The following is a 57,671-nucleotide window of genomic DNA, read 5'->3' as shown; positions in this document are numbered from 1 at the left end:
ATTTTGGTGAAAATTTTCGTTTAGAAACCCCTGCTGGCATTATTGAAGGAAAACGCCAAACCGGCGATCTTATCTCTGTTGATATGGGATGCCCAAATTTCAATGCAAAAGAGATGCCTGTTTCACGTGAAATAGTTGATACCAATCACGTAGAAATTATGGCTGGTCCCCTAAAAGACGCTTGTCTCATATCCATTGGCAATCTCCATGCTATCTTTTTTATTGAAAATGATATTCAACATTTTCCTTTAGAAAAATATGGACCAAAACTTGAACATGATGCCCTGTTTCCCGAACGGTGCAATATTTCCATTGCTTGCATAACGTCAAAGAAAAGTCTAAATTTACGCACATGGGAGAGAGGGGCAGGATTAACACAAGCATGTGGGAGTGCTGCTTGTGCAAGTGCTGTGGCTGCTTATCGTCGTGGACTTACAGAGCGCCATGTTGATGTGAATTTACCAAAGGGAGCTCTTAATATTTTTTACCGAGAAGACGATCATATTATCATGACAGGACCAATAAAATACCAATTTAGTGGTTTTTTAAGCCCTTTAACAGGGTGCTACAAAAAGGATCACTCCTGATGGCAGTAGAAATTGTAACTTTTGGTTGTCGACTCAATAGCTACGAATCGGAAATAATTCGCAAAGAAAGCACTTCTTCAGGGCTAAACCAGCTTAAAGATGGTGCTATTATTTTTAATACCTGCGCTGTCACTGCCGAAGCCGTACGACAAGCAAAACAAGCTATCCGCAAAGCGCGCCGTGAAAATCCTCATGCGCGCATCATTGTAACAGGATGTGCAGCCCAAACAGAAGCACAAAATTTTGCCTCAATGACAGAAGTGGATCTCGTTTTAGGAAACGAAGATAAACTTCACGCCCATTCTTATCGTCAACTTCCTGATTTTGGTATTAACCATACCGAAAAGGTGCGTATCAATGATATCATGGAAGTGAAAAAAATTGCTCCACATATGGTTAGTGCAATGCAAGAACGTACCCGCGCTTTTGTACAGGTACAAAACGGATGCGATCACCGCTGTACATTTTGCATTATTCCTTATGGACGTGGACCATCTCGTTCAGTTCCCATGGGTGCTGTCATAGAACAAATTAAAAAGCTGACAGATGTGGGTATTCAAGAAGTGGTCCTTACAGGTGTTGACCTTACAAGTTATGGCCACGATCTTCCTGGAAAAGCTACTCTAGGAAAATTAACTTCAGCTATTTTGCATCATATTCCTGACTTAGCGCGATTACGCCTCTCATCTATTGACTCTATTGAAGCAGATGAAGAACTCATAAATCTTTTAGCCTATGAAAAAAGAATCATGCCCCATTTGCATTTATCTTTGCAAGCAGGTGATAATATGATTTTAAAACGGATGAAACGACGGCATTTGCGTGAACATGCCATTCAATTTTGCCAAGAATTGCATGCCAAACGTCCTACAATGGTTTATGGTGCCGACTTAATTGCTGGTTTTCCTACCGAAACAGAAGAGATGTTTCAAAACAGTCTTGCTTTGATTAAAGAGTGTAATTTAACCCACCTACATGTCTTTCCCTTTAGTCCAAGAGAAGGAACACCTGCCGCACGTATGCCACAAATCAACCGTAGAATAGTGAAAATGCGTGCTGAAAGACTACGTAAAGCAGGTGAGGAAGCTTACCAAAAGCATCTTGCTCATTTAAAAAACAGTCAACAAACAATTCTCGTTGAAAGAGATGAAATCGGACGAACGGAAGATTATACTCTTGTACAAATTAAAGGTGTAAAAGCAGGAACAATTGTTCAAGCCCTTATCGTTGACCATGATGGCGATAAATTAATTGCTGTCCTTCCAAAATTAAACGCTGCTTGAACAGGAAATTTCTTATGACAAAATCTTTTATAAAAAAAATATTTTCTTTTAACAAATCTAAAGAGCAGGAAATGGAACAAATTTCTATTCCTGATAAAAGTGATATCATAGAAAAAAAGAAGGACAAAAATGAAAGAACAAAAAACAACGAAATCTCTATAGATACAGAAAAAGAAGAACAAACAAAAAATAAAAAGTCAACACCTACAAAGTGTGATGAAAAATCTCCACCTTTAGAATCTCATTCTGATAAAGCTTCCCTTTCTGTTAAAATTCCCCCTTATGGAAAAATTATTGTCACAAACACCATCCGTGAAAAAAAGGATGAAGAAATTTTGTCTGAATCCTTTGTTGAACAAAAAAAGACAGCGTGGTTTGGACGCCTTAAAAAAGGTCTATCGCTTTCTTCACAACGCCTAAGCGGATCAATTAGTGACCTCTTTGTTAAAAGAAAACTTGATGAAGCTACACTGCAAGAGCTCGAAGATATTCTGATTCAAGCTGACCTCGGTGTAGAAACGGCAACGCGCATCACGAATACTTTAGCTTCCAGTCGTTATGGAAAAGACCTCTCTCCAGATGACATTCATACTATTGTAGCTGATGAGATCAAAAAAGTTCTGGAACCTGTTGCAATACCATTAGAACTTGATCTCAGCCATAAGCCTCATGTTATTTTGCTAGTAGGTGTAAATGGCACTGGAAAAACGACAACTATTGGAAAACTTGCAGCCAAATTAACAGCAGGGGGATTAAAAGTTATGCTTGCAGCCGGTGACACTTTCCGAGCCGCAGCTATTGAGCAACTGCATATTTGGGGTGAACGTACTGATTCTCCTGTTATTTCTACAAAATTAGGTGCAGATGCTGCAAGTTTAGCCTTTGATGCTTTTGAGAAAGCAAAAAAAGCAAACAGTGATGTATTAATTATTGATACAGCAGGACGTTTACAAAATAAATCTGAATTGATGGATGAGTTAGCAAAAATTATTCGTGTTTTAAGAAAACACACCCCCCAAGCGCCCCATACAATCCTTCAAACACTTGATGCAACGACCGGACAAAATGCACTCAACCAAGTGGACATTTTCCGTGATATTGCTGGTGTTAATGGTTTGGTCATGACAAAGCTGGATGGAACAGCACGAGGAGGAATTCTTGTCGCTATCGCAGCAAAATATAAATTACCCGTTTATTTTATCGGTATAGGAGAGAATATTGAAGACCTTCAACCCTTTTCTGCTTCTGACTTTGCCGAAACTATCGCAGGAAAACATGTATGAAACAGCCTTTATCTAACCCTAATTCACATAATAATTCTGAAAAAGATGTGAATAACAATAAAAAAACGCCCCTTTCACCAACACTTAAGTTTCTTTTAGAAATGGGACCATTGGTCGCCTTCTTTTTTGCCAATTATAAAGGAGAATGGTTGATAAAAAACATTGAATTTTTTCAAAATTTTAGCAAGCCTATTTTCCCTGCAACAGCTATTTTTATGGTAGCAATTATTATTTCTCTAAGCTTATCATGGATCCTTGCAAAACAAATTCCTATTATGCCTCTTATTTCGGGAATATTTGTTCTCATTTTTGGTTTTTTAACTCTCTGGCTTCATAATGAAACTTTCATAAAAATGAAACCAACAATCATTAATAGCTTATTTGCTTTGATACTTTTTGGTGGAATGTTTTTTAAAAAACCGCTTTTGCGTTATGCTCTTGATTCTACCTTAAAACTTGATGATTTAGGCTGGCAAAAATTGACCTATCGTTGGGCGTTTTTTTTCATTTTTCTTGCTCTTTTGAATGAAATTATTTGGCGCAATTTTAGCGATAATTTTTGGACGAGTTTCAAAGTTTTTGGCGTCATGCCTATAACAGTCCTTTTCATGCTTACCCAAATGCCTATCATTATAAAACATTCAAAAGGACTTTTTACAGAAGAGGACAAATCTGATTCTTAAAAAACTTACCATCACAAATTATTTCATAGATTCATTGCAAAACACTGTTCAGGAGAAAAAACATGCTGATTGAACAGTTTATCTGTCGAGAAGATAATTTTGGTGTGCTCATTCATGATGAAAAAAGTGGTATGACAGCCGCAATAGATGCTCCAGAAAGCAAAGCGATTCATAACGCTTTAAAGCGCCGTAATTGGACACTTAACACTATTTTTGTGACTCACCATCATCACGACCATGTAGAAGCCCTAGCAGAATTAAAACAAGTTTACAATGCTATAATTATTGGACCAGAAGCAGAAAAAGAAAAGATTCATCATCTTGATCAAACACTTCACCATGATGAGAAACTTTTTTTTGGTTCTCACACACTTTTAGCTCTATCAACACCTGGCCATACGCTAGGAGCGCTATCTTACTATTTTTCTGAAAAAAAATTACTGTTTGCTGGAGACACACTTTTTTCACTTGGTTGTGGACGTCTTTTTGAAGGAACAGCTGCACAAATGCTAAATTCTTTAAAAAAACTTCGTAAACTTCCCGATGAAACACTCCTCTATTGTGGACACGAGTACACAAAAAATAACGCTCTTTTCGCGCTAACAATTGACCCACATAATAAAAAACTCCAGCAAAGAGTAGAAGATGTTTTTTTACTGCGCGCAAAAAATGCCATGACTCTTCCTGTCACTTTAGGGCAAGAAAAAACAACAAATCCCTTTCTCCGCTGGGATGATAGTGTGTTGCGAAGAAACCTTGTAATGGAAGAAGAAACAGATGAAGAAGTCTTTGCTGAAATTCGAAGAAGAAAGGATAATTTTTAACCATGCTTAAGTTCGTATTACGTTTGTTCCTCCTTTTTCTTTTCGTGATACATATTCAACTAACAAGGGCAGAGGAAAAGGAAACAGATAATTCTTCTCTTATATCATCTCTCATCGCAAATTATCCCTTAACAGAAGATTTTTTTTTAAAGCTGGAAAAAATTGAAAAAGAATGTAAAAATTTACTTCCAGAAACAAAAAATAATCTTATAAGTTATGATTCTAGTATCCATTCTAGTATTGAAAATTACGCTACCTATATTTCTAGTAAACCAAAACTTGTAAATATTTTAAAAGAAAATAATATAACACCAAAAGATTTTGCTTCAGGAACCTTAGCTCTTAAAGAAATATCAACGCTTCTCATATTTGTACCTGAAAAGGAATATTCTACTGAGAAAAATACTATATTTCTAAACAATCTTGAATTTGTTAAAAAACATTTTTTTAAAGCGACAATTCTTTTAGATAGCTGTGAAAAACTCATTTTGAGCAACTAATCAGCTATGAGACATTAAAAAATATCATCCCATTAATCTAATAAAAAAGTCCGTGCATTAAAAAATCACCGTGTTTTTATCATTCCTAATAATTGTGTTTATTTCGATTACATTTAACAAATGTTTTTCTAAAAATAAAGAATAACAGACGAAAAAATATTTATTGAAATTCAAAAAAGAAAGGATAATTTTAGTCATGTTTAAACTTCTATTGTGCTTTTTCTTCATTTTTTCTTTTGCATCATACGCTCAAGAAAAAAAACAAGAAATAGATGAGCTTTCTTTTATATCGCCTTTCATTGCAAATTATCCCTTAACAGAAGATCTTCTTTTAAAGCTGGAAAAAATCAAAATAGAATGTAAAAATTTATATTCAGAACCAGAACAAACAAATAAAAAAAGTGATTTAAATACTTATAATGATAATATTGAAAAATACGCTGCCTATATTTCTAATAATCCAAAACTTGTGAATATTTTAAAAGAAAATAATATAACACCGAAAGATTTTGTTGTTGCTCACCTAGCACTTCAAGCGACATTGTATGTACTTACTAATGAAGAAAATTCTACTTATGAAAAAAACTTTTTACCTTCAAGCAATATAGAATTTGCTAAAGAGCATATGTATAGAATAATAAAAATTTTAAAAGATAATTGTTAAAAAACCTTTTTAGAACAATTAATTAACTTTGTAAACGCCGACAAATTTCATCTAATTGTTCTAATGAAGAGTAATGTATTTTTAAATCTCCACCTTTTTTACCATGTCGAATAATAACTTTCATTCCGATCACATCTGCAAGTAATTTTTCTAAAGATTTTGTTTCAGCATCTTTCTCCGAATTGGTACGTTTTTTAGTTTTAGGATTAGCTTGCTCATATGCAAGTATTTCTGTTTGACGTACAGAAAGCCCTTCACGAATAATTTTCTCAGCTAAATCTTGTGGATTATCAACGGTTATAAGACAACGTGCATGACCTGCAGAAAGTTGTCCATCAGTTAAGAATTGTTGTACTTTTTCTGGAAGTTTTAACAAACGAAGCGTATTTGCAACATGACTACGACTTTTTCCTATAACTTGCGCTAAATCTACTTGCGTATAATCATGTTCATTTAGAAGCATCTCATACCCCTTTGCTTCTTCGATAGGATTAAGATCTGCACGTTGAACATTTTCAATAATTGCCAATTCCAAAGCCGTTTTATCATCTACATCGCGAATAATAACTGGCAATTGGTTTAAATTTGCACGTTGTGCTGCACGCCAGCGCCGTTCACCAGCAATCAATTCAAACCGATGAGGATGATCTCTTAAAGGCCTTACAATAACCGGTTGAACCACACCGTGTTGACGAATTGATTGTGTCAAATTATCAAGCTCTGTTTCAGTAAAATGACGCCGAGGATTATGAGGATTACATGAAATAGATTCAATTGGAATAAATTGCTCAGAAAGACTACCGGATTCATTTAATTTATCAAAGCTTGATGAACGTGCAAGATTGCTGTTTAAATTGATATCTCCAATTAATGCCGCTAATCCACGTCCTAGTCTTTTTTTTGAGAGATCATCATTCATAATTTTTCTCTTTGAATTTTTAGATTATTTTTTTATATTTTTAAGCAGCAGCGCGTGCTTGTTTTTCACGTTGAATCACTTCTGATGCTAGACGCAAATAAGCTTGACTTCCAGCACATTTGAGATCGTAAAGCAATACGGGTTTACCAAAAGAGGGCGCTTCTGATACTCTTACATTTCGTGGAATAACAGTACGATAAACTTTATCTCCCATAAAAGAGCGTACATCTTCAACAACTTGATTTGAAAGATTATTACGTCCATCATACATTGTTAGAACAATACCTTGGATCTCTAAAGATGGATTAAGTACGGATCGCACTTGTTTTACTGTTTCAAGTAATTGACTTAAACCTTCAAGTGCTAAAAATTCACACTGCATAGGCACTAAAACAGAATCCGCAGCCCCCATAGCATTAAGTGTTAAAAGATTAAGGGAAGGAGGACAATCAATTAAAATATAATTGAATTTTTTTTCCATTTCCGGATCATCATAGAGAGCTTTACGTAAGCGTTGTATGCGATCTTTTGATGAAGAAATTTCCATTTCCACACCTAAGAGATCAAGTGTAGAGGGAACTATATAAAGATTGGGTACGGCTGTTTTTAAAGCCGCCTGTGTAATTGAAACGCCCGAAACCAAAACATCATAAGAAGATAAAGGACGGCTATTACGATCAATCCCTAAACCTGTACTAGCATTACCTTGTGGATCAACATCCATAATAAGGACATTTTCACCAATAGCCGCTAAAGCTGTAGCAAGATTAATTGCTGTGGTTGTTTTTCCTACTCCACCCTTTTGGTTTGCAATAGCGATAATTCGTGTTTCGCTCATTTTGCTCTACCCTCTATATGATCGAATATGAGAAATTTCCAAAATAACAGAATTTTCATCAACTTTACTTTTATGTTTTAACAGATCAAAGTGCCAATTGGCAGAGGCATTTTTTATTTCTGTAGCGTAATCCCGACCTTTTTGCAAAAGAGCTATTGTTTTTTCTGTTAATAAAGGAAAAATGAGTTGTAAAAGAGTATCAAGCGGCGCTAATCCTCGTGCCGTTATAATATCAGATATGGGAATTTTTTGATATATATCTTCAATTCTAGCGTGATAAACCGTTGCTGGAAGATTAAGTTGAGCAATAACTGTTCGCAAAAAAGCAACTTTTTTCCCATTACTTTCAACAAGATTAATATGTCCTGCTTTTTTTTCTTTCAAAAAGATAGCAATCACAATTGCAGGAAAACCTCCTCCTGATCCTAAATCACACCAATGTAAAGAATGAGCATACAAAGGAAAAATTTGTGCTGAATCTAAAATATGTCGTGTCCATAGATCTGGTATAGTTGTAGCAGATATCAAATTAATATGTGCATTCCATTGAAGTATTAAAGACTCAAACTGCATTAAATTTTCCATCGTTTCACGTGAAACAGAAGGAATAATATTTAATAATTGTTGATATTTTTTTTCTGTAGAAAAATCCATTAAGCTGTTTTAGCCTTTTCACGCCGTTGACGTTGAATATATGTAATAATAAGTGATAATGCGGCAGGAGTCATGCCATCAATTTTTTGTGCATCAGCAATTGAACGAGGCGATACTTCTTGAATTTTTGATTTAAGTTCATTTGAAAGACCTGAAATTGCCTCAATATTAAGAGAAGAAGGAATTTCTAAACGTTCATCTCTTTGAAGAGAGGCAATATCTTGTGCTTGTTTATCTAAATAAACCGCATATTGTGCTTCAATTTCTAAAGCTTCAACTGTTTTAGAATCAATTTCTTGTAATTGTGGCCATAAATGTGAAAGACGCTCTACAGTCATATGAGGATATGCAAGAAAATCATAAGCCGAACGCCGAATTCCATCATGGTTAACGTGTAATCCATGAGCAGAAGCTTCATTAGGTGTTAAAAAGAGATTTTGACATATTGATCGTGCTTGATCAAGCCGTTGTTGCTTTTTCTGATAATAATCCCAACGTACTTTACTCACAATACCCCATTCTTTTGCCAAAGGTGTTAAACGCGTATCAGCATTATCAGATCTTAAAGATAAACGAAATTCAGCACGTGATGTAAACATTCTATAAGGTTCACAAACACCACGTGAAACCAAATCATCAACCATAACACCAATATAAGCAGTAGAACGACTTATAAGTATTTCATCTAATTTACCTACCTTGCGTGCAGCATTTAATCCAGCTAAAAGACCTTGTGCTGCCGCTTCCTCGTATCCTGTTGTGCCATTAATTTGGCCCGCTAAAAACAAACCTGGTAAAGAGCGTACTTCCAAACTTTTCGTTAATTGTTGAGGATTAACAAAATCATATTCAATAGCATAGCCAGGTTGCAAAACTGTAGCATTTTCCAATCCTTCAATGGTTTTCAATAAAGAAATTTGTACATCTTCAGGAAGAGAAGTAGAAAGACCATTTGGATAAACAGTATCATCATTTAATCCTTCTGGTTCTAGAAAAATCTGATGTCCATCACGTTCTCCAAATTTAACGATTTTATCTTCAATTGAAGGACAATAACGTGGTCCTAATCCTTCAATATTTCCAGAATATAAAGCAGAACGATAGATATTTTCGCGAATAATTTTATGTGTTTGTGCATTTGTACGCGTTATTGCACATTCAATTTGTGGCTGTTCAATTTTCTCTGTTAAAAGAGAAAAGGGAACGGGATTTTCATCTGCTTGTTGTTTTTGGAGAGTTTCCCAAGCAATTGTTTTTTTACTCAGACGAGCAGGGGTTCCTGTTTTTAATCGTCCAAGTTTTATATGATATTTTTTCAAATGTTCAGCAAGTTTCACACTTGACTGATCTCCCATACGACCAGCAGCCCATGTTTTATTACCAATATGAATAAAGCCATTTAAAAATGTACCTGTTGTTAAAACAACAGCACCAGAAAAAATTGTTCCTTGTTTTTTTAAAATAACACCTGATACACAATTATCTTTAACAACCAAATCAAGTACTTCATCCTCAATAAGAATAAGATTTTCTTGTTCTTTTAATAATTTTTGAATTGCTTCTCTATAAAGTTGTCGATCTGCTTGTGTCCGTGGTCCTCTTACTGCCGGTCCTTTACGTCTATTAAGAAGTCTAAACTGAATTCCAGCAGCATCTGCTGCTCTTCCCATGAGACCATCTAACGCATCTATTTCACGAACCAGATGCCCTTTTCCAAGACCACCAATAGCAGGATTACACGACATTGTTCCCAGTGCTGATATTTTATGTGTAACAAGCGCTGTTTTGGCTCCTACACGTGCTGAAGCTGAAGCCGCTTCACAGCCAGCATGACCACCACCAACAATAATAACATCATATGATCGCATTTAATTCATTCCGTAGAAAATTTCTAAGGTTTCACGTGAAACAGGATATAAATTACATAATCTTTATAATCTGTCTATGAAATAATCAATGTTTCACGTGAATCATTATTTACCAACACAAAACTCTGAAAAAATGATATCAAGCAAATCTTCAACATCAATATCTCCTGTAATTTTTCCAAGAAAATCACTTGCACGACGGAGATGTTCTGCACGTAAACTGAGATCAAAAGAATGATAATTGAGAGCAAACTCAATCTCTTTAACAGCTTCTTTTAATAATTGAAGTTGCCTTTTACGTGCTGGAACAATATTTCCAATTTCAGAACCACGATGATAACAAAATAATTCAAGTTCTTTGATAAAAGAATCAAAATTTAAACCAGTTAATGCGGAAAATTGTATAGACCAACGCTGATCATTTTTTTCATAAAGATCAAGCTTATTACCAACATGCCATATTTCAGCCGATGTTTCTGGTAAATCAACTTGCTTAGGATTTCCTATATCATAAACCAAAATAACCAAATCAGCTTCTCTAACATGCTGTTTAGCAACTTCTATTCCCATCTGTTCTATTTTATTTTCTGTTTTTCTAAAACCAGCAGTATCGGTTAAAAAAACAGGTAAACCACCAAGAATAATTCTCATTTCTAAAGCATCACGGGTTGTTCCTGCTTCTTCCGTTACAATAGCAACAGATCTTCCTGAAAGACGATTCATAATGCTTGATTTTCCAGAATTTGGAGCACCAGCAATAACAATTTTTAATCCATCACGTAAAATACTCGCACGTTCTCCTTCAGTAATATATTCCCTAATAGAAGTACAAAGATCCTCAACATCTTTCCAAACTTTATCAGATATTGCGTTGGGAATATCTGCTTCATCAACAAAATCAAGTTCTGCCTCAATAAAAGCACGCGCCTTCATAAGCTTATGACGCCAATCACGATAAAGCGTCGTTAAATGTCCACTTGTACCCATAACAGCTAAACGCCGTTGGCTTTCCGTTTCTGCTTCTATTAAATCAGCAAGACCTTCTGCTTGAACAAGATCTAATTTTCCTTCCATAAAAGCGCGACGTGAAAATTCACCTGCCTCTGCAATACGGCATCCAGAAAATGTTGACAATTCATCGAGAAAACGATTAACGACTGCTTTTCCTCCATGTAAATGGAATTCTGCACAATCCTCCCCCGTAAAACTATGAGGAGCAGGAAAAAAAACAGTTAAACCAGAATCTAAAAAACCACCATCACGAGCAGTAAGATTTCCATAATGCATAAAACGTGCTTTAGGTAAACGACCACAAAGCGTTTTAACTATATCCACAACATGAGGACCAGAAAGCCGAATGACTGCAACCCCTGAAGGTAACAATCCACTCGAAACAGCAAAGATTGTATCCACAGGTTTTATCCTAATAAAAACTTTAATGACTCTACGTATTCATTGAATCAAAAAATTCACTATTATTTTTTGTTTGCTTTAATTTATCAATCAAAAATTCAATTGCATCAGTTACATTCATAGATGCTAAAATACGACGAAGAACAAAAATTTTGTGTAAATCTTGTCGTTCTACCAGAAGTTCTTCCTTACGCGTTCCTGACTTTAAAATATCCATAGCAGGGAAAATACGTTTATCAGCAACTTTACGATCAAGAACAATTTCCGAATTACCTGTTCCTTTAAATTCTTCAAAAATAACCTCATCCATACGACTTCCTGTATCAATCAAAGCCGTTGCAATAATGGTTAAAGATCCGCCTTCTTCAATATTACGTGCTGCACCAAAAAAACGTTTTGGACGCTGTAGGGCATTTGCATCCACACCCCCTGTTAAAACTTTACCCGAAGAAGGAACAACTGTATTATATGCACGCCCAAGACGTGTAATAGAATCGAGGAGAATAACAACATCACGCCCATATTCAACGAGACGTTTGGCTTTTTCAATGACCATTTCTGCCACTTGTACGTGACGTATTGCAGGTTCATCAAAAGTAGAAGAAACCACTTCTCCTTTTACTGAACGCTGCATATCAGTAACCTCTTCTGGTCGTTCATCAATTAAAAGAACAATGAGATAACATTCAGGATGATTAGTGGTAATAGAATGAGCAATATTTTGAAGTAAAACTGTTTTTCCCGTCCGTGGTGGTGCAACAATTAGTCCCCTCTGTCCTTTTCCCAATGGAGATATCAAATCAATCACACGTGATGACATATCTTTCTCTGTAGGATCTTGTATTTCCATTTGAAAACGTTCATTTGAATAGAGGGGAGTAAGATTATCAAAGTGAATTTTATAACGGATCTTTTCAGGTTTTTCAAAATTAATTGTATTAATTTTAAGGAGAGCAAAATAACGTTCTCCCTCTTTTGGACTACGTATGGGGCCTTCAATTGTATCGCCTGTTTTTAAAGAAAACGACTGTATTTGTGCAGGTGAAAGATAGATATCATCAGGTCCAGGAAGATAATTAGCATCAGCAGAGCGCAAGAATCCAAATCCATCTTGTAAAACTTCGACAACACCTTCTCCTATAATTTCAACGTCTTGTAGAGCAAGTTTTTTCAAGATAGCAAACATTAGTTCTTGTTTGCGCATAAGGGAGGCATTTTCAACTTCTAATGTTTCAGCAAAAGAAACAAGCTCAACGGGATTTTTGCTTTTAAGTTCTTGTAGTTTCATTTTTTGCATGAAATATGCTCTTTGTAATTAAGGAGAAGATTGTTCTAAATAATTTATGGAAATTTATGAGTGAAATATTCTTTAAGAAAAAATATCCTACACTCAATTTTTTTAATCTGCAAGTACCATTTATATGAAATTTGTTCCTGTAATATTAAGTAATTATATGAAAAACTTGAAAAAATATAAAATCCAAATAGTATTTAATTATTTTAATAACAAAAATATGAGTTAAAATTATAGCATCAATGAAATGTTATTCAAAAGTATTTTTCACAGAAATTTATATTAATAAATTTATATTAAAGAAAGGATTATTCTTATTTATAACTGTGTTTAGTGTGGATTATTATTTATCCTCAATTTTATCCACAAAAGGAACTGAAAAAAGAATAAAAATAACACTATCTTAAAGATATTATCCCCTCTTTTTTATAAGAGGGATAAAATTATCACAAGCATTTAATTTGTGCATAAAAAAGGAGAATTTTTCATAAATTTTAGTTTTATAAAAAACAGTGAGAATATATACACATGTCTTAACAAGGAGTTAAAATTTTTGTGACAAAAGAAAAAAAATTCTTTCATTTACACATGCTTTCTGATGCAACGGGGGAGACATTAATTTCTGTTGGAAGAGCTGTAGCATCCCAATATGCAATGTGTCAGGCAACAGAGCATATCTATCCTATGATTCGTAATAAAATACAGTTACAAAAAGTTCTTGATGAAATACAACAAGAGCCAGGTATTGTTCTTTACACAATGATTGATGAAGAACTTAAACTACTCCTTCAAAAAAAATGCAAAAAAATAGAAGTTCCCTGTATTGATATATTGTATCCTGTTCTAAATGCTTTTCAGTCTTACCTTGGAATGCCAACTCATTTACGTGTTAGTGCACAACATGATCTTAATGCAGATTATTTTCGTCGTATTGAGGCACTGGATTTTACAATAGAGCATGATGATGGACAGTCTTCCAGCAGCTTATCTGAAGCGGATGTAATTCTTGTAGGAATTTCAAGAACCTCTAAAACGCCAACAAGCATCTATTTAGCAAATCGTGGAATCAAAACGGCTAATGTTCCTCTTATTCCAGGAATTGATTTGCCAGAATCTCTTTTAGAGGTAAAAAATTCTTTAATTATTGGTTTAATTGCTTCAGCTGAAAGAATCTCACATATTCGTCAAAATAGAGATTTAGGAGAAGGTTTTGCTCTTGATAATTATACTAATCGTATCAGCATAGCTGAAGAATTAATCCATGCAAAACGCATTTGCGAACGTTTTGGTTGGCCTATTATTGATGTCACGAGGCGCTCTATTGAAGAAACTGCTGCTGCAATATTTGAACTTTTATCACGATTTCGTGAAGGAAAGTGAGAGAAAATCCTCATGGACGCAGATACGTTAATATTAGCATCTCTTAGTTTTTATCGTGCACAGTTGTTGAAAAAGGCAGGTTTAAATTTTTTAATTGAAGGCGCTTCTTTTGATGAGAGAGAAGTAGAAAAAACAACAAAAGAAAAAACACCTAAAGAACTTAGCTGTTTTCTTGCAAGTGCAAAAGCAAAAAATGTTTCAGATCGTTTTCCTGATGCTTTCGTTATTGGTTGTGATCAAGTTCTTGATTTGGAAGGTAAAGTTTTTCATAAAGCAAGAAATATTAAGGAAGCACATCAACGTTTATGTGAGTTATCAGGAAAAACCCATTCTCTTCATAGTGCGGTAGCTTTATTTAAAAATGGTCAAAAAATTTGGGTTGAAGCTTTTAGTGCACATATGTCTGTACGTTTACTCTCGTTAGAATTTATTGAACGTTATTTAGCACGCGTAGGAAAAGATGTTCTAAACAGCGTAGGAGTATATCAAATTGAAGGAGAAGGGATTCATCTCTTTGAAAAAATTGAAGGAGATTTTTTTACCATTGTTGGTTTACCTTTGCTGCCTCTACTCATAAAATTGCGCCACTTAGGAATTATTGATGGTTAACTTAATAATAAAAAAGACAAATTATCCGCGTGCTTTTGTTGTTGGTTCTCCAATTCATCATTCAAAATCGCCAAGAATTCACAATTTTTGGCTTAAACAATATAGTTTACAAGGAGAATACCTTGCACAGGAAGTAACATCCGAAGAATTTAGTCATTTTATTGTTTCTTTACAAAAAATGGGCTTTTGTGGAGGAAATGTTACTTTGCCTCATAAACAAGAAGCCTTTCGTTTAGCAGATTATAAAGATGAGAGAGCAACAATGATTGGTGCTGCTAATACACTTTGGTATGAAGGAGATAAGCTTTGTGCCACGAATAGCGATGCCTATGGTTTTAGTGCTAATCTTGATGATTTTGCATCTGATTGGGGAGGGGAAACAGCTCTTGTTTTTGGGGCTGGGGGCGCTGCACGCGCTATCCTATATGCTTTAAAAAAACGCGGATTTGAACAAATTTATTTAATTAACCGTACAAAACAACGCGCTGATAATTTAGCTCAGCATTTTGGAAAGATCATTAAAGTTTACGATTGGCATAAAATCCATGAAATACTTCATCAAGCTGATTTGATTGTTAATACAACCTCTATAGGCATAAAAAGTCCAGAAGAAAAAAGTGATTCTTTTTTTTGTGATTTTCATAAAGCAAAAACAACGGCATTAGTAACAGATATTGTTTATACACCATTGATAACTCCTTTTTTACAACAGGCAAAGGCTTGTGATCTCAAAACGGTTGATGGGCTTGGGATGCTTCTACATCAGGCTGTTATAGGATTTGAACGGTGGTTTGGAATAAAACCACAGGTAACAAAAGCGTTAAGGACAGCCATTTTAGAGGATATGAGTGAAGAAAGAGAATGAAAATTATAGGATTAACCGGATCAATAGCTATGGGAAAATCAACAGTTGCTGATTTTTTCAGACAAGCGGGTATTTCTATTTTTAGTGCTGATGAGGCGGTACAACAACTCTATAAAAGTGAGCCAGTTTTGTCACTCATAGAGCGTATTTTTCCTAGTGTTGTTGAAAACGATGAAGTTAACCGTTTGAAACTTTCTGAAATTTTGATTGATGATAAGGAAAAATTACAAACATTAGAAAAAATAATTCATCCTTTGGTGCAAGAAAAAGAAAAAGAATTTATTGATACAGCGCGCAAACAAGGGGAAAAATTAGTTATTCTTGATATTCCACTTCTGTTTGAAACAAATGGTGAAAATCGTGTAGATAGCGTTATTGTTGTTTCTGCTCCACCAGAAATACAAAAAGAACGTGTAATGATTCGCCAAGGTATGAATGAGAAAAAATTTGCCTTTATCAATGCCCAACAAATGCCCGATGAAAAAAAACGAGAACGTGCTGATTTTATTATTGATACAGGGAAAGATTTAGAAAATACCCGTCAACAGGTTTTTGATGTGATAAAAAAATTGCTAAAGAATTAAAATCATGCGTGAAATTATTTTTGATACAGAAACAACAGGTTTAGATAAAGAGAAAGATCGCATAATCGAAATTGGTTGTGTAGAAATGGTTGATCGTTATCTTACAGGGCGCCAATTTCATGTTTATTTAAACCCTGAAGGCGTTATTATTCCTGATGAAGTTGTAGCAATTCACGGATTAACCAATGAACGCCTAAAAAACGAGAAAAGTTTTAGTGATATTGTTGATGAATTTTTGGAATTTATTAATGGCGCGACAATGATTGCGCATAATGCGAGTTTTGATATTGGTTTTATTAATGCAGAATTAAAACGCGTCAATAAGCCGCTCATCAGTGTTGATAATATTCTTGATACATTGGCTATGGCACGGCGTAAATTCCCTATGGGTCCTAATTCTCTTGATATTTTATGCAAACGTTTTGGAATTGATAACAGCCATCGTGTTCTTCATGGTGCTTTACTTGATGCAGAGATTTTGGCCGATGTTTATATTGAATTGATTGGTGGAAAGCAGGGCATATTGGGTTTTGATAACAGAAAGAGTGTTGATGAACATACTCAAAGTGACAAAGATATGCCTTATGCAGTTAAATTTCGCCCACAGGCTTTACCTTCAAGATTGAGTGCGCAAGAAAAAAGATTGCATGCTGATTTTATCAATAAAATGGGTGAAAAAGCTCTGTGGAATAACTTCAAAGTTTATGAATAATATTCTTATCTTTTCTCTAAACAAGCTATTTAAGGTTAAAAATATAAAATATGGATACCAAAAAAAACGGTCGTTGTGGGGAGGGGAACACCACAACGACCTTGTCGTTACATTGTACCTCAGCTATCATAGGAGGAGCAAAATGAAAGCTATTAATCCTGTAACAGCAAAGAAAAGCTCTAGGTACTTAATATAAGTGCAACGACTTCATGTCTTATGGAAAGAAAAAATGGCTTTTTAGAGGCAAAGTAAAAAAATAAAATAAAAATGAAAAAAATATATACAGGTAATTTGTTTTTTAGCTGAAATGGAGAAATAAAATTGTCATGAAAGCAACAGATCATCTTTTGTTGGTTGACGGATCAGGCTACATTTTTCGTGCTTACTATGCTTTGCCACCTTTAAAACGTAAAAAGGATGGACTCCCTGTAGGAGCGGTAGCTGGTTTTTGTAATATGTTATGGAAATTACTTTGTGATGCTCGTAATACAGCTATGGGTATTGTTCCAACACATTTTGCTGTTATTTTTGATTATTCATCTGATACTTTTCGGAAACAAATTTATCCTCAATATAAAGCGAATCGCGCTGAACCTCCTGAAGATCTAATTCCTCAATTTTCTCTGATACGCCAAGCAACAAAAGCTTTTAATTTGCCTTGTATTGAAAAGGAAGGTTTTGAAGCGGATGATTTAATTGCTACTTATGCAAAATTGGCAACGAAGGTTGGGGCAAAGACAACCATTATCTCTTCTGATAAGGATCTTATGCAACTCGTAAATACACATGTGTCCTTGTATGATGGAATGAAAGACAAGCATATAGGTATTTCAGAAGTTATAGAAAAATGGGGTGTTGAACCTGAAAAAATGATTGATTTACAAGCTTTGATCGGAGATTCAACGGATAATATACCGGGTATTCCAGGCATTGGTCCCAAAACTGCAGCCCAGTTGTTAAATGAATTTGGTTCTCTTGATCTTTTATTGCAACGCGTAACAGAAATTAAACAAACAAAACGGCGTGAAAACATTCAAGCTTATAGAGAACAAGTTAAAATGTCTCGTGAGCTTGTTAGGCTTAAAACAGATGTCCCTATAGACAGTGATTTAGATGATTTTATTTTGGAGCCACAAAATGGTCCGCGTTTAATTGCTTTTTTGAAAGCGATGGAGTTTTCAACATTAACGCGTCGCATAGCAGAGGCAACAACATGCGATGCAGCTGTTATTGATGCACTTGATATAGATGTTGAATGGGAAAAACTAAGCTATGGACATGATTTAGATATAAAAAATACTGAACGTGCATCTTTTCATAATTTTTCTGAAAATTCTCCACAAGTTTTTGCACAAAAACGTAAAGATCAAGCACTGTCTCAAAAAATTACAAGAGATACTTACACAACGATTCTTGAGGAGGAAACTTTAAAAGAATGGTTATGGCAAGCACAAGAACAGGGCTTTTTTGCTTTTGATACTGAAACAACCTCTCTTGATCCGATGCAAGCAAAGCTTGTTGGTTTTTCACTGGCATTACAACCAGGAAAAGCAGCCTATATACCACTTGAACATTTTGAGGAAAAAGAGGACCTTTTAAGGGATGGGCGTATTGCCTCGCAGATTGAGACCCAAAAAGCTTTGGCACTTTTAAAACCGCTATTAGAAGATTCAGCGGTGTTAAAAATTGGTCAGAATATAAAATATGATTGGTTGGTGATGAAGCAATACGACATTGTTATACGTTCTTTTGATGACACTATGCTTTTGTCATATGCTTTTGATGCTGGAACTTTAACCCATAATATGGATGATTTGTCTGAACGTTGGCTTGGACATAAACCAATTGCCTATAAGGATTTAACGCATAAAGGAAAAAAAATTACTTCTTTTGCACAAGTAGATTTAAAACAAGCTACCCTTTATGCGGCGGAAGATGCCGATATAACGCTACGCCTTTGGCAAGTTTTGAAACCGCAACTTGTTGCTCAGAAGATGACAAAAATTTATGATCGCCTTGATCGACCACTCATAGAAGTTCTTGCAAGAATGGAAGAACGCGGGATTCTTGTTGATAGGCAGATTTTATTGCGCCTTTCAGGAGAATTGGCGCAAGCTACTTTGATTCTAGAAGAGGAAATTTACAAACAAGCTGGTGAAAAGTTTAATATTGCTTCGCCAAAGCAATTGGGGGATATCCTTTTTGGCAAAATGGGATTACCTGGAGGCGCTAAAACCAAGGGCGGACAATGGTCAACTTCTGCACAGACCTTAGAAGAGTTGTCTGCTGAAGGTCATCTATTACCGCGTAAAATTATTGAGTGGCGTCAACTTGCAAAGCTAAAATCTACCTATGCCGATGCTTTGCCTTCTTATATTTTACCAAAAACAGGGCGTGTTCATACGAATTATTCTTTGGCAATAACATCAACAGGGCGATTATCATCATCAGAGCCAAATTTGCAAAATATTCCAGTACGAACTGCTGAAGGACGTAAAATTCGAACAGCTTTTATTGCTCCCAAAGGGCACGTGTTGCTTTCTGCTGATTATAGTCAGATTGAATTACGCATTCTTGCACATATTGCGGATATAAAAGCATTAAAAGAAGCTTTTGCTAAAGGTCACGATATTCACGCTATAACGGCGTCACAAATGTTTGGCGTTGCGATAGAGGGAATGCATTCAGATATACGACGACGTGCAAAAGCGATTAATTTTGGTATCATTTATGGTATTTCAGCTTTTGGCTTAGCCAATCAATTAGGAATTTCACGCCAAGAAGCGGGTCGTTATATTCAATTGTATTTTGAAAGGTTTCCAGGAATTAAAGATTATATGGAAAAGACAAAAAACTTTGCACGTGAAAATGGTTATGTAGAAACAATTTTTGGACGTCGTATCCATTATCCAGAAATAAAAGCAAAGAACGTAAAAATTCGTTCCCTTAATGAACGGGCAGCTATTAATGCCCCGATTCAAGGCTCTGCTGCAGATATTATTCGCCGCGCTATGATACAGATGGAAGATGTTTTAAAAGGAGAAAATCTATCCGCAAAAATGTTGCTGCAAGTACATGATGAACTGATTTTTGAAGTACCAAAAGAAGAGAGTAAAAAAACCATGGACGTTGTTAAAAATGTTATGGAAAATGCTACAATGCCGGTTTTATCTTTATCTGTACCCCTTGAAGTAAAAGTCATGACAGCTCAAAATTGGGATGAGGCACATTAACTTTTTTTATTTATTTTATGTTCAAGAACGTTCATGGCGTTGGCAAGATTAAGGTAGGCTTTTATAGGCAAATGATCTGAGGCAATACGTGCAAGTGGTGAATGATGATTTTCAATATTTGTTACCAATTGATGGGGAAAAGCAAAAACGCGATCAAGGGCTAAAAGAGGAAAACGCGAAGGAAAGCTTGGCACAACTTCAAGTGTGTTATCAAAATAGGGAGAAAAATGGTTCAAAGATGAGCCTTTTCCTATCCGCCATTCATTAAAATCTCCAATGAGGAGTGTAGGCATAAGGGAGCGTTTTTGCAAAATTGCAAGGAGCATTTTTGTTTGTTGTTTACGAGAATAACGTAATAAGCCAAAATGAGCCGCAATAATACGAATAGGGCCTGCTTGCATTTCCAATTCTACAATTACAGCCCCACGTGGTTCAATACCAGGAAGAGTGACTTGTAAAGTTTCACGTACATATCCCTTTCGCAAAAAAAGAGCGTTCCCATGCCAACCATGACCATGAGGTGACATGGTATTGAGAGGCACAGGAATCAAGCCAGTTTCAGCTTTTAATAGCTGAAGATTAATCAAGCCAACGCGCTCTCCAAAACGTTTATCTGCTTCTTGAAGAGCAAGGATATCAACTTGTAATTCATTAATAACACGTACAATACGTGTAGGATTAAAAATTTTATCAATACCTACACATTTATGCACATTATAGGAAGCAACGGTTAGATCATAATTATCATTTGGCTTGATGATGTTTGGTTGATGATGAGAGCGGCTATAGATTGCCTTTAAAAGGGAATTATGGAGCTTTTGTTGGATAAAACCGGTAAACCAAGGAAACTTTTGCTTGTAAGGTATTTTTGTCATTTTGCGAAAAGAATATAATCTCTAAGAGGCAAAGGGTAAAAACTTACACTAAAAACAAAAGAACCTTGTTTCTTTTTGAAACAAGGTTCTTTCATTAAGCGATGATCTTTTAAAATCAATCACGGTTTGAACCAAGAAATTGTAGCAAGAAGACAAACATATTGATGAAATCAAGATAAAGATTCAATGCACCCATAATAACTTTACGTCCTCTTGTATCACCTTCATCTCCTTCGTAATACATCAACTTAATGTTTTGAGTATCGTAAGCTGTTAAACCAGCAAAGATAAAAACACCAATAACGGAGATAGCAAATTGCAAAGCACTTGACCCAAGAAAAATGTTTACAATCATAGAAAGTAACAAACCAATCAATCCCATAAATAAGAATGAACCGATTGCTGTAAGATCACGCTTTGTTGTGTATCCATAAAGTGAAAGAGCTCCAAAAGTTGCAGCGGAAATAACAAAGGTTTGTACAATACTCTCTGTCGTATAACGCAAAACGATTGAAGATAGTGAAAGACCAACCAGAGCAGCATAACCAAAAAAGAGGCTACGAGCAGCATTTGTGCTCAGTGTATTAATTTTAAAACTGAGGAATAAGACCGCTATGAGTGGTGCAAACATAACGATATAAGAGAATGGTGATGTATAAAATGTTACTCCAAAAGATGTTAAATAAACACTGCTATTGATTTGAGCTGCTGCTTGACTCATATCTGTTGTCGTTGCTAATGATACAATTGCATAAGCGGCAGCAGCTGTAATAAGCAAACCAATGGCCATTGTATTGTAGACACCCAACATATAGTCGCGCAATCCCAGATCAATTGATGCATCGGCATGAGAAGCAGGCGCCGAACGTAAATTTTTAAAATTAGCCATAATATAAAATCCTTTAGCATATGTTCCGTCAGATATTGGGGTTTAAAAGTACCTCTGTCATTACAGATAAACACTTCGTATAAGTCCTAAATTGGCTAACACAAAAACCCTAAGAATCACTGGCGGAATTCCAGCACATCTGCTCTTATTATGGAGATTTATTTAAAAATTACAAGAGATTTATCTGAAGAAGGAACCTTACAAATTGGTAAGGAAATAGTTTATTTTGATGAAATAATATTTCCATTTTTTGCCATATTTTTGCAAGATAAAAAGACTATACTTAAAATTTTTTTACTGTTCATAGAAATTGTGTAATATAATTCTCTGTAAGGTATCAACGGTCTTTGCTTTGATGAAGAGAGAGGCAAATGTCGTCGCACTGTTTTTCAACTTACAATATTGCATCTGCTCTATACGGTTAGAAGACCTATTGAATTGAATCTTTTTATATAAAAACTGATATATAATAATAAATTATCGTTTTGTATGCTAAATTCTTCTCCGAATATCGTAAGATTCTCTGATGACAAATTTTCTTATATTAAATCAATCAAGGTTATTTATTTGCTTGCTCCACACAAGCAAGATTGGTGTGTAAAAGACATGGTTTTAATTAATTCAACATGCGAAAGTTCGAAATAAAAGAAATTTAGGGTTCTCATTCAATATACAAAATGGTAAACTATCATTATATATCAATATGTTGTATTATAAATAAAACATTGAAAATAGTTAAAAGATGTTGCTTATTAAGCAATATAAATAAAAGAGGGGTGTTTTTACACGAAGCGCTTAAGAAAAACACTGTAAAAATGACGCCTGTAAAAACTAAAAAACATATGAAAAGTAATTGTTTTAAGCAAATGAACAGAATTTAAATGCTGTAAAATATTTCCTCTCAGAATGGGATATAGGACATATGAATAAAAAATTATTGGTTTCTATTTGAGTTCATTCCTTTTACACGGATCAAGTATATAAAGATCAAGTGAAAGTAAGGTCTTATAATTCCATGAAAAGAAACACATGAAATTATTAGAAACAAGAGTTGATCAAGAGAAATCAATTTGTAATCAGACTTGTGATGATTAATAACCTCTGGTTTTTAAGGCGCTGAACATATCAATGAGAAGATGTGCTGTTGGAATGCCGTTTTGCCTTCATCCAAGTACGCAATTCTTCAATAAGGATGGCAATAACACCAAGAGTGATAAAACTATCTGCAAGGTTGAAAATAGCAAAATGAAAGATATCATCAATATGAAAAAGGATATAATCAGTGACATGATGAAAGCGAATACGATCAATAAGATTGCCGATTGCTCCTCCAATAATAAGGATAAGACCAAAGCGCATTAAAGACTTATTATATTCAGTATTTTTCCATAACCATAGAAGAAAGATAATCACAATGATCGTGATGGCGATGATTCCCCAGTGAGAAAAGGAAGAAAAAAATGAAAATGCAATGCCAGAATTGCGCACATGATAAAGGGAAAGAAAAGGAATAAGCGAAATTTCTGTTCCTAAAGGCATATTGTGCATAATCCAATATTTGACAGCTTGATCAAGTACTACTGTAAAAGCCAAGCCCAAGAGAAGAAAAGGGAGTGATTTACGAATCATGTTTTTCCTCACATGGTTCCAGTATTAAATAAGGGCGACGGATTTCATAAAGCATAACAGCTGTTGCTACTGCTAGATTAAGCGAATCAGCACGTCCACTTTGTGGAATACGCGCGAGTTTATTACACCGCCTTGTAAGAATATCTGATAATCCCTGTTTTTCATTTCCCATTAAAAGGATAACAGGACCATTTTTGAAATCAAGTGTCCGATAATCCAGAGATCCTTTAAGATGCGTGCCAACGATCATGCCTTTAAAGTGAGCAGACCAGTTTAAAAAGGCGCTTTCATCAAAACGATAAAGCGGTATAGAGAAAATTGATCCCATAGTTGCACGAACTGTTTCAGGCGAGAAAGGGTCTGTTGTTTCGCCAATTAAAATAACACCTTTAGCACCTACGGCATCGGCAGTTCGGATAATGGTACCAAGATTTCCAGGATCACGCACACGATCAAGCGCGATATAAACATCTTTAGTCTGTTCAGTTATCATTTCAAGAGGTTGCCATTTTTGTTTAAAAATACCAATAACTGTTTGCGGATTATCGCGTCGGGTAAGTGATTCCATAACTTTTTGTGAAGCTTTAATCACAAAACCACCATTGGCTACAACGCGTGCAGCAATATTTTCGATAGCAGCATTACCGATTTTGTTTTTAGAAAAAATAAGCGTCTGTATTGTCCAGCCGAGATCGAGAGCATCAATGACCAATTTCAATCCCTCTGCCATGAAAAGACCTTCTTTATTACGATTTTTCTTTTGGCTGAGCGCTTTAAGATCTTTTATAATGGGGTTGCTAAGAGAGGTAATTTCTTTCACTCTACCAGTTTTGGGTCTACACATATTCAAGCAATCCAACGGCTAAAAAGGGAAGTAGAAAGAGCGCGTCCTGCAACTTCTTCACGCAAAATAAGTTCTCCTGATTCGACCGTACCACCAAGATTTACAAATGCATCACGCATTAAAGCATGAAGTGCAAAGAAGGAAGCACGAATAGAATAAGCTGTAAGCACAACAGAAAGCGGTTTATCAGAGAGAAGTTTACGACAATTTGTGATCATATCTGGTAAATGATCAAACAGTTGCCAAACTTCACCATGGGGTCCACGCCCATAAGCAGGGGGATCAAGGAGAATCATATCATAGCTTTTCTTACGACGCAGTTCACGCTCGACAAATTTCACAGCATCATCACAAATCCAGCGAATAGAATGATCTGGTAATCCTGCTCTTTCCTGATTAGCTTTTGCCCACGCAATGGCTTTTTTAGAAGCATCAACATGGGTAACGTTCGCACCCGCTCGTGCTCCAATCAAAGAGGCAACACCTGTATAGCCAAAAAGATTCAACAATTTTATAGGGCGTTCGGCTTTAACAATTTGTTCTTCCATAGAGCGCCAATGGGCATCTTGTTCAGGAAAAACTCCCACATGACGAAAAGAAGTAAAACGGCCTAGAAAAGACAGTCCATTCCAAGAAAGTGGCCATGTCTCATTAAGTGGCTTTTTAGGAAAATGCCAACGACCAACCCCTTCTTCATCACGATTTCCCGTGAAAATAGCGTCCACATCAGCCCATTGTTTCTGTGATAAAGCGGGTTTCCATAGTGCTTGACCTTCTGGTCGAATAATGCGGTAAGCTCCATAACGTTCTAATTTTTGTCCATGACCAGAATCAATGAGAGCATAGTTTTCGCTTATACCCGTTTCTAAAATAAGGGGCAGCTTTTCCTGCGGATATCTATTATTATGGGAGGATTGAAAGCATTGTGGGGGCATGTTTTGTATCACGGTATATGAGGTATAAAAATATATTATAAAGCTCTTAAATGTTTCGTAAAAGTGCAAAAAAGCTAAAGTCAATTAAAACATGTATAAAAAAAGAAAAAGAGCACTTTTAACTCTGTACTGAATATAGAATACAGAGAGAAAAGATTTCATTTAAATACCATTACACCAGATTTGTGATAGATGTTTTCAATTTTTCAATCTCGGCTTTACTTTTTTTGAGAGCTTTTTTGTATTTGTGATAGGAAAACCAACTGATCAGATTTCCTAATAAAATACCAAAACCAAAGAAAATAAAGAGCCATATAAAGAGGGGAGCATGATAAGTAAAACTTTCAGGATTTGCTCGAAAAGGATCAAGGGTTAACGGAACCATTTGACGATTAGCCACGATAAAAACAATCAAAACCGCTGCGAGAATCACACTGATACTTGTTAGAAGAATACGTTTAATTATCATAAGTTTCTCACTGATTAAGACGGTCGCGTAAATCCTTGCCAGTTTTAAAAAAAGGAATCCACTTTTCTTCAACAGAAACGGCTTCACCTGTTCGTGGATTACGTCCATTACGGGCTGAACGGCTTTTTACAGAAAAAGCTCCAAATCCACGAAGTTCAACGCGATTGCCATTTGCAAGTGCTGTTGCAATTTCCTCAAAAATAGCGTTTACAATATTCTCCACATCCCGTTGAAAAAGATGCGGGTTATGACGAGCAATAATTTGCACAAGCTCTGATTTTACCACAATAGCCTCACTTTCACACAAAAAAATTTCGTAATTGTGCACTCCATGCATAATATTACAATATATAAACGGATAAAAGCAAAATAAAATCAAGAAAAAACAAATTGCAAGAAACAAAATTTGAAAATACCTTCTATAAAGGGTATACAGATTAAAAATGCGGAGTATTTAAGAGATCAGGAGAGTATGTCCGTACACAAACATTATGAAGCCTTTTCAACGCAATCATCTTTTGGAGATGTTTTAAAAAAAGCATCCCGTCATTCGCGTCGCATTAGCGTATTAAAAATTTTTTTACCTCTCTTAGCGTTGCTTTCAGCGCTGGTTTTTTGCTGGTTTACGTTTTTCTTGGTTCCCGTTACTTCTGATTCTATGCCTTTGAATAATGGAGAAAGTGGCGTGATGAATTTGACGATGCTTAATCCAAAATTAGAAGGGTATACGCGTGCTCATGAACCTTATTGGCTTAAAGCAGAAAAGGCATTTCAAGACCATACACACGCTGGAATGATTGGGTTGCAAAACATTACAGCTAGAGCATTTATGGGCCAACAAAGACAGGTTTTTCTTTCAGCACAAGGGGGGGTTTACGATAACATTAATGGTTTTTTACAGTTGAATAAGCCATTCACCATTACAACGAACGATGGGATGATGGTACAATTTATGTCAGCTAGTATTAACTTATCCGAGGGACAGTTAAAAACAGATCAACGTGTTAATATTCAGCAGGCCGGTTTGCATCTTGCTGCAAACGCCTTACAAATTCGAGAAAAAGGAAAAAACATATATTTCCATGGTGATGTGCATTTAGTGCTTCAAAAGCAATGACGGAATATCAATACAAATCTTTAAAGGATATTTATAAAGAGAAGTATGTGTATATACAAACAGAAGAATTGAAATAATGAAATCGTACAAAAGATGGATAGGTGTGATGTTAGCTTTTAGCATGGGAATGTTAGGAGAAGGAGCAGTTTTAGGATATGCTGAAGGGACTCATTTTGGAATAAGTCTATCAAACGACAAAGAACCGGTAGAACTTCATGCAGATTCTTTGGAAATACGTGATAAAGAAGGGATAGCACTTTTTAAGGGTGATGTTTCAGTGGTGCAAGGTGAACGTCTTTTAAGAACGGCAGAATTAGTTGTTTACTACGATAAAGCATATAAAGAAATTGATAAAAACAAGGAAGATACAAAGGCATCATCTGTTTCTTTATTTGGTTCGTCGAGTATACAAAAAATGGAAGCTTTAGGAAAAGTTTATATAAAAATTGCTACGCAAGTTGCTACGGGTGATAAAGGCGTTTTTGATGGAAAGTCAAAAATGATGAGTTTGACAGGGAATCATGTTGTGTTAACTGATGGTGATAATGTGGCAACGGGGTGCAAACTAACGGCAAATATGGAAAGCGGAAAGGCTTTTTTAGAAGGTTGTGAGACGCCTAAGAAAAAAGGTCGTGTTTCTATTATTTTAAAACAAAATCAAAAGAATGGCCATTAAGATTTCATGTTTGGAATCAAAAGAAAAAAACAGACTGATAGGTATAATCTTGAAAGTGAAGCTTCAAAAAATCCCTTAAAAGGGACCTTGATTGCCAGTAATTTGATTAAAGTTTATCGAGGAAGACGAACAGTTAATGGTGTTTCTTTTGGCATTCGTACGGGAGAAGCCGTTGGCATTTTAGGACCCAATGGGGCAGGTAAAACAACTTGTTTTTATATGGTGACAGGGCTCATAAAATCTGATGGAGGCTCGATTAAAATTGATGGATTTGATATTACGCATCTTCCGATGTACCGACGTGCGCGTCTAGGTATTGGATATCTTCCACAGGAAGCGTCTATTTTTCGTGGTCTTTCAGTAGAAAATAACATTAAAGCTGTTTTAGAGGTCGTTGAAAAAGATCGTCTTAAACAACGTGAAGAGTTAGATAGCCTTTTACATGAATTTAAAATTGATCATTTACGTAAAATGTCTGCGCTTTCGTTATCTGGAGGTGAACGTCGGCGACTTGAAATTGCGCGCGCTTTAGCTTCTCGTCCCCATTTTATGTTACTTGATGAACCATTTGCAGGAATTGATCCTATCGCTATTTTCGATATTCAACAACTTATTCGTCATTTAACGAGGCGTGGCATTGGTGTTTTAATAACGGATCATAATGTACGTGAGACATTAGGGCTTGTCGATCGCGCTTATATTATTCATACAGGGCGGGTGTTAGTTCACGGTTGTCCTAACGATATTATCAACAACGTTGATGTACGCAGAATTTATTTGGGAAATCAGTTTTCTCTTTGATTTTACAGCTTTCACAAGTTTCCATTTAAGTTTAACCAAACATTATTACTGAAAATCTCCTTATTTATGCCAAAACTTCTTTTATGACTATAACCTTAATGTTGTTATTGAGTGGTGAAAAAGGTTTTATCATTAGAGGTTAGTTTGTTGTTTTATAAGTTTAGCTTACTCATAATTATATCATAGAAAAGATATCACTAGATTAACGTGATAATGAGTGATAAATGAAGCTCTCAATAAATGCGTGTGTTATTGAAAGGTAAAAGATATTTATCATATTTTTCTCTGTCGAATCAAATAATATATCGGTGATGCTGTTTTAGGTATTTTGATGGGAGCACCGGTTATATATTGCGGTTATTCAATAGGAGTTGTCGTATTTTATTGGTTTATATCGCCTATTTGAAAATAGGAGGTTGGCTACAGATATCAGGCTAAATCTATAAATCTTTTAAAATAATCATTAAATTTCTAAAAATCTTTATATTCTTGTTATAAGTCGATGTTCAAGCTATACAGTAATTTTCAAAGTAAAGATCCATTTTGCTCAGTATGCTTTTCATCTTAATTTAAGGGCTCATTTTTAAAGAAAGAAAAACTCTGATGGCGGATTATACATCAACTCTTATGACAAGTTTAATAAATTTATGAATAATGGCCTTTTTTAGAGTCGTAAGGAAATTAACTTTATGAACAATTTCATTTCTTTGGTTTCTTATGCCGTTAATGATGATCCGAATACTATTTATTGTTGTTTTAGAAGTGATATGAGATGTATTGAGCTATCACCCATTATAAATTGAAAAGTAAAAACACATGCGATGTTGCGAAAAGTGAAAGAACATTAAGTATCTATAGCGTTTATAGGTTTATTGATGAGCATTTTAGCGTGTAAGAGGAAAATTAAAGTATGAATTTGAGTGAGTTAATAGCACCGGAAGCGATCATTCCGGCTCTTAATGCTAATTCGAAAAAACAGGTTCTGCAAATTTTAGCCGAAAAAGCTTCCAAGCTAACAGGTCTTAGTGAGCATGTGATTTTTGATGTTGTTTTACAACGCGAGAAGCTTGGTTCAACGGGTTTAGGTGGAGGTATTGCGATTCCTCATGGAAAATTACCTGATATTAATCGGATCATTGGTATATTTGCACGTCTTGAAAGTCCTGTTGATTTTGAAGCTCTTGACGACGAACCTATAGATCTCGTTTTTCTCCTTTTAGCACCTGAAAATGCTGGTGCAGATCACTTAAAAGCTTTATCACAGATCGCACGTGTTTTGCGTCACACTGATGTTGTACAAAAGTTGCGCAGTACGCATAATGCCAATGCGCTTTATGCTTTATTGATTCAGACTTCAGAATCAAATGCAGCTTAAAAGGTATTATGAGCGTATAAATTGCGAGGTATGCACTACAGAGCGTAGGAAAGAATATAATTTGCATCTTAAGACTAATAACAAAAGGTTGTGTCATGAGATTTAAGAAAATTACTTCTAAATGAACCTTCTTTTTAAAGAGCAACCAACAAAAACGAAGGGCTTTTCCTTTCTTGTTCTCGTATATTAAAGCATCTAATTATTATGTTCGTGGATTCTTTTATCCTGTTATACTGTAAAAACACTGTCATTTGAGATATAGTGAGATAAATTCTGTAAGTCTTCTTAATATATTAAGTGCTTTTAGAGTGCGTGGTAAATATTTTTAAGCAGGACTTGTCTGTAGAGCCTTTAGTTAAGTGAATCACATGAGTGGGAAGAAAAGAGGAGACCGCTCGACAAGAATCCAAACTTTTTCAGTCCAAATTGGATTAAGAATCTTCGTCCTTTGAAAGCGGGAAAGAAATCAACAGAAAAGTTTATTTGTGCATTGAATTTTTTTGTAAGTTGAGTTTGAGTGTTTAGGGATAATATTTTAATGCTCAAGAAGAAATAAGAAATATATTGTATCTTCAGTATAGCAAGATATTGATTTTAAATATAATTCACTATTTCGCATTTTAGATGAGAGATCCGAATATTGTAAAATTCTCTCATTCCAAACTTGTTTATGTTGAATCAATCAAAACCATTTCCTTGCACGTTGTAAACGGAATTAGCGTGTGGATAAAAACTGTACAAGAAAGGGGTAAAGATGCTTCTTATGAATCGTCTCAAGTATTGAGGGTTGCAGCAAAACATTGGGAGCTGGAAAATAGTGTTATGGTGCCATCTTTCTTCTTCACAAGTGGAGAGATCAACTATTTTATAGATATGATTTAGATGTCTGCTGTTGTATAGAGCTCATGCTAAAGAACAATTTTGTACGGTAAGAATGAAAATTATACCTTTAGGTTGGGTGAAAGAGTTTTTATACATAGGAAGATTTATTTAAGTGTCTTTAATTGATTAAAATATTGTTTAAAAAATGTTAATGTTAGAACTGCTATAGAAAAAAGTTTTATATTTCTTTTTATAAATTACTTAGAAATAAGATAAGGAGACTTTCCAAAAGAATTCTTAAGAAGTTTTTTATAACAGAAAGAAAAATATCGTCTGATACATTAAAATAATACGATTAAGCTATTATAAGCTACTAAAATCATTTTAGAAATTAATAATTGGAGATGAAATATATAGGGAAATAAGATCAAAAGAAACAAAGTTGTATGTGATTATTGAGATAGAATCTAAATTCTTTATGTTTTATTATTAATATCCTGATAATATTTTATTATTTTTACAAGGTCTTTTGAAGGTTGAGAAAAAGTGTTATCGGGACGATGTTGAATACGAAATATGAATGCACTATAATGAGTAAAAGGTGGAGTATTTTGCGAACATAAATGTATTGAATGCATAAAGTCGAGAAGTGATATTCGTAAGGCGATTAAGCTTTTTTGCGGGGAGTCCGGGGTGTATTTTCAAAATTTTGCATCAGATTGCTTGTGATATAAAGAGTATGGTTTATTTCTTAATAGTGTGATGGTATGTTTTCATCTCGTTTTGAGGTTCTATAGCTTAAAGAAATCGTTTTTTATACAAAAACGAAATAAGTAGCGTAAAATGAAGATGTTATTTTTTAATGTGGTTATTGAATAAGAAGTTTATTTTTTGGTAACGATTAAAAGGTCATAATGAAACGTAGAAATCTATTTTGATTAGTTTGAAAATATTTCGCTTATTGAAGGAATTAGGACAATAACACATGAATATCGAGGAGTTTTTGTTGAATTTTTCCAATGAAGAAAATCTTGTTAGAGACTAAAGAAGTGAGCTAAATGAAGATGTTTGAAAAGACTGTTATTGCTGCATCTGTAATGGTTCTTGTTACAGCAGGAGTGGCATATGCACAAACGCCAAGCCGTTTAAATCAATTTGAAGCGTGGGGAGCCTATTCTTATAAATCGCCCAAAAATACGATTTGCTATGTGTTATCGGTACCTTTGAAGGCTCTTCCAACGACAGTTAATCATGGTGATAACTTTTTCTTGGTTACCAAGCGTTCTCATTCACCTATTTCGTTTGAACCGCAGTTTATGGCTGGTTATACCCTTCAAGAAGGGTCGAGAGTGACGGTGACCATTGGAGGTAAGGATTTTGATTTTTTCACTAAAGATTCCTCAGCTTGGTTGGCGTCATCAGAGCTAGAAAAGCAGCTTGTTTCTGCTATGCGTGCTGGAAGCAATATGACAGTGAAAGCGATATCAAAACGAGGAACGCATACCACTTATACTTATTCCTTAAAAGGGGTCACTGCTGCATTAAATGCAACTCAAAAGTGCCATTAAGGTTTCGATAACTTCTAAAATAGTGATGTGAATTAGAAAGCAATGGCCATTTCCTATGACCTTAGACCAGTTGGTTCATGTTTTGCACGAAAAACAGATAATGTGGTCGTGAAGGAGAGTTCTAAGCTCTCTTTAATTGGTTTGTCGCAAGACGAAATGATGCAAGCTTTAAAGACAGTTGGTGTACCAGAGCATCAAACGCGTATGCGTGTGCGTCAGCTTTGGCATTGGCTTTATGTACGTGGTGTTTCAAATTTTGATGAGATGCTGAATATTTCTAAAGCAATGCAAGAAACACTTAAGTGTCATTTCTCCATTGCGCGCCCAGAAATTGTTGGAGAACAAATATCAAAAGATGGTACGCGTAAATGGCTCTTACGTTTTCCTGCACGTGGAGCTGGAAGGCCTGTTGAAATTGAAACGGTTTATATTCCTGAAGAAGGGCGTGGTACTTTATGTCTTTCATCGCAAGTAGGGTGTACGTTAACCTGCTCCTTTTGCCATACAGGAACACAGATGCTTGTTCGCAATCTGACTGCAGAAGAAATTTTGGCACAGTTATTGGTTGCGCGTGATTGTTTGGGTGATTTTCCTGATAAGAATACTCCTGATGGGGCAATTGTTCCCATTGAAGGGCGCAAAATTACCAATATTGTTATGATGGGAATGGGAGAACCTCTTTATAATTTTGAAGCTGTTAAAAAAGCTTTATTGATTGCTTCTGATGGCGATGGACTTTCTTTATCAAAACGTCGAATTACGCTTTCAACTAGTGGGGTTGTTCCTGGAATTATCCGAACCGGAGAAGAAATTGGTGTTATGTTGGCGATTTCACTCCACGCAGTACACGATACATTAAGGGATATGCTTGTTCCCATTAATAAAAAATATCCGCTTTCTTTACTAATGGATGCTTGCCGTAATTATCCTGGTCTTTCTAATGCAAAGCGAATCACATTTGAATATGTTATGCTAAAAGATATCAATGATAGTTTAGATGATGCAAAGCGATTGATTCAGCTATTGAAAGGGATTCCTGCTAAGATCAATTTAATTCCTTTTAATCCGTGGCCAGGGAGTAACTATCAGTGTTCTGATTGGGATCAAATCGAGCGTTTTGCTGATGTCGTTAATCAAGCGGGTTATGCTTCTCCTATTCGGATACCGCGTGGACGCGATATTTTAGCTGCATGTGGACAGCTTAAATCGGCTTCAGAGCGCTTACGGAAATCTGAACGTTTGCGACTTGAAAATGCTGCTGGTCATTAGTTAATACAATTTTCAGCTATATAGCGAAGCGATATAAAGTCTGTGCTTTTTTGTTTGTAAATTAATATCCAAACCTCGTGCGATAGCATATGTGAGACAGAGATTAAGATTGGATAAGTGCTAGACGAACAGTTTCAGCGTTTATATGCTAAATGGGGTAAGAGATTGTCTATAGTCTGTTTGCATAATCTCTGAAATAAGAAGGAAGCCTAATTTAGAGGGAATATGAAGTCTTAAGGATTGTAACTAACTTCTACCTTATTATCATACTCATTAATTAGGTTTTGTGTCTTTTAAAAGCATCTACGGTAATACCTTTTAAAAAGTGGAGATTGTGCAGTGCCTCATGCTTTTGTTTATTATTCTTCTTAAATAAGATCACGCATCACAAGCAAAACAGAGGATCTAACATATAAATACCATTGAGTTATCCATTGATATGTTTTTTAAGTATCTCTTAGTGCACTCTTCATATCACGATAATGCTTGTGAGGAGTATAACAAAAAGCTTCTGTGAAATGTATTGTACTCCTACACCTTTATGTTTAATAAAGGTGTAAATTGGTACCACCATTCTATTTTTTAGCTCCCAATGTTGTAACAGCTTTTAGTACTTGAGATGGTTTATAAGAGGTGTTTTTATTCTTTTCTTAGATAGTTTTTATCCATACAAAAACTCCAGCTTCTCTTGTGATGTACAAAGGAAAGGTATTGTTTTATTCAAAATAAACAGGTTTGAAATGAAAAAATCTTATAATATTTGTTTTTTTATTTAAATTAAAAGCGATACATTACACTTATAAATCAATGTTTTGTAACCACAAGGAGATGGAGGGCAAAGCTGGTAAAAGTACCTGCAATAAGCCAATCGAGAAAGCGAAGATAAAGAGGGTTCTGTTTAAGGATTTTGGTAAGTTTATGCGCTGTAAAAACGACTGAAATTGTAATGGGGAAAGAAATAGGAATATAAGAGAGTCCTAAAAAGAGCAGCTTTTGTGTTGCCATAGGATCATTTGCATTGATAAATTGTGGTAAGAATGTTGCGTTAAAGAGTATGACTTTAGGATTGAGAAGATTAATTCCAATACCAGCAAGATAGTTACGTTTAGAGCTTTGAGGTTTAGAAGATGTTGGTTCAAAGGAAAGTGTCGGGTTTCTCCTTAATGCTTGAAAGGCAAACCATAAAAGATAAAAGGCGCCAACAATTTTCAGAAAAACAAAAGCGTGTGGCGCAGCAAAAATAAGCGCTGATAAACCAAGTGCTACAGCTGTAACCTGAATGGCAAATCCTGTTGCACTTCCCAAGGCGCACATAATTCCAGCTTTTTTGCTTTGTGTAATGGTTCGTCCTACAGAAAGCATCATATCAGGTCCTGGAATAAGTGCTAAAATCAACGATGCTAAAGCAAATTGTACAACAATAGACCACTCCGGTAGAAATGACACGTCAATCTCCTCTTATTTTTAAGTAATGTTCATTATTTATACTTTAAGGCGTCTTTATTTATGCTTTTTGAGTCTTTTTAATGTTGTTTAAAGAGAATTTATTTTTATATTTCTTGTGTCGTTTTAATTTTTTAGAAAAAAAGAACAATTCGTATAGAGCTTTAGAATGAAAAAGTGGAAAAGTATTAGAAAAGTTGTTTTGGCTTATTCGGGGGGATTGGATACGTCAATTATTCTCAAATGGTTACAAAGTACGCTAGGCGTTGAAGTTGTGACTTTTACAGCAGATTTGGGGCAGGGGGAAGAATTAGAGCTTGCTCGTCGTAAAGCTGAAATGCTAGGTGTTAAAGAAATCTACATTGAAGATTTGCGTGAAGAATTTGTGCGTGATTTTGTTTTTCCGATGTTTCGAGCCAATACCGTTTATGAAGGGACTTATCTTTTAGGAACATCAATTGCACGTCCACTTATTTCAAAACGTCTTATTGAAATTGCTAAGGAAACAGGGGCAGATGCCATTGCTCATGGAGCAACGGGCAAAGGCAATGATCAGGTACGCTTTGAACTTTCTGCTTATGCACTTAATCCTAATATAAAGATTATTGCTCCGTGGCGTGATTGGGATTTTAAGAGTCGGACAGATCTGTTTGAATTTGCGCGTATGCATCAAATTCCTGTAGAAAAAGATAAGCAAGGCGAAGCTCCTTTTTCAGTGGATGCAAATTTATTACATTCTTCATCAGAAGGAAAGATTTTAGAAAATCCAGCACTTCCTGCTCCTGAATATGTCCATATGCGTACTCTTTCGGTGGAAGATGCTCCAGATGAAGCAACCAGAATCACTCTTGGCTTTAAAAAAGGTGATGCTGTTTCAATCAATGGAAAAAATTTATCTCCTGCAACTTTACTTGCAGAATTAAATCATTATGGGCGGGATAATGGTATTGGTCGGTTGGATCTGGTAGAAAATCGCTTTGTAGGTATGAAATCGCGGGGTATTTATGAAACACCAGGGGGGACCATTCTTTTAACGGCTCACAGAGCTATAGAATCTTTAACACTAGATCGTGGCGCAGCTCATTTAAAAGATGAATTGATGCCACGTTATGCAGAACTCATTTATTATGGATTTTGGTTTTCGCCGGAACGTAAGATGTTGCAGGCAGCGATTGATTTATCTCAAGAACATGTTGAAGGTGAAGTCACGTTAAAGCTCTATAAGGGGAATGTGATTGTTGAAGGGCGCCAAAGTAAAAAATCACTTTATTCCAGTGAGTTGGTAACTTTCGAGGATGATCAAGGTGTTTATGATCAAAGAGATGCGACTGGTTTTATTAAATTAAATGCTCTACGTTTGCGTACATTAGCAAGGCATCATCAAGATGATAAAGAAAAGAAATAGAAAGTTACAGTGACAAGTGTAATGTGGATTAGTGCTTTTGTATGAAATGCCTAGTTTAAGCATTTTTTTGTTGGTTTTTACCGTTCTTTCGTTCAATACTAGAAGCTTATCTTCTGCGCTAATAAATATAATAAGCAAAACCCATGATAATAATAGCAATGAAGGCTTCGATAATCAAAACAAGTCAATTTTGCTTTATAATATTGAATGTTTTTGATTTTTATCAGAACAAAATATGTTTACAGTGAGGGTGGTTTTTGTATTGTGACTTAAGAGTATAAAGAAATTTACATCTTTTTGCTTGCTATTATTGACGAATAAATTCAAGAACCATACACCCTATTTTGGAAGATTATAATTTTTAGGATAAATAATGATGCGTAATCAGTGTGATGCCCTTAGCCTTACGCCTGAATTAAAGGATGCGGCTGCTCAATCGAGAACTTGGCCATTTGAAGAAGCACGTAAGATTATCAAACGGTATGAAAAGACGGGTTACCCAGACAGTGTAATATTTGAGACCGGTTATGGACCTTCTGGTTTACCGCATATTGGAACTTTTGGGGAAGTTGCACGTACAACCATGGTGCGTCATGCATTTCATATTCTCACAGAGAATAAAGTAAAAACAAAATTACTTTGTTTTTCTGATGATATGGATGGTTTGCGCAAGGTTCCTGAGAATGTGCCAGATCGCGAGAGGATGGAACATTATCTTGGTCAACCGTTGAGCCGTGTACCTGATCCTTTTGGAGATGATTATCCTTCTTTTGGAGCGGCAAATAATGCGCGGTTACGGGCTTTCCTTGATCGTTTTGGTTTTGATTATGAATTTGCAAGTGCTACGGATTATTACAATTCTGGTCGTTTTGATGAAACACTTTTAAAAATTCTTGCCTGTTATGACAAGGTGATGGCAATTATTTTACCAACATTAGGTGAAGAGCGACAGGCGACCTATTCTCTCTTTTTACCGATTTCTCCTTTTTCTGGAAAAGTATTACAAGTACCAATGATTGCGCGGAATGTTGAAAAAGGGACAGTTACTTATATTGAACCTGAAACAGGAGAAACCATAGAAACAGAGGTTACAGGGGGTAAAGTTAAGTGTCAGTGGAAGGTCGATTGGGCTATGCGTTGGGCTGCGCTTGGCATTGATTATGAAATGGCAGGAAAAGATCTTATCGATTCCACAAATCTTTCTTCTAAAATTTGTAAAGTACTGGGTGGAAAGCCTCCAGAGGGATTTAACTATGAACTCTTTTTAGATGATAAAGGGCAAAAAATTTCCAAATCCAAGGGAAATGGCTTAACCATTGATGAATGGCTTACATATGCTCCAACAGAGAGCTTAGGGCTTTATATGTTTTCAAAGCCCAAGACAGCAAAACGGCTTTATTTTGATGTTATTCCCAAAGCTGTGGATGAATATTATGCGCATCTTTCTGCCTATGGTCGTCAAAGTTGGCAAGAACGGCTCAATAATCCTGTATGGCATATTCATAATGGTTGTCCACCGCAGGTTGATTTACCTGTACCTTTTGCGATGCTTTTAAATTTGGTAAGTGCTTCAAATGCAGAGAATGCAGGGGTTCTTTGGGGTTTTATTTCTCGTTACGCTAAGGGAGCAAATGCGCAAACTTGTCCAGAACTTGATCAATTGGTGAAATTTGCCATTAAATATTTTGATGTTTTTGTTAAACCAAACAAAAAATTTCGTATACCAGATGACAGCGAACGAGCAACATTAGCACAAATTGATGCAAAATTAGCCAATTTGCCTGAAACTGTTGATGGCAACACACTACAAAATACACTTCTTGATGTTGCGCGGTTAACGGAACGCTATCAAGATCATAGCAAAAAAAGCCCTGAAGGTGGGCCTGGCGTTTCCAATGTTTTTTTTCAAATGTTGTATGAGGTCCTTTTAGGACAAGAGAGAGGTCCACGATGGGGATCATTTATAGCGCTTTATGGGATTAATGAAATGCGTGCACTGATTGCTGAAGCACTTGCACGACCTATGGAGGAATAATGGAACGAAGAGTACAGGAAGTAAAGCGGCGCCGTACATTTGCAATTATTGCTCACCCAGATGCTGGGAAAACAACATTGACGGAAAAGCTTTTATTGTTTGGTGGTGCTATTCAACTTGCAGGAGAAGTAAAAGCCAAAAAAGATCGTATTCAAACTCGTTCTGACTGGATGAATATTGAGCGTGATCGTGGTATTTCCGTTGTGACTTCTGTGATGACGTTTGAATATGAAAATCATATTTTTAATCTCCTAGATACCCCAGGCCATGAAGATTTTGCAGACGATACTTATCGCACGCTTACAGCTGTTGATAGTGCTATCATGGTATTGGATGGGGCCCGCGGGATTGAGCCTAGAACACTAAAACTGTTTGAAGTGTGTCGGATGCGGGATATTCCTATTGTTACTTTTATCAATAAAATGGATCGTGAGGCGCGTGATCCTATAGAGCTTTTAGATGAAATTGAAGAAAAGCTTGCTCTTGATACCGCCCCCATAACATGGCCCATTGGGACGGGTAAAGATTTTGTTGGGACTTTTGATCTTCATCATAACCGTTTTCGCCAAAAAGATGATGAGATAACCCAGCGGATCGTTTCAAATCCCAGTGAAGTTGTCCATTTACTTCCCCAATATCAACGTTCCACTTTTCTTGAAGGAGTAGAACTCGCTCAAAGTGTTTGCAAGAATTTTGATCTTCAAGCTTTCCGTGAAGGTCATATGACACCGGTTTATTTTGGTTCAGCTTTACGAAATTTTGGTGTTCGTGATTTGATCAATGCGCTTATTGATTTTGGTCAAAGTCCCCGTGATCAAAGTGCAGATCAGCGCAATATCATAGCAACTGAACCTAAAATGACGGGATTTGTTTTTAAAATTCAAGCGAATATGGATCCTAATCATCGTGATCGTATTGCATTTTTTCGGGTATGTTCGGGAACACTTGAACGTGGTATGAAGACAAAATTGGTCAGAACAGGAAAACCGATGACACTTTCGGCTCCACAATTTTTCTTTGCGCGTTCGCGCCAAATTGCTGATCAAGCCTATGCCGGTGATATCGTAGGGATTCCTAATCATGGAACATTGCGTATTGGTGATACTTTGACTGAAGGAGAAGATATTCTTTTTAAGGGAGTACCCAATTTTGCACCAGAGATTTTGCGTCGTGTTTGTTTGGGTGATCCAATGAAAGCAAAAAAGCTCAGAGAAGCTTTGCAACAAATGGCTGAAGAAGGGGTTGTGCAATTGTTTATTCCTGATGATGGGTCGCCTTCTCTCATTGGTGTTATTGGTGCTTTGCAAATTGATGTTTTAAAAGAGCGATTAAAAATAGAATATTCTTTGCCAGTGAATTTTGAGTCTGCACGCTTTAATTTATGCCGTTGGATTTCAGCGCAGAGCAAAGATGAGTTGCAAAAGTTTCTCAACAATCATCGCTCTGCTCTTGCGTATGATTTAGAAGGTGATCCAGTTTTTTTAGCGGAGAACCATTTTTCATTAAATTATGAAGCAGAAAGAGCTCCTAAGATAAAATTTTCTACTTTTAAAGATTATCAAGTAAGCTCTTAATGTAAAGAAGAATTTTTTATGTAACAATTTGGTTGATAATGATTTTTCATATCGAGTTAGGGATCTGAATATTGTTATTTTTTCTGAAAACAAAAGGAGTATGTAAAGAACACTTTCAGGTTGTATTATATAAAGAGAGAAGTAAATTTATTTATAATATTCAATAAGTTATAATATATTTGTAATTGTAACGTCTTTTAAAATTTTGATATATTTTTTCACAATAGCTTAAGACAAGGTCATATATTTAAGTATTTTGAATGTCAGTTAAAAATCTCCTGTATAAATAGAGCTTTTCAGTTTTTTCTTGTATGAAAATTGTATACAGTCAAAATAAAGCAAATAATCAATAAGATGAAATTTGTTATTCCCAATATGAGATCATATGACTTATAAGCCACGTGTCTTTTCTATATCTTCTGGAACGGCTTTTTTGCCTCACTTTGTTGATGCACTGCTCTCTGGTACCCTTATTGATAATTTTGCTCCCAATGGAGACATTCAAACTGCTCTTGCTGATAGCCTTATTTATGTTCCGACACGTCGTGCTGCGCGCGCTTTGCGTTTAGCTTTTGTTGAAAGAAGTAATACACAATCAACCTTTTTACCAACTATTCGTGCTCTAGGAGATGTCGATGAAGACAGTTTCCTTTTTGTTGAAAATCATACTAGCGCTTTAAATCCGCCTATTGGAGAAAGTGAACGCCTACTGCTTTTAGCGCGCCTTATTCGTCCATGGCGTGAAAATTTACCTGCGCATCTGCGTGCCATGTTTGGTACAGAAGATGTGCTTATTCCAGCTCATAGTGCTGATGCAATTTGGCTTGCTCAAGATTTAGCACACTTGATGGACGAAATTGAAACAGAAGGAGCAGATTGGTCGAAACTTAAAGATATTGCCCCTGACATGGTCGCTGAATGGTGGCAGATAACGCTCGATTTTCTGACTATTGTTACGCAAAATTGGCCACAAATCTTGACAGAAAGACAACGAAGTAATCCCGCTGAATGGCGTAATCAAGCACTCACAATGCATGCAGAGAATTTACGACGTACGAAGCCTGATAAACCGATCATTGCAGCTGGTGTGTCAGGTTCTATGCCCGCAGTTTCTCATCTTTTAAAGGTTATAGCTTCTCTGCCCAAAGGGGCTGTTGTTCTTCCTGGCCTTGATTTTTATATGGATGAAGAACAATGGAATGCATTAAGCACAAGCAATAAAGAAAAAACAGCTTGCGATTTTTTTGATCCTGCAGAAAATATTTTTAGCCATCCTCAATATCATTTAAAAAAACTTCTTTCTCTCATGGGGTGTCAACGTCGCCATGTTTGCGAAATTGGCCAACAAAGTAGCACAAAGAAAAGACGAATGGCTCTTTTATCGGAAGCATTGCGACCTGCTTCTACGACAGATAAATGGATACAAATTGTCCGTGATGATTATGAGGCTCTTTGTGCAGACTGGTCATTTATTGAAGCTATCAATGAACGTGAAGAAGCTCTCGCTATTGCTGTTGCTTTACGCAAAGCTATTGAAGAACCCCAAAAAACCGCAGCTCTTATTACAAATGACCGTAATTTAGCACGCCGTGTTACTGCGGAATTACAACGATTTGGAATTGAAGCAAATGATTCAGGGGGAATACCACTTGCCCAAACATTGCCTGTAACGCTTTTGCGGCTTATCTTAGAAAATGTATTGCAACCTGATGATCCCATTGCTTTTCTTTCTCTTCTTAAACATCCCCTTACAACACTCCAACAAAACCGTCATCGTTTACGGGAAATGGCAGAAAATTTTGAACTTTTTGTTCTTCGAGGGAATACAGGGCGCATCAATCTTTGCGAATGTGATCAATTTCTTGAAAAATGGATTGAAACATCTTTTCATAATAGTTCTGAAATCAACGCTCTTGATCAGCAGAAATGTGAAGAAGCACGTTTCCTTTGTCATCTTTTGAGGACAGCTGTTGAACCTTTAACATCTCTTATGAAACAAGAGAAAGAGTGCACCATCAACGAAGCTGCGATAGCAACTGTTGAGGTTTTTGAAAATTTTGGTCGCGATGAGGATAACTCTCTTGCACATCTTTATCAACACGAAGCAGGACAAGCCTTATCAAAGTTCTTACGTGAATTGGTCAGTGATCAATCAGGATTAACATTTCATCTTTGCGAATGGCCTGCTATGTTTTCTGCATTGATCGCAATGCGTTCCGTTACACCTTCTCCTGGAGGACATCCACGTTTATTCATCTGGGGTACTTTGGAATCGCGTTTGCAAACGGTTGATACAGTGGTCATCGGCGGTCTTAATGAAGGGTCATGGCCGATATCAACCCGAAATGATGCTTTTTTATCGCGACCGATGAAAATGATGTTAACTCTGGAGCCACCAGAGCAGCATATTGGTCTTTCCGCGCATGATTTTCAATGGGCGATGGGAATGGATAAAGTGGTGATGAGTCGCGCATTGCGCGTTAATCATACGCCTTCCATTCCTTCACGTTGGCTACAACGCTTAGAAACCGTCGTAGGACAACAAGTTTGGAAACAAATCCGTGCACGAGGTGAAATACTCCTTCATTGGGCAAAGATGCTTGATCATACAAACATGATTTCTGAGATGAAGCGTCCCTGCCCTGTACCACCTCTTGATATGCGTCCACGTCATTTTTCAGTTACTGAAATAGAAATATTACGGTATGACCCTTATGCCATTTATGCTAAAAAAATCTTAAGGCTCAAACCACTTAAAGCCCTTATTCATAATTCTAGCGCTCCTGAACGTGGAACACTTTATCACGCTATTCTTGCAGATTTTTGCACACAAATAAAAAATCTAAATGCTGCAAATGCATTAGATGTGTTGCTTGCTATTGGACGTAAAGAGTTTGATAAATTCAATTTTCCACCGGATATTGAAGTAATTTGGTGGGATAGTTTTGAAAATCTTGCTCCACGCTTTATTCAATGGGAACAAAGTTTAGGACTGCGAGAGCGATATTCGGAAGTGGTATCACAAAAAATCCCTATAGGAACAACAGGGGTAACCCTTTCAGGACGTGCTGATCGTCTTGATGTTTTGCCAGATAAAACGGTTGAAATTCTAGATTTCAAAACCGGAACCCCTCCTTCATCAAAAAAAGTTCGTGAATTATTATTTCCGCAATTGGCTTTAGAAACAGCTTTACTCATACAAGGGGGCTTCTCAGATTTTCAAGATTTTACCCCCTCAAATTTATTTTACATTCCTCTTAACAAAAAAGGTGAAATTAAACCCCAATCAATTCTTTTAAAGAAAAAAGACGGAAAAACTCATCTAAGTGCTGTTGATCTTGCTGACAATGCATGGGAAAATCTTATCGCACTCATAACTTATTATCAAAATCCACAACAAGGCTATCTTTCACACGCAGTCCCTATGTTAAAACAATATGAAAGTGACTATGATCATCTGGCACGCTTATGGGAATGGTCAAGTGGTTTTCATAAAGAAGAGTAATCATGACGTTTTTTTCTATTCCTGAAGCCGCTCTTGATGCACAAGCAACAGCAACACATCCCCAAAAAAACGTGTGGGTTTCTGCAAATGCAGGATCTGGAAAAACCCATGTTCTAACCGAACGTGTTATCCGTTTGCTTTTAAACGGTACGCCTCCAGCACGTATTTTATGCCTTACTTACACGAGAGCCGCCGCCGCTGTTATGCAATCACGAATTTTTCGCACACTCTCCAGCTGGAATGAACTCGATGATGCGCAGCTTAAAGAAATCTTATCGAAGTTTGAAAACAAACCTATCAGTGCAACAAAAATAACCTATGCGCGCCAACTCTTTGCTCGTGCTTTAGAAACACCTGGTGGTTTGAAAATACAGACTATTCACGCATTTTGCGAATCTCTCTTGCATCAATTTATGCTAGAAGCCAATATTGCTGGACATTTCGAACTCATAGATGATGTCAACCGCAAGAAATTACTACAAGAAGCTCGCTGCCAACTTTTGAAGCATCATGATGTACAACCCGCTCTAAAACAGCTGCTTAAGGTTATCAGTGAACATACTTTTAACCAATTGCTGTATGAAGCAGCTGAAAAGCAACATAAACTGTCTGATTTTTTGTCTTCTCTTCTGTCTGAAAATGGAGAAGAAAAATTGCGGTCGCTGTTTGATTTAGCACCTGATGATACAAATCAGCAATTACTAGAAAAAATTCAACAGACTGCTCGTCTTCCTCTTTATGCTCTTAACCATTGTGAAACCAATGGAAGTCAAAGCTTCAAGGATATGGTGGCAAAACTTTCCCAATTAGAAGAGGTACGTGATGAGACAAATATTCTCAATAGTATTTCTGATATTTATTTTACAACAAAAGGTGAGCCACGGAATTTCTCAAATTTATCTCGTAAAAAATCAGACGAAATTTGGCCTTTTATTCAACAAATGCTTGAAGATAAACAAAGCGAGCTTTCTATTCTTTTAGAGAAATATCAATGCGCAAAAGTTGCGACCCTCAATATGGCGGCTTTTCAGCTTTGTGCCCTTTATCTCAAAATTTATGCAAATTTAAAAAAAACCAATGGTTTTTTAAACTTTGATGATCTCATTGAGCGCACACTCCATTTATTGCAACGTGAAGGTGCAAGCCAATGGGTGCACTATAAACTTGATAAGGGTCTTGATCATATTTTGCTTGATGAAGCACAAGATACGAACCCTGATCAATGGAAAATTATTCAATTTTTAGCGCAAGAATTTTTTACAGGTCATAGTCAACGTGACAATATACGTACTCTTTTTGCTGTTGGAGATGAAAAACAGTCTATTTATTCCTTTCAGGGCGCTGCACCAGAAAATTTTGCTGCAAATGGGAAAATTATTCAAAAAAAAGCACAACAAGCAAAGCAGAAATTCGAAAAAATACAACTGCATTACTCTTTTCGCTCTACAGCAGATGTTCTTAAAAGCGTTGATCTTGTTTTTGAAACACCAGAAAATTATAAAGGGCTTTCGGCAGAAAATACAAAAACCATACACGAAGCTATCCGTACTCACAGTCCAGGTGAAGTTATTTTATGGGATGCTATTTCTAAAGAAAAAGACGAATTTCCTGATGATTGGCATGTAACTGTTGATCATTTAGATACACCAGCAGTACGTTTGGCAGAAAAAGTTGCTGAAAGTATTGCAGGCTGGTTACAAAAAGGAGAAATGCTTCCAGCAAAAGGGCGGTTATTGCGTGCTAGTGATATTATGGTTTTGGTTCGTAAGCGTGATCAATTTGCCCTAGCGCTTTCTCGTGCCCTTAAACAACGCAATATACCTGTCGCTGGTGCAGACCGTTTACAGCTTATAAAACATATGAGCGTGCGTGATTTAATGGCACTCGGACGTTTTGTTTTGCAACCACAAGACGATTTGTCTCTTGCTTGTGTTTTAAAAAGTCCACTCTTTGCGCTTAGCGAAGAGGAACTTTATCAACTTGCCGCTCACCGTACAGGCTCTCTTTGGAAAAGCCTTTGTGAACAGGCATCGTCGCATATTCCTTTTAAAGATGCTTTTGAAAGCTTGAGTCAATATCGTACTTTAGTGGATAAAATACCAGTCTTCGAATTCTATAGCCATATTCTGAATAATGATAAGGGAAGACAAAAAATTTTAGCGCGCTTAGGCTCGGAAGCCAATGATGTGCTTGATGCTTTTATGGACTACACACTCGCGATTCAAAAAACGGGGTTACCAGGATTACAAGCTTTTTTGGAAACATTAAGTGTCAGTGAACCAGAAATTAAACGTGAGTTTGACCAAAATCATGAAGAAATTCGCATCATGACTGTTCATGCTGCAAAAGGACTGGAAGCTTCCGTTGTATTTCTGGTTGATCCTGGTAGTGCAATCTGGCATCCTCAGCATTCACCTCACTTGCTTGAAGTTCCCTTGAACAATGCACATTTGAGTGATCAACAAGCTTTTATCTGGTGCCCTAATGCAGAATTCGATACAATGCCCTCTAAACAAGCAATTTTGCGTTTAAAAGAGCGTGCTGAAGAGGAGTATAGGCGCCTTCTCTATGTAGGAATGACGCGTGCTGAAGATCGATTGTTTGTTTGCGGGTATAGCGGTGAACGCAATAATCCTCATACGTGGCTACAATTGGTAAAGAAAGCTCTCAAACCGCATGCAGTTCCCATTAAGGGTCCTGCAGAAGATATTGCAGCTTGGCGTTATTGTATCACAGATTCTTCTTCTGCCTCAATAAATCAGGAAGCCTCTCGTTCTGAGTGCCAAACTTTACCGCCTTTGCCTGCTTTTTTCTCTCATAAAGTACCAGCAGAACCAATTCTCCCAAAACCGTTAAAACCCTCAGTAGCGAGCCTTTCTATTGAAGCTGATACAGAACCTTCCTCAAGTCCAAAACAATTTACTATTTCACCTGTTTTAGGAGAAACGAACACAAACAGAGCTTTTTTCATTGAATACGGTAATCTCATTCACCGATTGTTACAATATTTACCCGATTGTCCCCCACAAAAACGTCGAGATTATGCTCAAAACTATCTCAATATCAAAGCCTCTCATTGGCATGAGAGCCAAAGAGAAGATGCTCTTTGCCATATTTGGAAAATATTAGATCATGTTTATCTCAAACCCCTTTTTTCTGAGCATTCACGTGCTGAGGTTTCCTTAATGGGCATTGTAAAAATTCGTGGAAAAGAACAAGTAATCTCTGGTCAAATTGACCGTCTCTACATCACGCAAAACAGCATTATCTTTGCCGATTTTAAAACGGGAACCCCACCAGAAAATGAAGCCGCTATTGCTTCCCATCATTGGTTGCAAATGGCTCTTTATCGAAAATTATTGCAAGCTATTCATCCCGATAAAGATATACAAGCTCTGCTTATCTATAGTAAAGAAGCCAAAATTTTCAAACTTTCTCCAGAAAAACTTGAGGCATTTCTTAGTGAAGTTGCCTTATAAGTTAGTCTTTTCCTTGCAAAGCATTTTTACACTTTATTTACTTTCATAAAATCGCTCAAACAAACACAACGCACAATCTCTGATGTAAAAAAGTCCTTTAATAATTTATCTTTGCAATAACTTGATATGAATTGTTATTATACCAATCTATAAAAAGTGAATATAAAGGATAAATCAATGACGTGTATAAAAGTTGATAAGGACAATTTCGAAAGTGAAGTTCTAACCTCTTCCACCCCTGTTGTGGTTGATTTTTGGGCAGAATGGTGTGGCCCTTGCAAAGTGATTGCTCCAATTTTGGATGAAATTTCAATAGAAATGCAAAATCAAGTTAAAATTGCTAAGGTAAATATTGATGAAAATCCGGAACTGGCTACCCAATACGGAGTACGTTCTATCCCTACATTACTAATGTTTAAAAATGGAAATATTTCATCGAATATGGTTGGCGCTACCTCTAAAGGACGTCTTTCTGAGTGGATAAAAAATGGCCTTAGTTAATGCCATACACAGTAACGATAAAGGAGAGAAATTTTAGTCTCTCCTTTTGATTTTTTTTACATTCCTTTTCTGTAATACATTGTAATAGCAATTCAATTAAATCAAAAATTTAAATGATTTTAAGAATCCACACTGTTATACGTAATTCAATAGATCATTTTTTATCAAAAAATTGTCCTGTATGAACAATGTAGGCAATTCCTTGTTTATATGCGTGCCAACGAATATTTAAGTGAATGATATTTTCTTCTTAGATAAGACTATTGAGATAGATAGTGCTTTCAACACATAAAAGGAGATTTTAAGAAAAAACTTTGCAAATTACTTTTTTGAAGCTCACAATTTTTAAGCAGAAAGAAACAAGCAATTCACTACAGGTTATATAATGCTCTTCTAAAGGGTTACCACTTCAATTTAAAATTCTCTTATACTATTCTCTAAAATCAAAATTGTAGGTATCAGATTCTCTAAAATAAATTGATGAATTCCTATAAATTAACGACTGTTCTTTGCAATTTATGTCATTGTTATATGAAAGAGTCAGCATTTCACTTCATCTTCCATGGTTGGTGCCTCCATTGAAGCCTTCTTTATGTTGTCCATCATCTCAAATTTCATAGGTAGTACTGAGGTATTATCAAATTAAAAATGATGATGTCCATGTTTTTTTTAAAATGTACGAATTGCGAAAGACTGTTGCAAACATTCAATGGAATGTTGCGCTGATTTAACTGTTACATGACGCCCATGTTCTTTATAATGTAAGGTGAGTGCAAAAGTGGCAAGCTCTAAAAGAGCTGTATTTCTTTCTGGCCATTCAACAAGTAAAATATTTTTCTCACGAGCTTCATGAAGCCCTAATTCATCAATTTCTTCTGCCATAGAAAGGCGATAAAGATCAGCATGAATAATTTCAAACTTTGGAAGTTGATAGCTTTGCACAAGAGTAAAAGTAGGGCTTGGAACATCCATAGTGTTATCGTTCGCAAGTGTTTGAATGATTGTACGTGCAATGGTTGACTTTCCAGTTCCAAGATCTCCTTGCAGCGTTACAAGATCTCCTGGCTTCAAAGAAAGAGCTAAATTTTGTGAAAAAAGCTTTGTTGCCTCTTCATTTTCAAGAAAAAAACTAAAATTCATTAAAAGTTCCATGAAATGGATGAAAAATTTTTGTTATCATAAAGGTTAAAATTAAAAAATCGTATCTCCTTTGGAGAGTGGGAAAAAACATTTAACTGTTGTTCCTTTTCCAGAACCGGTAAGAATTTCAACATGTCCACCGTGTAGTTCAACGAAACTTTTTACAAGGGAAAGGCCAAGACCCGCTCCCGCACGCCCACCATGGTGTGAATGGGAAGAAAAACGTTTAAAAATACGATCAAGGACATCTTCTGGGATGTCAGAGCCCTGATTGTGAACGCTAAAGACAATGTTATCATCTTGTTCATCAACGCAAAATTCAATAGTACTCGCCTCCGTTGCAAAATTAATAGCATTACTCAGGACATTCACAAAAATTTGATGCAAGCGCTTTTCATCAGCAGAAATAGAATTTAAGGAAGGAGAAATTTGTTGTAAAAGCGTAATATGACGTCCATTAAGGCGATCTTCTACACGTGCTACTGCTTGTATCATAGCATCGGCAATGTTAACCGATTTTATGTCCAACTCCATAATGCCTGCATCAAGGGTAGCAAGATCAAGAATATCGTTAACAATATTTAAAAGAGTTCCTGATTCTGAATGAATGTGTTCAAGATATTCTTGTTGACGTTCATTGATAGAACCGAAAATTTGATCACGTAAAATATCGGAAAATCCAATAATATTGGTGAGAGGTGTGCGTAATTCATAAGAAACATGTTGGACAAATTTATTACGCAAACGATCAGCACTTTCTAATGCTTCATTTTTTTCTTGAAGAGCACGCGCAACATGGACAGTGTCCGTAACATTCACAAAAGTAAGCATCGTTTGTCCATTAGGAAGAGGGACCAGAGTATAGTCAATAATCATATCATTTTTAAGATCTATACGACCTGAAAATGTTTCACGTTTTTCAGCAAAACCGGTAATGAACTTGGTAAATTGATCCCATTCTTGCCCCAAGGTTAAGGCTGAACAATGGCTTTGTAACTGTGTAATATGGGTTCCTTCTACCAGTAAATTATAAGGAAGAGACCACAATTTCGACAAGGCAGGATTCGATAAGCGAAGGCGTCCATCAGTACCAAAAACGACCACACCTTCAGAAAGTTTATCAAGTGTTTCACCTTGTATTTTAATAAGTGTATTATAACGGCGCTCAAGATCAATTTTTTCGGTAAGGTTTTCGTAAAGCCAAGTGACACCTCCTTGTGGATGAGGGTTCGAGACAACACGCACCGTACGCCCATCTGGAAGATTCCAAATTTGTTGGTTCGATTCTGTTTGCCAATAGGCTTTTAAAAGTTCTTCTTTCCATGCGCGCCAATCAGGGTGTTCAGCAATGAGCCCCTTTTCACGTAAACGTTCAAGAAACAATGTATGGCTTGGTTCACTTTCTAAAAAAGAACTCTCCAACGGCCATAAAATTTTGAAAGCGTGATTACAGAATTTTAATTTTTGGTTTGTATCAAAAATGGCTACAGCTGTTGAAATTTGGTCAAGTGTTTCACAATGACTTTGAAGAACATATCTTAATTCATGAGCAAGATTTTCATAGGCGCTGTCATCACGTGCAAAAGCTGCCATCCCTTCAGCTGTTGTAATACGTGTGAGATGAAAACGGTGCCGTTCTCCACCAATAACCGTATGAACATGTTCTTGAAAAATTGTTTCTGTTTCATCTGTTTTGCGTTGTGTATTTTCATTGAAAAGATCCCCCACGTCATCACTGTCTTCACGAAAGTCTGTCATTTCTCTAAAGGCGCGATTGATAAAACAAACTTTTCCTTCACAATCTTTTATCCATACGGGCTCTTGAATAAGATCAAGAAGATTACGCTGCATTCTCAGTTCAGTAAGAAGGCGGGCGATATCTTTCTGTAAACGAGCATTTTCACTCTGTTGTTTTGAGATATCTTGAAAACGAGCAATGGCGACTGTTCCTGCGATGACTCCTGTAACTTGTAGCAGTACATTGTTTGTGGTGGTGATAGAAAGATCAAAAGGGTGACATTTACAACGGAGTTGAGTCAATGCATAATCAAGTTCTCGCAGAGAATTTTCTTCAACCCAGAGCTCAAAACGCTGAAAATCTTTCTGATCGATTCCTATTTTTTGCAATGTGGAAAGAGCACCAACAACATGGGGTAAGGTTGTTGGATTTTCCCAAATAAGAAGGAATTGCTCGGTTTCTTCCAGAAGCCATTCATAATATTTAAGTTTTTCAGAAAAATTTGCCTGAATTATCTTCAAAGGCTTCTGTGCAGTTTTTTTTGCACGCACGGTAACAGCTATACATGAGAGAAGTGAAGCACAAGAAATTCCTCCACACAGCGCTAAAAGCAGCCATGGACCATTCGGCAAAGTGAAGAAAAATGGTAAATAACCTTCCAATGACTGAGAAAAAGCGCATGTTGGAGAAAAAAAGAAAAAAAGGCAAAATATATACGTATAGATTCGGATCTCTTTTTGAGTTTTTTCTTTGGGGTTATAGTCACCAAAGCTGAGCACGACATCTTTCCCTTTTTTAACCCAAGGAAACGTATTAGTAACGGTAATGGTTTGGTTTATAAGGTCCTTGTGGTGAGACTCCAATATAAGCGGCTTGTTCTTCTGATAAAACACTTAATTTTATTCCTAACCGATCCAGATGTAGACGTGCAACCTTTTCATCAAGATGTTTAGGCAAAACAGTGACTTCATTTGTATAGTGTTCTGTACGGGTAAAAAGTTCAATTTGCGCTAAAACTTGATTGGTAAACGAAGCTGACATGACAAAAGAAGGATGCCCCGTCGCATTGCCGAGGTTTAACAATCGTCCTTCAGAGAGCAAAATGATGCGTTTTCCATCGGGAAAGGTGATCATATCAACTTGTGGTTTAATATTCGTCCATGGCAAATTTCTAAGGGCAGCGACTTGGATTTCGTTATCAAAATGACCAATATTTCCAAGAATACACATATCCTTTACTTGTCGCATATGATCTAAACGAACAACATCTTTATTGCCTGTTGTCGTGATGATAATATCAGCACTGGAAGCAGCATCATCCAAATTAACAACTTCATAGCCATCCATAGCGGCTTGAAGAGCGCAGATAGGATCAATTTCTGTTACTTTAACACGAGCCCCAGCACCAGAAAGAGATGCTGCTGAACCTTTTCCTACATCACCATAACCACAGACAATGGCAGTTTTACCAGCGATCATCACATCTGTTCCACGTCGAATACCATCGACCAATGATTCTTTACATCCATATTTATTATCAAACTTTGATTTAGTGACGCTATCATTAACATTAATAGCAGGAAAAGGTAGAAGTCCTTCTTTTTGTAACTGATAAAGACGGTTTACACCTGTTGTGGTTTCTTCGCTTACACCTTTAATTGCTGCGCGCTGTTGTGTAAAAAAACCTGGCGTTGCATCCATACGCTTTTGTATTTGTTTGAAAAAAATTTCTTCTTCTTCTGTTTTGGGATGCGATAAAATATCTTTATTTTGTTCTGCACGACTTCCCATTAAAATATAGTTTGTGGCGTCAGCTCCATCATCTAAAATAAGATTGGAAGGATTACCATCTGGCCATTGGAAGATTGCATCTATATAAGTCCAATATTCTTCCAATGTTTCACCCTTAACGGCAAATACAGGAATGCCAGTTGCGGCGATAGCTGCTGCTGCATGGTCTTGCGTAGAAAAAATATTGCTAGAGCTCCACCGTATATCGGCGCCAATTGCTTTTAATGTTTCAATTAAAACAGCTGTTTGAATTGTCATATGCAATGAGCCAGAAATACGCGCTCCGCGCAAAGATTGGCTGGAAGAAAACTCCTTACGACAAGCCATCAAACCAGGCATTTCAGTTTCAGCAATATCAAGTTCTTTACGACCATAAGCGGCAAGTGCAATATCTTTGACAACAAAATCTTGAGCTGCCATTCTTCATTCCTTTAAAATAATTTTTTCCAAGACGGTAGGAGAAATTAAAAAAAAATGCAAGACAAGAAGAGGACTTCTTTATGTGAAAAAGCTCTTTTAAAATCTCCATAAATTTGTGCAACAAATATGCATTTATGGATCTGAGTAGTGATGTTACTGACAGAGTAGGAGATCTTCATGATAAGTTTTATTATATAAACAAAATTCTATCCTTTTCACGTAACTTTAAAGCTTTTAAAAGTTTCCAGAGGGAATACCTTTTAAATAATAAAAATGGTGCATTGCTTTACAGTTTTTATATCGATTTTTATGGGATAATATCGAAAGTAGTATACTCGTATTCTACTCACTTATGCAGTTTTTGAAAAAGGAAGAATTACTTTAATCTCATTATTAAGCTTTTTGGCAAAATAATATAAATGCAAAGCTATAGATTATCATGTTTATGGATAGGCAGTTCAGGATCGGTTCTTTAGGATTCCAATGTTGCACCTGCTCTTGGATAAAGACAGTTTATAAGAAGTGCTTTTCTCCTGTTTCCAACAGTTTTTATCAAAATACTATAGATGTGCGAGGAAACATGTTTTGTGATACTAAATGGAGCATTAAAAATGCAAAAACATCACTCTATTGAACACTCTGATTTTAAAACCGCTAACAACGCGCTATGAATTATAAATCAAATAATTAACTCAGTTTTAGAAGAATTTATTCTAGACGAGTAGGTTTTGGGAAAATTGACCATGTGGACGAAATCGCCAGAGATAACTTGGCAAGAATGCAGTCATTGCTCTAGGAGTAATTCCTACTCCTTCTAGAGTATATCCATTCTCTATAGCTTCTTTAGAAACAATGTTATCCATTTGCAAAAAGCGTATTTGATTGGCTGTTACGAGCGTTGGCACAAGAGGCAACTTACCAATCGTTCCTAAAACTCCTCCAATCAATAGACCGACAGAAAGAGGCATAGATAGGATTGTTTTTTTACGACGAATGATTTTAAGTATATTTTCAAGAGCATTTTGGAGGGTGATAATCTGGGGACCACCAAGATCATATTTTTTTCCCCAAGCTACCTGTCCATCTAAAGCACGTGCGATAAACTCAGCAACGTCACCAACATATACGGGTTGCAATTTGCTTTTCCCACCTCCAAAAAGAGGCATAATTGGTAAAAAACGTGACAAATCTGCTAAGGTATTAAAGAAACAATCTTCTGGTCCAAAGATAATGGATGGACGTATAATAATTGCCTGAGGATTCTTGTTATGAATGATTTGTTCACCCATAAACTTAACACGTGCATAAAGACATGCAGTGTTTTCGCTAGCCACAAGAGTCGACATATAGATGAGAGGAATACCAGCTTCTACTGTTAATTCAGCAACATTGTAAGCACCATCAATTTGTGTGCTTTTAAAATTCGATTGATTTGCTTGTTTTAAGCTACCGGGTAAAAACACTGCTGCATCAGCTCCAAGCAATGCGCGTGCAACAGAGGCACGATGCTTGATATCTGTTTTAAGCATTTGGGTTTGTCCTACTTCTCCTATTTGTAGCATGTAATAAGCTTTTTGTGGACAACGAACAGCGATGCGAACGCGATATCCCCGCTTAGTCAAAGTTTCAACGACATGCCGTCCTACAAAACCGGATCCGCCAAAAACAGTAATGAGTTTAGGATGTTGATAAAGTGCACAATCAAGTTGCATGATTAAAAGGTCTATCTTTCAAAGCTTTAAAAATAGCTAATTATCTAGCACGGTGGTGTTTTATTGTCACGCAAAATATCACCCGCAAGATAAAGAGAACCACTAATAAGGACAATAGCCTCTTTATATTCCATTTTAATTTTATGCAAAGCATCTTGTAGATGTGCTTGTGGAGTAGCAAAGATTCCTGCTTTTTGGGCTGATTCAGCTAAGTTTATTGGAGAGAGACTGGCGTCATTGTTAATAAGCGGTATCGTATATACTTTATCGACAAGGTTTGCTAAAGGACGAAAATAACCGACAGCATCTTTGGTATTAAGCATGCCAGCAATCATAATAATGGGACGATCTGTTTTTTTTCTCCATTGTGTAAGTTCTGCCGCAATAACTTTTCCTGCAGCAGGATTGTGACCACCATCTAACCATAAATCAATATCAGGAGATAGTTGATCAACCAAAAGCCCTTGGGTAAGACGCTGCATTCGTGCGGGCCAATAAATATTCTTCAAAGCGTCATTTATGGTTTGTTCTGAAAGTTGAAAACCCGCTTGATAAACTGCTTCAAGAGATGCACCAGCATTAGCAATTTGGTGGTCTCCAATAAGGTTAGGAAGAGGAAGGTCCATGAGACCTTGATGGTTTTGAAAAACCATACGTCCATGTTCTTTATAGCTTTGATAATCTTGATCAAAGAGAGCATAAGATGCTTTATTTTTATCGGCAAGGGGTATTAAAGTAGCAAGAGTTTCTTCATAATTCTGCTTTCCGATGACCACTGGAACGTTTGGTTTTATAATCCCCCCTTTTTGAAAAGCGATTTGAGCAATTGTGTTTCCAAGAAAATTCTCATGATCATAATCAATGGGCATAATAAGCGATACAGCTGTTTTGTTAACGACATTGGTAGCATCAAAACGTCCTCCCAATCCAACTTCTAAAATAACAACATCAGCTGGATGTATACTAAACAGCATAAAGGCAGCGGCTGTAAAAATTTCAAAAATAGTAATCGGCTCTTGACGATTTACTTTTATAATTTCACGGATTGTCTCAGCCAATTGGTTTTCTGTAACAAGTTGACCACCTCCTTTTTGACCTAACCGGCAGCGTTCATTCCAGTTGACGAGATGAGGTGAGCTATAAACATGAACGCAGTATCCTTCACTTTCCAAAAGAGCACGACAAATTGCGGAGGCAGATCCTTTGCCATTTGTTCCAGCGATGTGAATAACAGGTGGAAGTTTTAAATGTGGATTACCAAGACGCTCTAAAAGGTGAACAATACGCTCTAAAGAAAGATCAAATTTTTTCGGATAATTTTTTAGTAAATCATCCACCACCCTTTGTATTTGACTCTGTTGCATAAACTTAAGCTGCTTTTGTCCTAGAAAGCGATGTTTGAGAGTCTGTTGGGGATGGATCGGAAGGGTTAAAAACAGCAGGGCGTTTCATCATCAAGCGTAAAATACGCGCAATTGTTGTTTTCATTTCTAAACGCGATACAACCATATCAATCATACCATGTTCAAGCAGATATTCACTACTTTGAAACCCTTCTGGTAGGGTTTCACGTATCGTTTGTTGAATCACACGTGGACCAGCAAAACCAATCATAGCGCCAGGTTCGGCAATGTGAATATCACCAAGCATGGCGTAAGAAGCAGTAACACCACCGGTGGTTGGATTAGTCAGCACAACAATATAGGGAAGTTTTGCTTCTTTCAACATTTCAATCGCTACTGTTGTACGGGGCATTTGCATCAATGAGAGTGTTCCTTCTTGCATGCGTGCACCACCAGAAGCAGTAAAAAGAACCAAAGGGCATCTTTCGGCAATGGCAGTATCAAAAGCTTTGATAATAGCTTCTCCTGAGGCCATACCGAGTGATCCCCCCATAAAGGCGAAATCTTGAACGGTTGCAATAATTGGCAAACCCTCAATCGTACCGCGTGCACTCAAAATGTTGTCCTCAACACCGAGTTTAGAACGGTACTCTTTTAACCGATCAATATAGCGTTTTTCGTCGCGAAACTTTAAAGGGTCTGTCACAACTTTTGGATTTTCAAGAGCTGTATAAATACCATCATCAAAAAAATGCATGAGACGATTTTTGGCACTGATACGCATATGATAGCCAGAATTAGGAGCCACAAATTGATTGGCTTCCAAATCTTTATGGAAGATCATTTCACCACTGGTAGGATCTTTAATCCATAGATTTTCTGGAATTTCACGGCGTCCCAATATAGAATTAATTTTAGGGCGAACATAATTTGTAATCCAGTTCATCTTTATAACCTTCCTTTAAAATATTATACACCTTTTGCATGATTTGAAAGAATATAGAATTTAAGCAGTCACATTTGCTTTGCCGGCTGACCAAACGAGTCTATTTAATACTTTTATCAGTATACGTATAGCTCTCACTCTACTGTTTTTTAATTTTTCCAATTTTACAACAATCATATGCATGAAGAGTATTTCCTATAACAAACTTCTCAGAAGTTTTAAGAACTGACATGTTTTTATTCTTTGATTTTTGTATTAAAACTCACTCCTTGCGCTCATTAACAAACGCCTTATTTTCTTTTAATGAAAATGAACATCCAGTTAATCATTAATATCAACAATTTTTAAATCAAGAAACCTTATAATATAAGCCACACTCATTCATTAAAGATAATGACTATGATAATGTTATGTTAGCGAAACGCCAACACCAGAGCAATATTTTTTCAGAATGGTCTTTCAAAGTGCACGCTTTTCACATAAAATAGAACGTCAAAAACAAAATATTTTTCTTGTTATGTATTCACGCGTTGCTAGATTTAACAGTCTCAATATTCCCAAAACTCTCTTATGACGGTACCCATGAAGAGTATAATAATCATTTCTCTATGAAGGGTATAAAATACATTATGCTCTCCATTTTTACTGAAATATAAGGTACAAAGCGGCACCATCATACTCTTTTTCAGTTTTCAATGCGACGATAATGTTTGCATTGAGAGGATTCATATAAAGATATTTCACGCCTTTTTGAAAGTACTTTTATCCGCATACCACCTTCATTTATGATACATAAACAAACGATTTCAATTGATCCAATATGAATAGGATTAAAATGAGAAACCCTCATGATATTTAGGTTTTTCACTCATATTGTGGAACAATAAATTATCATTATAAATCAATATATTGCTTTAATAAAAGAGAAAACATAAAATTTTATATTATGCTTTCTTTGGCTGGCAAGTTTTATTAACCTTAAAGTCAAGGAAACTATTTTTGTGTAATGCGTGCCATGGTCTTTTGGGAAAGGATTTTGTGTAAATATGTCATAAAGGCGGCTGCAAAAAGCGGTGTTGCTAAATTAAGAATTGGAATCGAAACAAAAAGCGCTATCAATAATCCTGCACCAAAAACCGTTGTGTAATGAGTATGTAAAAAAGTACGTGCATCTTGC

General features: G+C 36.2%; 46 protein-coding genes (2 of these 46 running past the window's edge). 25 read left to right on the top strand and 21 right to left on the bottom strand.

Annotation, left to right across the window (positions count from 1 at the left end; genetic code table 11):
* The 7 genes from dapF to ACFIN0_RS00795 form a co-directional block, all read left to right on the top strand.
* Positions 1 to 587 carry the 3' portion of a diaminopimelate epimerase gene (gene dapF / locus ACFIN0_RS00825; protein WP_375701704.1) on the top strand. It extends 265 nt beyond the left edge of the window, so only the last 587 of its 852 coding nucleotides appear in the window; the start codon falls outside the window, past its left edge; its stop codon occupies positions 585 to 587.
* On the top strand, positions 587 to 1,870 hold the full coding sequence (mtaB, locus tag ACFIN0_RS00820) for a tRNA (N(6)-L-threonylcarbamoyladenosine(37)-C(2))-methylthiotransferase MtaB (RefSeq protein WP_375609976.1): 1,284 nt from the start codon (positions 587 to 589) through the stop codon (positions 1,868 to 1,870). Before dapF ends, mtaB begins: the two co-directional genes overlap by 1 nt.
* A gap of 14 nt (positions 1,871 to 1,884) precedes the next feature.
* On the top strand, positions 1,885 to 3,153 hold the full coding sequence (gene ftsY / locus ACFIN0_RS00815) for a signal recognition particle-docking protein FtsY (RefSeq protein ID WP_375614920.1): 1,269 nt from the start codon (positions 1,885 to 1,887) through the stop codon (positions 3,151 to 3,153).
* The gene (locus ACFIN0_RS00810) at positions 3,150 to 3,836 is read left to right on the top strand and encodes a septation protein A (protein WP_375701703.1); all 687 of its coding nucleotides are present in this window, start codon (positions 3,150 to 3,152) and stop codon (positions 3,834 to 3,836) included. Before ftsY ends, ACFIN0_RS00810 begins: the two co-directional genes overlap by 4 nt.
* 62 nt (positions 3,837 to 3,898) lie before the next feature.
* Positions 3,899 to 4,660 carry a hydroxyacylglutathione hydrolase gene (gene gloB, locus ACFIN0_RS00805; RefSeq protein WP_375606087.1) on the top strand — a complete coding sequence of 254 codons (762 nt, stop codon included), beginning with the start codon at positions 3,899 to 3,901 and terminating at the stop codon, positions 4,658 to 4,660.
* Between the two features lie 2 nt (positions 4,661 to 4,662).
* Positions 4,663 to 5,160: a hypothetical protein gene (locus ACFIN0_RS00800; RefSeq protein WP_375701702.1), complete on the top strand. Its 498-nt coding sequence runs from the start codon at positions 4,663 to 4,665 to the stop codon at positions 5,158 to 5,160.
* Between the two features lie 196 nt (positions 5,161 to 5,356).
* Positions 5,357 to 5,824: a hypothetical protein gene (locus tag ACFIN0_RS00795; protein WP_375701701.1), complete on the top strand. Its 468-nt coding sequence runs from the start codon at positions 5,357 to 5,359 to the stop codon at positions 5,822 to 5,824.
* Positions 5,825 to 5,846: 22 nt separating this feature from the next.
* Here the strand turns inward: ACFIN0_RS00795 and ACFIN0_RS00790 are convergent, their stop codons facing one another.
* The 6 genes from ACFIN0_RS00790 to rho all read right to left on the bottom strand — a co-directional run bounded on the left by ACFIN0_RS00790 (position 5,847) and on the right by rho (position 12,813).
* Positions 5,847 to 6,743: a ParB/RepB/Spo0J family partition protein gene (locus ACFIN0_RS00790; RefSeq protein ID WP_375701700.1), complete on the bottom strand. Its 897-nt coding sequence runs from the start codon at positions 6,741 to 6,743 to the stop codon at positions 5,847 to 5,849.
* 40 nt (positions 6,744 to 6,783) lie between these two features.
* Complete coding sequence (locus ACFIN0_RS00785) at positions 6,784 to 7,581, bottom strand: ParA family protein (protein ID WP_375701699.1); 798 nt, start codon at positions 7,579 to 7,581, stop codon at positions 6,784 to 6,786.
* 6 nt (positions 7,582 to 7,587) lie between these two features.
* Complete coding sequence (gene rsmG / locus ACFIN0_RS00780; protein WP_375607902.1) at positions 7,588 to 8,235, bottom strand: 16S rRNA (guanine(527)-N(7))-methyltransferase RsmG; 648 nt, start codon at positions 8,233 to 8,235, stop codon at positions 7,588 to 7,590.
* Positions 8,235 to 10,103 (bottom strand): tRNA uridine-5-carboxymethylaminomethyl(34) synthesis enzyme MnmG, encoded by a 1,869-nt coding sequence (mnmG, locus tag ACFIN0_RS00775; RefSeq protein WP_375609982.1) that lies wholly within the window; start codon positions 10,101 to 10,103, stop codon positions 8,235 to 8,237. Before mnmG ends, rsmG begins: the two co-directional genes overlap by 1 nt.
* Before the next feature lie 105 nt (positions 10,104 to 10,208).
* Positions 10,209 to 11,516, bottom strand: a complete 1,308-nt coding sequence (gene mnmE / locus ACFIN0_RS00770; protein WP_375609983.1) for a tRNA uridine-5-carboxymethylaminomethyl(34) synthesis GTPase MnmE — start codon at positions 11,514 to 11,516, stop codon at positions 10,209 to 10,211.
* Positions 11,517 to 11,547: 31 nt separating this feature from the next.
* On the bottom strand, positions 11,548 to 12,813 hold the full coding sequence (gene rho, locus ACFIN0_RS00765) for a transcription termination factor Rho (protein WP_015857121.1): 1,266 nt from the start codon (positions 12,811 to 12,813) through the stop codon (positions 11,548 to 11,550).
* A gap of 552 nt (positions 12,814 to 13,365) precedes the next feature.
* On the opposite strand from rho, the gene ACFIN0_RS00760 reads away from it, so the two are divergent.
* The 6 genes from ACFIN0_RS00760 to polA all read left to right on the top strand — a co-directional run bounded on the left by ACFIN0_RS00760 (position 13,366) and on the right by polA (position 20,193).
* Positions 13,366 to 14,190 carry a pyruvate, water dikinase regulatory protein gene (locus ACFIN0_RS00760; RefSeq protein WP_375606095.1) on the top strand — a complete coding sequence of 275 codons (825 nt, stop codon included), beginning with the start codon at positions 13,366 to 13,368 and terminating at the stop codon, positions 14,188 to 14,190.
* Between the two features lie 12 nt (positions 14,191 to 14,202).
* Positions 14,203 to 14,799 (top strand): Maf family nucleotide pyrophosphatase, encoded by a 597-nt coding sequence (locus ACFIN0_RS00755; RefSeq protein ID WP_375606096.1) that lies wholly within the window; start codon positions 14,203 to 14,205, stop codon positions 14,797 to 14,799.
* Positions 14,792 to 15,664 carry a shikimate dehydrogenase gene (locus ACFIN0_RS00750; protein WP_375606097.1) on the top strand — a complete coding sequence of 291 codons (873 nt, stop codon included), beginning with the start codon at positions 14,792 to 14,794 and terminating at the stop codon, positions 15,662 to 15,664. The genes ACFIN0_RS00755 and ACFIN0_RS00750 overlap by 8 nt, the downstream gene beginning before the upstream one ends.
* Complete coding sequence (gene coaE, locus ACFIN0_RS00745; protein ID WP_375606098.1) at positions 15,661 to 16,248, top strand: dephospho-CoA kinase; 588 nt, start codon at positions 15,661 to 15,663, stop codon at positions 16,246 to 16,248. Before ACFIN0_RS00750 ends, coaE begins: the two co-directional genes overlap by 4 nt.
* A 4-nt stretch (positions 16,249 to 16,252) precedes the next feature.
* A complete protein-coding gene (dnaQ, locus tag ACFIN0_RS00740) occupies positions 16,253 to 16,960 on the top strand; it encodes a DNA polymerase III subunit epsilon (protein WP_375606099.1) in 708 nt (235 codons plus the stop codon).
* Between the two features lie 326 nt (positions 16,961 to 17,286).
* Positions 17,287 to 20,193, top strand: a complete 2,907-nt coding sequence (polA, locus tag ACFIN0_RS00735; RefSeq protein WP_375701698.1) for a DNA polymerase I — start codon at positions 17,287 to 17,289, stop codon at positions 20,191 to 20,193.
* On the opposite strand, the gene ACFIN0_RS00730 is transcribed toward polA, so the two are convergent.
* The 7 genes from ACFIN0_RS00730 to ihfB all read right to left on the bottom strand — a co-directional run bounded on the left by ACFIN0_RS00730 (position 20,190) and on the right by ihfB (position 26,120).
* The gene (locus ACFIN0_RS00730; protein WP_375609987.1) at positions 20,190 to 21,068 is read right to left on the bottom strand and encodes an endonuclease/exonuclease/phosphatase family protein; all 879 of its coding nucleotides are present in this window, start codon (positions 21,066 to 21,068) and stop codon (positions 20,190 to 20,192) included. The two genes, polA and ACFIN0_RS00730, sit on opposite strands and share 4 nt — an antisense overlap.
* 115 nt (positions 21,069 to 21,183) lie before the next feature.
* Positions 21,184 to 21,957 carry a Bax inhibitor-1/YccA family protein gene (locus tag ACFIN0_RS00725; protein ID WP_375606102.1) on the bottom strand — a complete coding sequence of 258 codons (774 nt, stop codon included), beginning with the start codon at positions 21,955 to 21,957 and terminating at the stop codon, positions 21,184 to 21,186.
* Between the two features lie 1,125 nt (positions 21,958 to 23,082).
* Positions 23,083 to 23,586 (bottom strand): signal peptidase II, encoded by a 504-nt coding sequence (gene lspA / locus ACFIN0_RS00720; protein ID WP_375606103.1) that lies wholly within the window; start codon positions 23,584 to 23,586, stop codon positions 23,083 to 23,085.
* Complete coding sequence (locus ACFIN0_RS00715) at positions 23,576 to 24,430, bottom strand: TrmH family RNA methyltransferase (protein WP_375609989.1); 855 nt, start codon at positions 24,428 to 24,430, stop codon at positions 23,576 to 23,578. Before ACFIN0_RS00715 ends, lspA begins: the two co-directional genes overlap by 11 nt.
* A 2-nt stretch (positions 24,431 to 24,432) precedes the next feature.
* Positions 24,433 to 25,365, bottom strand: coding sequence for a class I SAM-dependent methyltransferase (locus tag ACFIN0_RS00710; RefSeq protein ID WP_375701697.1), 933 nt, complete (start codon positions 25,363 to 25,365; stop codon positions 24,433 to 24,435).
* A 172-nt stretch (positions 25,366 to 25,537) separates the two neighbouring features.
* The gene (locus tag ACFIN0_RS00705; protein WP_375606106.1) at positions 25,538 to 25,834 is read right to left on the bottom strand and encodes a lipopolysaccharide assembly protein LapA domain-containing protein; all 297 of its coding nucleotides are present in this window, start codon (positions 25,832 to 25,834) and stop codon (positions 25,538 to 25,540) included.
* Positions 25,835 to 25,841: 7 nt separating this feature from the next.
* A complete protein-coding gene (gene ihfB, locus ACFIN0_RS00700; RefSeq protein WP_273790186.1) occupies positions 25,842 to 26,120 on the bottom strand; it encodes an integration host factor subunit beta in 279 nt (92 codons plus the stop codon).
* A gap of 186 nt (positions 26,121 to 26,306) precedes the next feature.
* On the opposite strand from ihfB, the gene lptC reads away from it, so the two are divergent.
* The 6 genes from lptC (at position 26,307) to rlmN (ending at position 33,462) form a co-directional block, all read left to right on the top strand.
* Positions 26,307 to 26,951 (top strand): LPS export ABC transporter periplasmic protein LptC, encoded by a 645-nt coding sequence (gene lptC / locus ACFIN0_RS00695; RefSeq protein WP_375606107.1) that lies wholly within the window; start codon positions 26,307 to 26,309, stop codon positions 26,949 to 26,951.
* A gap of 76 nt (positions 26,952 to 27,027) precedes the next feature.
* On the top strand, positions 27,028 to 27,627 hold the full coding sequence (locus ACFIN0_RS00690) for an LptA/OstA family protein (RefSeq protein ID WP_375606108.1): 600 nt from the start codon (positions 27,028 to 27,030) through the stop codon (positions 27,625 to 27,627).
* Positions 27,628 to 27,633: 6 nt separating this feature from the next.
* The gene (lptB, locus tag ACFIN0_RS00685; protein WP_012754448.1) at positions 27,634 to 28,428 is read left to right on the top strand and encodes an LPS export ABC transporter ATP-binding protein; all 795 of its coding nucleotides are present in this window, start codon (positions 27,634 to 27,636) and stop codon (positions 28,426 to 28,428) included.
* Between the two features lie 910 nt (positions 28,429 to 29,338).
* Positions 29,339 to 29,803: a PTS IIA-like nitrogen regulatory protein PtsN gene (gene ptsN, locus ACFIN0_RS00680; RefSeq protein ID WP_375606109.1), complete on the top strand. Its 465-nt coding sequence runs from the start codon at positions 29,339 to 29,341 to the stop codon at positions 29,801 to 29,803.
* Between the two features lie 1,886 nt (positions 29,804 to 31,689).
* On the top strand, positions 31,690 to 32,193 hold the full coding sequence (locus ACFIN0_RS00675) for an invasion associated locus B family protein (protein WP_375610053.1): 504 nt from the start codon (positions 31,690 to 31,692) through the stop codon (positions 32,191 to 32,193).
* 42 nt (positions 32,194 to 32,235) lie between these two features.
* A complete protein-coding gene (gene rlmN, locus ACFIN0_RS00670; RefSeq protein ID WP_375614332.1) occupies positions 32,236 to 33,462 on the top strand; it encodes a 23S rRNA (adenine(2503)-C(2))-methyltransferase RlmN in 1,227 nt (408 codons plus the stop codon).
* 804 nt (positions 33,463 to 34,266) lie between these two features.
* Here rlmN and ACFIN0_RS00665 read toward each other — a convergent pair.
* Positions 34,267 to 34,908: a LysE family translocator gene (locus ACFIN0_RS00665; protein WP_375606111.1), complete on the bottom strand. Its 642-nt coding sequence runs from the start codon at positions 34,906 to 34,908 to the stop codon at positions 34,267 to 34,269.
* A 166-nt stretch (positions 34,909 to 35,074) separates the two neighbouring features.
* Between ACFIN0_RS00665 and ACFIN0_RS00660 the strand changes: the two genes are divergently transcribed.
* The 6 genes from ACFIN0_RS00660 to trxA all read left to right on the top strand — a co-directional run bounded on the left by ACFIN0_RS00660 (position 35,075) and on the right by trxA (position 47,404).
* On the top strand, positions 35,075 to 36,310 hold the full coding sequence (locus tag ACFIN0_RS00660) for an argininosuccinate synthase (RefSeq protein ID WP_375609993.1): 1,236 nt from the start codon (positions 35,075 to 35,077) through the stop codon (positions 36,308 to 36,310).
* Between the two features lie 373 nt (positions 36,311 to 36,683).
* The gene (locus tag ACFIN0_RS00655) at positions 36,684 to 38,345 is read left to right on the top strand and encodes a lysine--tRNA ligase (protein WP_375695689.1); all 1,662 of its coding nucleotides are present in this window, start codon (positions 36,684 to 36,686) and stop codon (positions 38,343 to 38,345) included.
* Positions 38,345 to 39,919, top strand: a complete 1,575-nt coding sequence (locus ACFIN0_RS00650; protein WP_375607918.1) for a peptide chain release factor 3 — start codon at positions 38,345 to 38,347, stop codon at positions 39,917 to 39,919. The genes ACFIN0_RS00655 and ACFIN0_RS00650 overlap by 1 nt, the downstream gene beginning before the upstream one ends.
* Before the next feature lie 385 nt (positions 39,920 to 40,304).
* A complete protein-coding gene (addB, locus tag ACFIN0_RS00645; RefSeq protein WP_375701696.1) occupies positions 40,305 to 43,424 on the top strand; it encodes a double-strand break repair protein AddB in 3,120 nt (1,039 codons plus the stop codon).
* 2 nt (positions 43,425 to 43,426) lie between these two features.
* Positions 43,427 to 46,903: a double-strand break repair helicase AddA gene (addA, locus tag ACFIN0_RS00640; protein ID WP_375609996.1), complete on the top strand. Its 3,477-nt coding sequence runs from the start codon at positions 43,427 to 43,429 to the stop codon at positions 46,901 to 46,903.
* A gap of 177 nt (positions 46,904 to 47,080) precedes the next feature.
* The gene (gene trxA, locus ACFIN0_RS00635; protein WP_375606117.1) at positions 47,081 to 47,404 is read left to right on the top strand and encodes a thioredoxin; all 324 of its coding nucleotides are present in this window, start codon (positions 47,081 to 47,083) and stop codon (positions 47,402 to 47,404) included.
* 669 nt (positions 47,405 to 48,073) lie between these two features.
* Here trxA and tsaE read toward each other — a convergent pair.
* The 7 genes from tsaE to ACFIN0_RS00600 all read right to left on the bottom strand — a co-directional run.
* Positions 48,074 to 48,544 carry a tRNA (adenosine(37)-N6)-threonylcarbamoyltransferase complex ATPase subunit type 1 TsaE gene (tsaE, locus tag ACFIN0_RS00630; protein WP_375607922.1) on the bottom strand — a complete coding sequence of 157 codons (471 nt, stop codon included), beginning with the start codon at positions 48,542 to 48,544 and terminating at the stop codon, positions 48,074 to 48,076.
* Positions 48,545 to 48,595: 51 nt separating this feature from the next.
* Complete coding sequence (locus ACFIN0_RS00625) at positions 48,596 to 51,061, bottom strand: ATP-binding protein (RefSeq protein ID WP_375701695.1); 2,466 nt, start codon at positions 51,059 to 51,061, stop codon at positions 48,596 to 48,598.
* A 34-nt stretch (positions 51,062 to 51,095) separates the two neighbouring features.
* Positions 51,096 to 52,493: an adenosylhomocysteinase gene (ahcY, locus tag ACFIN0_RS00620; RefSeq protein WP_375701694.1), complete on the bottom strand. Its 1,398-nt coding sequence runs from the start codon at positions 52,491 to 52,493 to the stop codon at positions 51,096 to 51,098.
* A gap of 713 nt (positions 52,494 to 53,206) precedes the next feature.
* On the bottom strand, positions 53,207 to 54,205 hold the full coding sequence (locus ACFIN0_RS00615; RefSeq protein ID WP_375607924.1) for a complex I NDUFA9 subunit family protein: 999 nt from the start codon (positions 54,203 to 54,205) through the stop codon (positions 53,207 to 53,209).
* Positions 54,206 to 54,249: 44 nt separating this feature from the next.
* Complete coding sequence (locus ACFIN0_RS00610) at positions 54,250 to 55,569, bottom strand: bifunctional folylpolyglutamate synthase/dihydrofolate synthase (protein WP_375606122.1); 1,320 nt, start codon at positions 55,567 to 55,569, stop codon at positions 54,250 to 54,252.
* Positions 55,570 to 55,573: 4 nt separating this feature from the next.
* The gene (gene accD / locus ACFIN0_RS00605) at positions 55,574 to 56,494 is read right to left on the bottom strand and encodes an acetyl-CoA carboxylase, carboxyltransferase subunit beta (protein WP_375606123.1); all 921 of its coding nucleotides are present in this window, start codon (positions 56,492 to 56,494) and stop codon (positions 55,574 to 55,576) included.
* Positions 56,495 to 57,487: 993 nt separating this feature from the next.
* Positions 57,488 to 57,671, bottom strand: partial view of a sulfate transporter family protein gene (locus tag ACFIN0_RS00600; RefSeq protein WP_375701693.1) — the 3' end only. 536 nt of this gene lie beyond the right edge of the window; 184 of the gene's 720 nt are visible here — the last part of the coding sequence; its start codon lies off the right edge, out of view; its stop codon occupies positions 57,488 to 57,490.

This window comes from Bartonella sp. AA89HNZF (assembly GCF_042196905.1).
Lineage (GTDB): Bacteria > Pseudomonadota > Alphaproteobacteria > Rhizobiales > Rhizobiaceae > Bartonella.
This window is presented reverse-complemented; position numbering and strand designations above follow the sequence as displayed.

Excerpts from the sequence above, each read along its gene's own strand:
- mtaB (WP_375609976.1), top strand. The coding sequence starts at position 587 with ATGGCAGTAGAAATTGTAACTTTTGGTTGTCGACTCAATAGCTACGAA.
- ftsY (WP_375614920.1), top strand. The coding sequence starts at position 1,885 with ATGACAAAATCTTTTATAAAAAAAATATTTTCTTTTAACAAATCTAAA.
- ACFIN0_RS00810 (WP_375701703.1), top strand. The coding sequence starts at position 3,150 with ATGAAACAGCCTTTATCTAACCCTAATTCACATAATAATTCTGAAAAA.
- gloB (WP_375606087.1), top strand. The coding sequence starts at position 3,899 with ATGCTGATTGAACAGTTTATCTGTCGAGAAGATAATTTTGGTGTGCTC.
- ACFIN0_RS00800 (WP_375701702.1), top strand. The coding sequence starts at position 4,663 with ATGCTTAAGTTCGTATTACGTTTGTTCCTCCTTTTTCTTTTCGTGATA.
- ACFIN0_RS00795 (WP_375701701.1), top strand. The coding sequence starts at position 5,357 with ATGTTTAAACTTCTATTGTGCTTTTTCTTCATTTTTTCTTTTGCATCA.
- ACFIN0_RS00790 (WP_375701700.1), bottom strand. The coding sequence starts at position 6,743 with ATGAATGATGATCTCTCAAAAAAAAGACTAGGACGTGGATTAGCGGCA.
- ACFIN0_RS00785 (WP_375701699.1), bottom strand. The coding sequence starts at position 7,581 with ATGAGCGAAACACGAATTATCGCTATTGCAAACCAAAAGGGTGGAGTA.
- rsmG (WP_375607902.1), bottom strand. The coding sequence starts at position 8,235 with ATGGATTTTTCTACAGAAAAAAAATATCAACAATTATTAAATATTATT.
- mnmG (WP_375609982.1), bottom strand. The coding sequence starts at position 10,103 with ATGCGATCATATGATGTTATTATTGTTGGTGGTGGTCATGCTGGCTGT.
- rho (WP_015857121.1), bottom strand. The coding sequence starts at position 12,813 with ATGCAAAAAATGAAACTACAAGAACTTAAAAGCAAAAATCCCGTTGAG.
- ACFIN0_RS00755 (WP_375606096.1), top strand. The coding sequence starts at position 14,203 with ATGGACGCAGATACGTTAATATTAGCATCTCTTAGTTTTTATCGTGCA.
- ACFIN0_RS00750 (WP_375606097.1), top strand. The coding sequence starts at position 14,792 with ATGGTTAACTTAATAATAAAAAAGACAAATTATCCGCGTGCTTTTGTT.
- coaE (WP_375606098.1), top strand. The coding sequence starts at position 15,661 with ATGAAAATTATAGGATTAACCGGATCAATAGCTATGGGAAAATCAACA.
- dnaQ (WP_375606099.1), top strand. The coding sequence starts at position 16,253 with ATGCGTGAAATTATTTTTGATACAGAAACAACAGGTTTAGATAAAGAG.
- polA (WP_375701698.1), top strand. The coding sequence starts at position 17,287 with ATGAAAGCAACAGATCATCTTTTGTTGGTTGACGGATCAGGCTACATT.
- ACFIN0_RS00730 (WP_375609987.1), bottom strand. The coding sequence starts at position 21,068 with ATGACAAAAATACCTTACAAGCAAAAGTTTCCTTGGTTTACCGGTTTT.
- ACFIN0_RS00725 (WP_375606102.1), bottom strand. The coding sequence starts at position 21,957 with ATGGCTAATTTTAAAAATTTACGTTCGGCGCCTGCTTCTCATGCCGAT.
- lspA (WP_375606103.1), bottom strand. The coding sequence starts at position 23,586 with ATGATTCGTAAATCACTCCCTTTTCTTCTCTTGGGCTTGGCTTTTACA.
- ACFIN0_RS00715 (WP_375609989.1), bottom strand. The coding sequence starts at position 24,430 with ATGTGTAGACCCAAAACTGGTAGAGTGAAAGAAATTACCTCTCTTAGC.
- ACFIN0_RS00710 (WP_375701697.1), bottom strand. The coding sequence starts at position 25,365 with ATGCCCCCACAATGCTTTCAATCCTCCCATAATAATAGATATCCGCAG.
- ACFIN0_RS00705 (WP_375606106.1), bottom strand. The coding sequence starts at position 25,834 with ATGATAATTAAACGTATTCTTCTAACAAGTATCAGTGTGATTCTCGCA.
- lptC (WP_375606107.1), top strand. The coding sequence starts at position 26,307 with ATGTCCGTACACAAACATTATGAAGCCTTTTCAACGCAATCATCTTTT.
- ACFIN0_RS00690 (WP_375606108.1), top strand. The coding sequence starts at position 27,028 with ATGAAATCGTACAAAAGATGGATAGGTGTGATGTTAGCTTTTAGCATG.
- lptB (WP_012754448.1), top strand. The coding sequence starts at position 27,634 with ATGTTTGGAATCAAAAGAAAAAAACAGACTGATAGGTATAATCTTGAA.
- ptsN (WP_375606109.1), top strand. The coding sequence starts at position 29,339 with ATGAATTTGAGTGAGTTAATAGCACCGGAAGCGATCATTCCGGCTCTT.
- ACFIN0_RS00675 (WP_375610053.1), top strand. The coding sequence starts at position 31,690 with ATGTTTGAAAAGACTGTTATTGCTGCATCTGTAATGGTTCTTGTTACA.
- rlmN (WP_375614332.1), top strand. The coding sequence starts at position 32,236 with ATGGCCATTTCCTATGACCTTAGACCAGTTGGTTCATGTTTTGCACGA.
- ACFIN0_RS00660 (WP_375609993.1), top strand. The coding sequence starts at position 35,075 with ATGAAAAAGTGGAAAAGTATTAGAAAAGTTGTTTTGGCTTATTCGGGG.
- ACFIN0_RS00655 (WP_375695689.1), top strand. The coding sequence starts at position 36,684 with ATGATGCGTAATCAGTGTGATGCCCTTAGCCTTACGCCTGAATTAAAG.
- ACFIN0_RS00650 (WP_375607918.1), top strand. The coding sequence starts at position 38,345 with ATGGAACGAAGAGTACAGGAAGTAAAGCGGCGCCGTACATTTGCAATT.
- addB (WP_375701696.1), top strand. The coding sequence starts at position 40,305 with ATGACTTATAAGCCACGTGTCTTTTCTATATCTTCTGGAACGGCTTTT.
- addA (WP_375609996.1), top strand. The coding sequence starts at position 43,427 with ATGACGTTTTTTTCTATTCCTGAAGCCGCTCTTGATGCACAAGCAACA.
- trxA (WP_375606117.1), top strand. The coding sequence starts at position 47,081 with ATGACGTGTATAAAAGTTGATAAGGACAATTTCGAAAGTGAAGTTCTA.
- tsaE (WP_375607922.1), bottom strand. The coding sequence starts at position 48,544 with ATGAATTTTAGTTTTTTTCTTGAAAATGAAGAGGCAACAAAGCTTTTT.
- ahcY (WP_375701694.1), bottom strand. The coding sequence starts at position 52,493 with ATGGCAGCTCAAGATTTTGTTGTCAAAGATATTGCACTTGCCGCTTAT.
- ACFIN0_RS00615 (WP_375607924.1), bottom strand. The coding sequence starts at position 54,205 with ATGCAACTTGATTGTGCACTTTATCAACATCCTAAACTCATTACTGTT.
- ACFIN0_RS00610 (WP_375606122.1), bottom strand. The coding sequence starts at position 55,569 with ATGCAACAGAGTCAAATACAAAGGGTGGTGGATGATTTACTAAAAAAT.
- accD (WP_375606123.1), bottom strand. The coding sequence starts at position 56,494 with ATGAACTGGATTACAAATTATGTTCGCCCTAAAATTAATTCTATATTG.